The sequence below is a fragment of the Exiguobacterium sp. SH0S1 genome (assembly GCF_004337165.1).
GTDB lineage: Bacteria > Bacillota > Bacilli > Exiguobacteriales > Exiguobacteriaceae > Exiguobacterium > Exiguobacterium aurantiacum_A.
On sequence record NZ_SJVC01000009.1, the window covers coordinates 1 to 53,652 of the forward strand.

Consider the following 53,652-nt stretch of genomic DNA (forward strand, 5'->3'; position numbering starts at 1 on the left):
CGACTTGCATGTATTAGGCACGCCGCCAGCGTTCGTCCTGAGCCAGGATCAAACTCTCCAAAGAATTTGATATAGCTCTTGAAAATGACGAAGCTTGCGCTTCAATCAAAACTTGTAAAACTTTTTTTGCCTCATCGTTCAGTTTTCAAAGACCAAATGTTGTCGTGTTAGCGACTTTTTAATAATAGCGAGTTCACTTTTTAAAGTCAACCGTTTTTTATTATTTTTTTCACTTTTTTCTGTTGCTCAAATTTGAACAGCAGCGACGTTTATTAATATATCAATGCCTGCACTATTCGTCAACTGTTTTTCTAAAAAAACTTTGATTGCTTCAAAAATTATTTCGATACGCTTAAATTGGCCGTGGACTCCCTTCTTAACCAATGGAAAAGCTCAGGCGAAATCACCTGAGCTCATCACTGGCAAGAGAACATTACGACGATTTGGACGAGACGCGTTTCTTCGTCTTTAATGACTCTTTAGGACCACTATTCGATTTTGACACTGCTTCACCGTGCGCTGGCGCTTGGAAGCGATGAAGCATCAACACTTGGTAAGCGTTGGCGAACACGAGCGTCGCAAGTGCCGGCCATAGAAGAGCGATCTCATCTGTCGCTTGCAGTGCCGGAATCCACTCAATCAACGTAATGACGATCATCAAGAAGAGCGCGGGGATAAATGCACTCGCGTTCGTCTGTCTCGCCTTGCTCGTCGCTACGATCCACGACACGACGACTAGGACGAGCATCTCTCCGATATAACGCCACATGTGATCATTTCCAAATGCGAGCATGCGTAGATAGACCGCGTCAAATAACGCGAATACAATCAAGAGCACTTGAACTCGATTCCACAGTTTCGCTCCGCGGAATAAATCCAAGCCGACACGGTGGACGATCAAGTAGGCAAAAAAGCCCATCATACTGATTCCCGTCCACGTGCTCGAGTAACTGAGTGCCGTCACGATCGCTTCCCACGACTGACTGACTAAATAACCCGGATTGGCGAGTATATTCATCAGGAACCCAAATAGCGTCCCGAAAACGAGTGTCGTCCAAAACAAACGTAAAAAACCTTGTACTTTCATCTGCTAACCATTCACCCTTCTATTTGTTGAATGACCGATTGCGCCAATTCATCATATGTTGTCTCAAACGGATGCCCATCCCGGTAGACCGAAGGCGCAAAGTCGTCTTCGTTGTCATACGGCTGACCGAGCGGGATTTGCGCGAGCAGTTTACTCTTGAGCGCTTCTGATAATTTTTCGCCGCCGCCGTAACCGAAGACGTATTCTTTCTCGCCCGTTACCTTACTCTCGAAGTACGCCATATTCTCAATGATTCCGAGCACTTTATGGTTCGTCTTGATTGCCATCGCACCCGCTCGAGCCGCGACGAAAGCAGCGGTCGCGTGAGGTGTCGTTACAATCAACTCCTGGCATGACGGGAGCATCGAGTGGATATCAAGCGCGACGTCACCTGTCCCTGGCGGTAAATCGAGCAACAAGTAGTCGAGGTCACCCCACTCCACATCATTGAAGAAGTTGTTGAGCATCTTCCCGAGCATCGGTCCGCGCCAGATGACCGGCGCATTGTCTTCGACGAAGAAGCCCATCGAGATGACTTTTACCCCGAACCGCTCGACCGGGATGATCTTTTCACCTCGGACGACGGGACGTTCTTCAATCCCGAGCATATCCGGGACACTGAACCCGTAAATATCGGCATCAATCAAGCCGACCTTTTTACCGGCACGTGCTAACGCGACCGCCAAGTTGACCGATACCGTCGACTTCCCGACGCCGCCTTTTCCTGAAGCGATTGCTATGAACGTCGTTCCTGAGTTTTCACGAAGGATAGCCGGTTTTGTCGCTTCTTTTAAACTTTCGTCATTTAGCGCTTCGAAACGAAGGCCGACCGTCTTAAAGCCTTTTCCTTTCAACAATGTGACGATCTCTTGTTGCAGCTGAAGCTGCTCTCCGCTCCCGGTCTGCCCGAGTGCCACTTTCACGCTGACATAGTCTTCTTTAATTCGGACGTCTTTCACGCCAGCTGTATCTCCAAGCGTACGATTGATCGTCGGATCGACCAACCCTGCTAATTCTTCACGAACTTGTTCTACTGTAAGCATGTCATTTCCCCCTAATTTCTGTCTCGATAACAGTATATCAAAAAAAGCGTTTTCTTGAGGGAACGAAAACCAACTATTTCTCGAGCAACAAAAAAACTCTCCGCCCATAAAGGGCGAAGAGTTTAGACCAAACTGTTCGAAGATTAACGCTTCGAGAACTGTGGTGCGCGACGTGCTGCTTTAAGACCGTATTTTTTACGCTCTTTCATACGTGCGTCACGAGTCAAGAAGCCTTTTTCTTTGAGGCTTGGACGGAATTCTGGGTCCGCTTGAAGAAGCGCACGTGATACGCCGTGGCGAATCGCTCCAGCTTGTCCAGTGAATCCACCACCGTTAACGTTAACGATGATATCGTATTTACCTTCTGTTTCAGTCAATACGAGTGGTGATTTTGCCATCATGATCAAAGTCTCATGACCGAAGTATTCTGAAATATCACGGCCATTTACAACAACTTTGCCGTCACCTGCAACGAGGTGAACACGAGCCACCGAGTGCTTGCGGCGGCCAGTTCCGTAGTAACGTACATCTGCCATCGTTTAGTTCCTCCTTGTGTCCCGATTAACCGCGAAGTTCGTAAACTTCTGGTTTTTGTGCTTCGTGGTTGTGCTCAGCTCCAGCGTAAACGTGGAGTTTAGTGAATTGTTGACGACCGAGTGATCCTTTTGGAAGCATCCCTTTGATCGCGAGTTCAAGCATACGCTCTGGGCGTTTTGCAAGAAGCTCTTTTGCAGTTTGTGATTTCAAGCCGCCTGGATGACCTGAATGACGGTAGTACATCTTGTCGTTCAGTTTGTTACCAGTCAATTTGACTTTCTCAGCGTTGATGATGATGACGTGGTCTCCGCAATCAACGTGTGGTGTGAAAGTTGGCTTGTGCTTACCGCGAAGAAGTGATGCTACTTCACTAGTCATACGACCGAGTGTTTTGCCTTCTGCATCGATAAGGTGCCATTTGCGTTCTACTTCAGATGCTTTAGCCATGAATGTCGTGCGCATGTGGAATACCTCCTAAAATGTCTGTTCATTTGAATTTTTTAATGCTTGTTTGATGCTTTATCATAATCCTAGTTTACGGGGCTAAGATTGTGGTTCATCTCTCAATGTGAAAATGAAATGCCAATGAATATGATACGTTTTTACAAGGGGAATGTCAATCTACTTTTTTATAATTCACATTCCATAAATATAGACCGTGCGGTGGAGCCGTAATCCCAGCACTGCGGCGGTCTTTCGCCGCGAGCATTCGACTCACATCGGCCGGCTCATACTTCCCTCTGCCAACCTCCATTAACGTACCGACCATAATCCGGACTTGGTTGTACAGAAAGCCGGATCCGACGAAGCGAAAGTACATTTCGTCTCCCGCCTCAACGAGTTCCGCTTCATAAATCGTGCGGACACGGTCCACCACTTCTGACTTCGTCACCGAAAACGAAGTGAAATCATGTGTCCCGACGAGTGACCGGAGCGCTTGACGCATCCGTTCCCGGTCAAGCGCATACGTCACCGTCACGGCATGATGGCGGCGGAACGGATCGACGTCAGTGCGAATGAAGTAACGATACTCTTTCCGTTTCGCACCGTAGCGGGCATGGAAAGAAGCATCTACTTCTTCGGCCGAACAAACAAGGATATCATCTGGCAACATCGCGTTCAACGCTTTGACGAAGCGATCTGCCGGCATCGATAAATGCGTATCGAAGTGGATGACCTGACCTTTCGCGTGAACACGGGCGTCCGTCCGCCCAGAAGCGACGACTTTCATCGCTTGACCATGCATCTTCGCAAGAACCGTCTCGACTTCGGCCTGAACCGTATTGCCGTTTGGCTGGACTTGATAACCCGCATAATTCGTCCCATCATAAGCAATCGTCAATTTAACCCGTCTCATCCTATCCCTCGCAATCCAATCAAAATGAGTGTCAAGCAGACAAATACGATCAACAATCCTGTGTCGCGCCGTTCCCACGTCATCTCACGCCACCTCGTCCGCCCTTCACCCCCACGGTACCCGCGGGCTTCCATCGCCGTGGCAAGGTCCTCAGCCCGCTTAAACGCGGACACGAACAATGGGATCATGAGCGGGACGACCGCTTTTAACCGATCTTTAATCGGACCACTCTTCAAATCGACGCCTCGTGCCTGTTGCGCCTTCATAATGCGATCCGTCTCGTCGGCTAGCGTCGGCAAGAAACGAAGCGAGATGGACAGCATCAGGGCGATCTCGTGTGCCGGCACTCGTATGCGTTCGAGGGGACGAAGACCGGCTTCAATCGAATCGGTCAGTTCCATCGGCGTCGTCGTCAAGGTGACGAGCGTCGTCAACATGACGAGATAGAAGAAACGGAGCGAGACGATCAAGCCCATTCTCACCCCTTCCGAATAAATCGAGAACGGACCGAGTGAAACGAGCAACGTCCCTTCCCGATTGAAGAACAGTTGCAACAGGAGTGTGAACACGATCAAAAATAAAATCATTTTCAACCCGTTCCATAAATAGCGCCATGACAACTGAGACAATTTGACCGCGAATAACGTGAACGCGAGTAAAAACACGTTCGTCCACAAATTGTCGGCCAAGAAGACGACTGGAATAAACCCGAGGATGAACAGCGTTTTGGCCCGAGCGTCAAGTGTGTGCAGCCATGAATGACCGGGAATGTATTGCCCGATGATCATATGGCTCCCCCCTTTCTCAACTCGGCCGCAATCCAGTCCGCCAGTTCGACTTCCGTCCGAAGGGATGGAGGCTCGACCCCGAACGCCGGTGCGAGTTCAAGCGCGAGCCGAAGCACGTTCGGGATGTCGAGTTGCAACGAGCGAACGAGTGACTCGTCCTTGAACAGTTCGAACGGGTCACCGTCGAAAGCGACTTGTCCTTGTTCCATGACGACGACACGTTCCGCATACGTCAACACGTCATCCATGTCATGCGAGACGAGGATGAGCGTCAAGTCGAGTTCTTCTTTTAAACGTTTAAACAGTGCCAGCATGTCTTGACGGCCGAGCGGGTCGAGTCCTGCCGTCGGTTCATCGACGACTAAGACGTCCGGACGGCTCGCGAGCACGCCCGCAATCGCGACGCGTCGCATCTGTCCGCCCGACAAATCGAACGGGGAACGGTCCCATAACGTTTCATCGAGACCGACAAGGCGCAGGGCCGCATGGGCCCGTTCTTTCGACTCGGCCTCCGTCGCACCGAAGTTGCGGGGACCAAACATCACGTCGCGTTCGACCGTCTCTTCAAACAGTTGATGCTCGGGATACTGAAAGACGAGCCCAACGCGGCGCCGAAGCGGAAGCAAACTTTGCTTTTTATCGCGACGCTTCGTAATCGCACGTACTGTAATGTCATCCACGACGACACGACCTTTTGTCGGTCGCAGTAAGCCGTTCATGTGCTGAACGAGTGTCGATTTCCCAGAGCCGGTATGGCCAAGAAACGCAACAAGCGCCCCCGACGGAATAAATACATTCACATCGCGCAGCGCGGTTCGTTCAAACGGAGTATTCAATTGATATTGGTAAGTCACTTCTTCAATGCTAATCGGCATAGATGGTTCACCAACTCCGAATGTTGTAGCATCAGACGATCGAGTGGTATGCCCCGTTCCTTCAGTTCGAGTTGCATCCGTACGATAAACGGCACATCCAATTGGATGGCACGTAACGCTTCCGGATTTCTAAACACGTCTTCTGGTGTACCGGTCATTGCAATTTTCCCTTTAGACAGGGCAATGATACGGTCGGCAAACAACACTTCGTCGAGCTCGTGTGTAATGGCGACAACGGTCATCCCTTCTGAGACGAGCTGTTGTACCGTTTGTAACACCTCTTTACGCCCAATCGGGTCGAGCATCGAGGTAGCTTCATCGAGCACGAGGACATGCGGGCGCATTGCGAGAGCCGAAGCAATCGCAACACGCTGCTTTTGTCCACCGGATAACTGATGCGGTTCACGGTCCGCTAGTTCCGATAATCCAACGCGCGCTAGACTGTCATCAATTCGACGAACCATTTCTTGACGTGGAAGTCCCATGTTTTCGAGAGAGAACGCCACATCATCGCGCACGGTCGCCCCGACAAACTGATTGTCGGGATTTTGGAAGACGACACCGATCCGTTTACGAACGTCCCACACGTCTGTGGCGTCCGTCGGATCGAGCGTCTCAACCCGGACCTCTCCTTCCTGAGGAAGCAAAAGCCCGTTCCACAACTTCGTCAAAGTCGACTTGCCGGAACCATTATGGCCAACGATGGCGAGCCATTCCCCTTTGTATACATCGAGTGACAACCCGTCTAAGGCTGGCTCGGTTTGTCCCGGGTAACGAAACACGACATCACGTACCATAATTTGAGATTCCATCTGTCGACTCCTTTCCGATGTGGAAACAGGGCAATACGTGACCGCATGCCCTGTTGACTGCCTAATGAATTAGACGAGTTCGATGATTACGACTTCCGCACCGTCACCGCGGCGTGGGCCGACTTTCATGATGCGTGTGTATCCACCTTGACGTTCAGCGTAGCGTGGTGCCACGTCTTCGAACAATTTTTGGATTGCGTTTTTCTCTCCAGCGCTCTCTTTGCGAACGAATGAAGCTACTTGACGACGGGCATGAAGATCGCCACGTTTTCCAAGAGTGATTAATTTTTCAACGACTGGGCGAAGTTCTTTCGCTTTTTGTTCAGTTGTTTGAATGCGCTCGTTGATAATAAGGTCAGTTGCAAGATCACGCAAAAGAGCCTTGCGTTGCGAGCTTGTACGGCCAAGTTTCGAATAAGCCATTACATTTCCCTCCTTCGGTTGAACTTAGTCTTCTTTACGCAAGCCCAAACCGAGCTCGTCCAACTTGAGTTGAACTTCTTCGAGTGATTTACGTCCGAGGTTACGGACTTTCATCATCTCTTCCTCTGATTTGTTTGCGAGTTCTTGAACAGTGTTGATGCCGGCGCGCTTCAAGCAGTTGTACGAACGAACTGAGAGATCGAGTTCTTCGATCGTCATTTCAAGTACTTTTTCTTTTTGGTCTTCTTCTTTCTCGACCATAATTTCTGCGTTGAGAGCTTCGTCAGTCAAACCAACAAAGATATTCAAGTGTTCCGTCAAAATTTTCGCTCCAAGCGATACTGCTTCTTCCGGACGGATTGAACCATCTGTCCACACGTCTAATAGAAGCTTATCGAAGCTAGCATCTTGACCGACACGTGTTTTGTCTACTTCGTAGTTCACGCGTTGAATCGGTGTATAGATCGAATCGATTGGAATGACACCAATCGGCATATCATCACGTTTGTTATCTTCTGCCTGGACGTAACCACGACCACGGCGAGCAGTCAAACGCATGCGAAGCGTCGCATTGTCAGCGAGAGTCGCGATGTGGAGCTCAGGATTCAAGATTTCAACGTCGCTATCATGGGTAATGTCTGCCGCAGTGACAGCACCGGCACTTGAAACGTTAATCTCAAGCGTTTTCTCTTCTTCCGAGTACACTTTGAGCGCTAACTTCTTGAGGTTTAAAACAATTTGGGTGACGTCTTCGACGACTCCGTCAATCGTTGAGAACTCGTGAAGCACGCCATCGATTTGAACCGCCGTAATCGCTGCACCAGGAAGCGATGACAATAAAATTCGACGCAGTGAGTTGCCGAGAGTAGTGCCATATCCACGTTCAAGCGGTTCCACCACGAATTTACCAAACGTAGCATCCTCGCTGATTTCGACCGTTTCGATCTTTGGTTTTTCAATCTCGATCATCTGAACCCCTCCTTGAGTGTATCCTGCCACGCAGCTTGCGCTGCATTGTATATGTTGTTCGTGCTAGGTAAGCCCATCACACGCACAAACGATTATACGCGGCGACGTTTTGGAGGGCGGCAACCGTTGTGCGGAACAGGTGTTACGTCACGGATTGCAGTTACTTCAAGACCAGTAGCTTGGAGGGCACGGATTGCCGCTTCACGTCCAGCACCAGGACCTTTAACGTTAACTTCTACTGTACGCATACCGTTGTCCATTGCAACTTTCGCTGCAGTTTCAGCAGCCAATTGTGCTGCGAACGGTGTCGATTTACGTGATCCTCTAAATCCAAGGTTACCAGAAGTAGCCCATGAGATCGCGTTACCTTGCGTGTCAGTGATTGTGATGATTGTGTTGTTGAATGTAGAACGGATGTGTACCACACCGACTTCAATATGCTTTTTGACTTTACGTTTTGAACGTACATTTTGCTTACGTTTCGCCATTGTTCAATTCCCTCCTTTACTTCTTCTTGTTCGCTACTGTACGGCGTGGGCCTTTACGAGTACGCGAGTTGTTCTTCGTGTTTTGTCCGCGAACAGGGAGACTACGGCGATGACGGACACCGCGGTAGGCGCCGATTTCGATCAAACGCTTAATGTTGAGTGAAACTTCACGACGAAGGTCACCTTCAACTTTAATTCCGTCAATTGCTTCACGGATGCGGTTGATTTCGTCTTCTGTAAGATCACGTGTGCGTGAATCTTCAGATACGTTTGCAGTCTTCAAGATTTCTTGTGCTTTTGTTTTACCAATACCAAAGATGTATGTGAGCGAAATAACGATACGTTTTTCGCGCGGAATATCTACACCAGCAATACGTGCCATGTGTGCACCTCCTCTTAGATTAACCTTGTTTTTGTTTGTGTTTCGGGTTTTCGCAAATTACCATTACTTTTCCTTTACGGCGAATAACTTTACATTTTTCGCAAATCGGTTTTACCGACGGTCTTACTTTCATGATTATACCCTCCTCCTGGAAAAATCGGAGTTACTTATAACGGTACGTGATTCGCCCGCGAGTCAAGTCGTACGGAGACAACTCGACAGTTACGCGGTCGCCTGGAAGGATTCGAATGTAGTGCATCCGAATTTTCCCTGAGACGTGCGCGAGCACCGTGTGGCCGTTTTCTAACTCCACTTTAAACATTGCGTTTGGAAGTGGTTCGATAACAGTGCCTTCCACTTCAATGACATCTTGTTTCGCCATCATTTATTCCCCTTTCTATATGAAGATATTTAGGAGCACAGACGATCTATTGTACAGTACTGTGAGAGAAGGATCCATAACGGATCAGCACGCAACAATAGAGCCTCATTCACCGGAATCGAGTTTCGTTAAAATCTCGTATCCATCGTCTGTGATGGCGATGGTGTGCTCAAAGTGGGCGCACATGCTACCGTCCACTGTCACAACTGTCCAGTTGTCAGCCAGCGTTCGAACATAGCGTTGACCAGCGTTGACCATTGGTTCAATGGCTAACGTCATCCCAGTCTTTAGGCGCGGCCCTTTCCCCGGTGGACCATAGTGCGGAATTTGCGGTTCTTCATGCAAATTTTGACCGACACCATGACCGACATACTCACGGACGACAGAAAACTCATGAGATTCAACATACGCTTGAATCGCATGCGAAATGTCTGTCAATCGCAGTCCAGCCTTGGCGTGCTCCAATCCTTTATACAGACTTTCTTCGGTTACGTCAAGCAACCGCTGTGTCTCTTCTGAGATTGTTCCCACTGGATAAGTCCAAGCGGAATCTCCATGGTATCCGTTATAGTGGGCACCGATGTCGATCGAGATGATATCTCCATCGTTCAATACCCGTTCTCCGGGAATTCCATGAACAAGTTCTTCGTTCACTGAAGCGCAAACACTACCGGTAAAACCGTTGTAGCCTTTGAACGACGGTGTCGCACCTTGGCTGCGAATGTAATCTTCCGCAATCCGGTCGAGCTCTAGCGTCGTAATACCTGGTTTGATGTGCTCTTTGAGCACCTGGTGCGTTCGAGCAACAATTTGCCCAGCCTCACGCATAATCGCAATTTCTCGAGGCGTCTTCGTGATGATCATTCAGTATCACCGAGTAACGCTTTAACATCGGCATAAACGACATCGATTGGACGATCTCCATCCAATGTACGAAGATACCCTTTTTCTGCATAAAAGTCAATAAGTGGTTTCGATTGCTCGATGTTGACGTCAAGGCGACGGCGAACCGTTTCCTCTTTATCGTCTTCACGTTGCATGAGTGCCGACCCATCCACATCACAGATGCCTTCCACTTTTGGTGGATTGAAGATCACATGATATGTCGCTCCACACGTCGGGCAGATCCAACGACCTGTCAAACGCGGAACGAGAATTTCCGCAGCCACATCAATGTTGACGACGTGGTCGATCTGTTTCCCCAAATCTTTAAGCAAACTTTCGAGTGCCTCTGCTTGAGCAACAGTACGCGGGAATCCATCGAGTAAAAAGCCGTTTTTCGTATCATCTTGACTCAAGCGTTCACGTACGATTCCGATTGTTACCTCATCCGGTACGAGTTCACCTTTATCCATGAACGATTTAGCTTCTTTACCAAGTGGCGTTCCGCCTTTGATTGCCGCACGAAACATGTCGCCTGTCGAAATGTGTGGGATTTGGTACTCTTCGACGATTTTAGCCGCTTGAGTCCCTTTCCCTGCACCCGGTAAGCCCATGAGTACTAGATTCATCTCAGTTAGCCTCCAGTTTTGATTTTCACAACACATCGTAAACACGACAGGAAGGAAGGGAGAGCCCTTCCTTCCGCTTTAACGGATAAAGCCTTTGTAGTGTCGTTTTACGAGTTGACTTTCGATTTGTTTCATCGTTTCGAGGGCTACCCCGATTACGATCAACAAGCTCGTCCCTCCGATTTGCACCGAAGTTGGGAGACCGGCAAGCTTAATGAAGATTGTCGGCATGATCGCGACGAGCGATAGGAAAATCGCTCCGAAGAAAGTCAATCGATAGAGCAACTTCGTGATGTACTGTTCTGTTTGCGCCCCAGGACGAATCCCAGGAATATAGCCACCTTGCTTCTGCAGATTTTCTGCCATTTGTTCTGGGTTGACCTGAATAAATGTATAGAAGTAAGCGAACGCGATGATGAGCGCTACGTAGATTGACATTCCGATTGGAGATGTCGTATCAAAGTAAGTCTGCAACTTCTGCGTCGTTTCCGGAGAAGCAATGAAGCTTGCAACAGTTGGCGGTGTCACCATGAAGGAAATCGCGAAGATAACCGGGATGACACCAGCAGCGTTTAGCTTGATTGGCAAGTGCGTCGACTGACCGCCCACAGGGGTACGGTTCGCCGTGCGCTTCGCGTATTGAATCGGAATCTTACGTGCCGCTTGTTGAACATAAATGATCCCAACCGTCACAGCAAGAATAACGAGCAATAGCACAGCCAAGTAAACGATGTTAATGAATAACGCGTCTCCAGCATTTTGGAGCTTCGTCTCGTAAATCTGCGTGAAGATTCTTGGGAACCCAGCGATGATACCCGCGAAGATGATGACGGAAATACCATTCCCGACACCTTTCTCCGTTGTCATCTCACCGAGGAACATCAAGAACGCCGTACCTGCAGTAAGTACAATCGCGATCACGAAATAGGTTGCCGTTCCCCACGTCTCATTGACGAGACCTGGGTAGAGGCGGTTAAATCCGAACGACAGTGATGTCGCTTGAACAAACCCTAACATGATCGTCCCATAGCGCGTGACCGTCGCTAGCTTCTTACGCCCGGACTCGCCTTGTTTTGCCCATTCGGCAAACTTCGGAACGACGTCCATTTGTAAAAGTTGTACAACGATCGATGCCGTGATGTACGGCATGATCCCCATTGCGAACAGGGAGAAGTTCTGTAAAGCATTTCCTCCAAACAAGTTCAAGAAGTCGAGTAGACCTCCTGAGTCAAAACGCAACACATCCGTATTCACCATCGGCACCGGGATATGGGCCCCGATGCGGAAAATGATGATGATTGCGAGTGTGAAGAGAATACGCTGTCGAATATCTTTCACGCGCCACATATTGGAGATCGTCTGAAACATCAGATCACCTCAACTGAACCGCCAGCTGCTTCGATCGCTTCTTTCGCTGCACCCGAGAATTTGTTGGCTTTAACAGTTAATTTTGTTTCAAGCTTGCCGTTAGCAAGTACTTTGATTCCGTCTTTAGCAGAGCTGACGACACCAGTCTCGATTAAGAGTTCTGGAGTGACTTCAGTACCTGCTTCGAAACGGTTAAGCGTGTCTAGGGAAACAACTGCATACTCTTTACGAGTAGGGTTGTTGAAACCGCGTTTTGGAAGACGACGGTAAAGTGGGTTTTGTCCACCTTCGAACCCTGGACGAACGCCACCGCCTGAACGAGCTTTTTGACCTTTATGTCCACGGCCAGAAGTTTTACCGTTACCAGTCGCCATACCGCGACCGACACGGTTGCGTTCGTGACGCGAACCTGGAGTTGGCTTCAATTCATGGAGTTTCATAGTGGCACCTCCTTATTATTAAAATCGATATTATTCGTTAATTTCTTCTACAGTCACAAGGTGCGACACTTTTTTGATCATACCACGCATCGCGACGTTGTCAGGGACAACGACGGTTTGATGCATTTTGCGAAGACCAAGTGTACGTACTGTTACACGCTGATCCTCGGGACGACCGATTGTGCTGCGTGTGAGGGTGATTGCGAGTTTCGCCATGTCTAGTTCCCTCCCTTATTTAAGAAGTTCTTCTACGCTTTTACCGCGTAGTTTAGCAACTTCCTCTGCTTTTTTAAGCTCTGTCAAGCCTTTGACCGTCGCACGGACGATGTTGATCGGTGTGTTTGATCCAAGCGATTTCGAAAGGATGTCACCTACACCTGCAAGTTCGAGCACTGCACGAACTGGACCACCGGCGATAACCCCAGTACCTTCAGAAGCAGGTTTCATGAATACACGACCTGCTCCGTATACTCCTGTGATTTCGTGTGGAATTGTTGTACCAACCATTGGTACTTGAACCATGTTTTTCTTAGCGGCTTCAATAGCCTTGCGGATCGCTTCTGGCACCTCTTGTGCCTTACCTGTACCGAAACCGACGTGACCATTTTTGTCACCTACGACTACGAGAGCGGCGAAACGGAAGCGACGGCCACCTTTCACAACTTTCGCGACGCGGTTTACGGTAACAACGCGTTCTTCAAGTTGTTCCATGTTAACGTCTAACTGGCGCATCGAGTGTCCCCTCCTTTTTGTTAGAATTTAAGACCCGCTTCACGAGCTGCTTCTGCAACAGCTTTGACGCGGCCATGATAGAGGTATCCACCACGGTCGAACACAACAGTGTCGATACCTTTCTCGAGTGCACGTTCAGCTGCAAGTTTACCAACAGCTTTCGCTGCTTCAACGTTGCCGCCGTTTGTAAGATCGAGTGCTTTATCTTTCGAAGATGCTGACACAAGCGTTGTTTGTGACGCGTCATCGATAAGTTGTACGTAGATGTTCTTGCTCGAACGGAATACGTTCAAACGTGGACGAGCTGCCGTCCCGGTGATCGTACGACGTACACGAGCATGACGTTTCTTACGAACTGCATTTTTATCTGCTTTTGTGATCATTTATGCCACTCCTTTCCGTTCATTTCGTGACGAATTACTTACCAGTCTTACCTTCTTTACGGCGAATACGTTCATCAGAGTAACGAACACCTTTACCTTTGTAAGGTTCTGGAGCACGGTACGAGCGGATTTGAGCTGCAACGTGACCGACGCGCTCTTTGCTAATCCCTTTTACGATGATTTGCGTGTTTGAAGGAACTTCGATCTCGATACCTTCTTCAGCAACGTACTCGATTGGATGCGAGTAACCGAGGCTGAGGACGAGTTTGTTACCTTGCTTAGCAGCACGGTAACCAACCCCTGAGATCTCAAGTGTTTTCTGGAACCCGTTAGACACACCTTCCACCATGTTGGCGATGAGGGCACGTGTCGTACCGTGGATCGTACGGTTCTCTTTCGAGTCATCCGGACGAACAACAGTTAGTTCGTTTTCTTCAATTTTGACTTCCAAGGCTGGGTTAGCTGAAAGCGAAAGTTCACCTTTAGCACCTTTTACTGTGACAATGTTGCCTTCTGCAACCGTTACAGTAACGCCAGCTGGAATCGTAACTGGTTTTTTACCAATACGTGACATTGATTACACCTCCGTTCTTGTTAGAAAAGTGACTTACCAGATGTAGGCGAGCACTTCGCCGCCGACTTGTTGTTGGCGAGCTTCTTTATCAGTCATAAGACCTTTTGATGTCGAAAGAACTGCGATACCGAGTCCTCCGAGTACTTTTGGTACTTCATCTGCTTTTGCATATACACGAAGACCTGGTTTCGAAATACGTTTGAGACCAGTGATAACACGTTCGTTGCTTGCTCCATATTTAAGGAAAAGACGAAGTGTACCTTGTTTAGCGTCCTCGATATATTCAACATCGCGAATGAAACCTTCACGCTTGAGGATCTCTGCAACCTCACGTTTGATATTAGAAGCTGGAAGCTCCAATTTTTCATGGCGAACCATGTTAGCGTTACGGATACGTGTAAGCATATCTGCAATAGGGTCTGTCATTACCATGCGATGTACCTCCTTTCACACTGTTAGTGGATTACCAACTTGCTTTTTTAACACCAGGGATTTGACCTTTGTATGCAAGATCACGGAACTTGATACGGCTGATCCCGAATTTACCCATGTAACCATGTGGACGACCTGTGATACGGCAACGGTTATGAAGACGTACAGGTGACGAGTTACGTGGCAATTTGCTGAGTCCGATGTAGTCGCCTTCAGCTTTTAATTGCGCGCGTCTCTCAGCGTACTGGGCAACGAGTTTCTCGCGTTTTTGCTCGCGATTCACCATTGACTTTTTAGCCATGTTGTCGACCTCCCTTTATTATTTTTGGAATGGCATTCCGAGAAGTGTGAGCAATTCACGTGCTTCTTCGTCTGTGTTCGCTGTTGTAACAACAACGATATCCATACCGCGTACTTTAGTTACTTTATCGTAATCGATTTCAGGGAAAATAAGTTGCTCTTTCACACCAAGCGTGTAGTTACCGCGTCCGTCGAATGCTTTCTTCGATACACCGCGGAAGTCACGTACACGTGGAAGTGAAACAGTTACTAATTTGTCGAGGAAATCGTACATGCGCTCGCCACGAAGTGTTACTTTCGCACCGATCGGCATGCCCTCACGAAGTTTGAAACCAGCGATTGATTTCTTAGCCTTCGTTACGAGTGGTTTTTGACCTGAAAGAATTGATAATTCTTCCACTGCCATGTCAAGAGCTTTCGAGTTCGAAACAGCGTCACCTACACCCATGTTGATGACGATCTTGTCGACTTGTGGCACTTGCATAACCGAGTCATAGTTGAATTTATCCATCATCGCTTTCACGATGTCGCTTTTATACTTCTCTTGCAAACGGTTCATAGTCGAATGGACCTCCTTTCGTCACGTTGTTCTTATTTATCGAGTACTTCGCCCGATTTCGCGACACGAACTTTTTTACCATCGACTACTTGGAAACCAACGCGAGTTGGTTTGCCCGTTTTAGGGTCGATTGGCATGACGTTCGAGACGTGAATTGGTGCTTCGATTTCAAGGATACCGCCTTGTGGATTCGCTTGTGATGGTTTAGCGTGTTTTTTCATCACGTTAACCCCTTCAACGACTACGCGGTTCTTGCTTGGCATAGCTTTGAGGATAACCCCTTGCTTGCCTTTATCTTTACCAGACATTACCTGGACTGTATCGCCTTTTTTAACATGCATCGTTTTGCGCACCTCCTTATAGGATTGAAATTGGAAATTAAAGTACTTCCGGTGCCAACGAAACGATCTTCATGAATTCTTTTTCACGAAGTTCACGTGCAACTGGCCCGAAGATCCGAGTGCCGCGTGGGCTCTTGTCATCTTTGATGATGACTGCTGCGTTCTCATCGAAACGGATGTACGAACCATCTTTACGACGAGCGCCGCGTTTTGTACGAACGACAACTGCTCTGACAACGTCACCTTTTTTAACAACGCCACCTGGTGTTGCTTGTTTTACCGTCGCGACGATGATGTCACCGATGTTTGCAGTCTTACGACCTGAACCACCGAGGACTTTAATTGTCAACAGTTCACGCGCGCCAGAGTTGTCTGCTACTTTCAAGCGAGATTCTTGTTGAATCATGCGAGTGTACCTCCCTCCGGATGTTTATAGATCCGAACTGTTATTAGATGATTACTGATTCTTCTACTACTGTTACGAGACGGAAACGTTTGTCTTTAGAAAGCGGACGTGTTTCCGCGATGCGGACCACATCGCCTACTTTAGCGACATTGTTCTCATCGTGCGCTTTAAATTTCTTCGTGTAGTTTACACGTTTTCCATAAAGCTTATGACGTACTTTTGTTTCAACTGCAACGACGATCGTTTTGTCCATTTTGTCAGACACGACGCGTCCAGTGAGTACTTTACGCTTATTGCGTTCCATGAGTGTTACCTCCTCTTCAATAATCCGATTAGATTAGCCGTTGTTGATGCCGAGTTCGCGTTCACGAAGAATCGTTTTAGCACGCGCAATCGACTTGCGTACTTCACGGATACGAGCAGGATTCTCAAGCTGACCTGTAGCTAATTGGAAACGAAGGTTAAAGAGTTCTTCTTTCCACTCGCCTACTTTACCGTTGAGCTCTTCATTTGTTGATTGACGGAGATCAGTTGCTTTCATTCGTATCACCACCATTTTCTTCACGTTTCACGAACTTACATTTCACTGGAAGTTTGTGCGCTGCAAGGCGAAGTGCCTCACGTGCGACTTCCTCAGATACACCCGCGATTTCGAACATTACTTTACCAGGCTTAACTACAGCTACCCAGCCTTCTGGAGCACCTTTACCCGAACCCATTCGAACTTCGAGAGGCTTTTTAGTGTACGGCTTGTGTGGGAAGATCTTGATCCACACTTTACCGCCACGTTTCATATAACGTGTCATTGCGATACGTGCTGATTCGATTTGACGGTTTGTGATCCAGCTCGCTTCGAGCGATTGGAGACCGAATTCACCGAAATGTACTGTTGTGCCGCGTTTTGCATTTCCGCGCATTTTACCACGGTGTACACGACGATATTTCACGCGTTTAGGTAACAACATAGTGTGTTGCCTCCTTCCTGAAAGAGTGTTTATTATTTAGTGTTTTTTGTTGGAAGAACTTCTCCGTGGTAAAGCCATACTTTAATTCCGATTTTACCATAAGTTGTGTCAGCTTCAGCTGTTCCGTAGTCGATATCGGCACGGATTGTATGAAGCGGAACTGATCCTTCTGAGTACTTCTCTGAACGAGCGATATCAGCGCCACCAAGACGACCAGAAACTTCTGTTTTGATCCCTTTGATGCCAGTGCGCATCGAACGTTGAATTGACTGTTTCATTGCACGACGGAATGACACACGGCCTTCCAATTGACGAGCGATGTTTTCAGCAACAAGCTTAGCGACTGCATCCGCGTTTTTCACTTCAACAACGTTGATGTGAACACGTTTGCCTTCAGCAAGCTTTGTGATATTTTTACGGAGTGACTCGATTTCCGAACCACCTTTACCGATGACCATACCTGGTTTCGCAGTGTGAAGCGAAATGTTTACGCGGTTTGCAGCGCGTTCGATTTCAACTTTAGCCACACTAGCATCCTTCATTTTGTTTTCGATGTATTCACGAATAACGTAGTCTTCATGAAGGAGATCTGCGTAGTCTTTCTCAGCGTACCAACGCGAATCCCAGTCTTTGATAACACCAACGCGAAAACCGTGCGGATTTACCTTTTGACCCACTACATATCCCTCCTTATTTCTCAGTTACCACGATGTGAATGTGGCTTGTGCGTTTGTTAATACGACTTGCGCGACCCATCGCACGTGGGCGGAAGCGTTTGAGTGTTGGACCTTCGTTGACGAAAATTTCAGATACAACAAGGTTCTCAATGTTCATATCGTAGTTGTGCTCTGCGTTAGCGATCGCTGATTTTAATACTTTTTCAACGATTGGCGACGCTGCCTTGTTCGTGTGAGCAAGGACAGAGAGCGCTTCGCCGACTTGTTTCCCGCGAATTAAGTCTACAACGAGACGTGCTTTGCGAGGAGCAAGACGGACCATATTAGCTGATGCTTTAGCTTGCATGGATTTGACCTCCCCTCAGATTACCGTTTCGTTTTCTTGTCTGATCCGTGACCTTTGTACGTGCGTGTTGGAGCGAATTCACCAAGTTTGTGACCGACCATGTCTTCTGTCACGAATACTGGTACGTGTTTACGACCATCGTGTACACCGAACGTGTGACCCATGAATTCTGGGAAGATTGTCGAGCGACGTGACCAAGTTTTGATGACTTGCTTCTCACCAGATTCGTTAAGTTTGTCAACTTTAGCGAGCAAATGGTGATCTGCGAATGGACCTTTTTTCAAGCTGCGACCCATGATAGAACCTCCCTTTGGAATGATTCGGGAACGGCTCTTTCGAACCGCCCAAGAATCATGTGATAATTATTTCTTACGACGACGAAGGATGTACATGTCGCTCGATTTGTTTTTCTTACGAGTTTTGTAACCAAGAGCTGGTTTACCCCAAGGAGTAAGTGGGCCCGAACGACCGATTGGCGCACGACCTTCACCACCACCGTGTGGGTGATCAACTGGGTTCATTACAGAACCACGTACTGTTGGGCGTTTGCCTAACCAACGTGAACGTCCTGCTTTACCGATGTTTACGAGTTCGTGTTCTTCGTTACCAACTGAACCGATTGTAGCGCGGCAAGTGCCGAGGAACAAGCGTGATTCACCTGATTGAAGACGAACGATGACGTACTTGCCGTCACGTCCTTGGATTTGTGCCGATGCACCAGCCGCACGAACAAGCTGACCGCCTTTACCAGGCTTAAGCTCGATGTTGTGGATAGTAGTACCGACAGGGATGTTTACGAGTGGAAGAGCGTTCCCCACTTTGATATCCGCTTCAGGACCAGACATGATTTCCATGCCTACTTTGATGCCCTTAGGAGCGAGGATGTAACGTTTCTCACCATCTGCATAGTTGATGAGGGCGATGTTAGCTGAACGGTTTGGATCGTATTCGATCGTAGCAACGCGTCCGATGATAGCATCTTTGTTACGTTTGAAATCGATGATACGGTATTTGCGTTTGTGCCCGCCACCTTGGTGACGTACAGTCAAACGACCTTGGTTGTTACGACCGCCTTTTTTCGAAAGCTTTTCAGTTAACGATTTCTCAGGACGGTTCGTTGTGATCTCTGCAAAGTCGAGAGATGTCATGTTACGGCGACCGTTAGTGGTCGGCTTAAACTTTTTAATTGCCATCGAGGATTCCCTCCTTTTCTTCTAAGGTAGTAAATTAACCGAGGAAGTCGATTGTGTTGCCTTCAGCAAGAGTTACGATCGCTTTTTTACGACGCGATGTGTAACCAGAGTGACGACCGACACGTTTCGCTTTCGGTTTCATGTTCATTGTGTTTACCGAAGCAACTTTCACGTTGAAAATTGTTTCGATAGCGTGCTTCACTTGTGATTTAGTCGCTTTAACTTCGATCTCGAAAACGTATTTGTTAGCTTCCATGAGGCTAACTGAACGCTCAGTGATGATCGGACGTTTGATGATATCGTATGCTTGAGCCATTATGCAAGCACCTCCTCTACCTTCGCAACCGCATCTTTAGTGAAGATGACTTTATCGTTAGCAATGAGGTCAAGAACGTTAACGCCCGCTGCCTCGATTACAGTCACTCCTGGGATGTTACGAGCTGCGAGAGCGATAGTCTCATTGTAGTCCGCTGTGACTACAAGAGCCTTACGTTCTACTGATAGGCCAAGAAGTACTGCGACCATATCTTTTGTTTTTGGTGCATCGAAAGCAAGGCCTTCGAGGACGATCATTTCGTTGTTTTGTACTTTCGACGACAAAGCCGAGAGAAGTGCAAGACGACGAACTTTTTTAGGAAGCTTGTAAGAGTATGAACGTGGAGTTGGACCGAAGACTGTTCCACCACCAACCCATTGTGGTGAGCGGATCGAACCTTGGCGCGCACGACCAGTTCCCTTTTGTTTCCATGGTTTACGGCCGCCACCGCGTACTTCCGAGCGACCTTTCGTATCGTGAGTACCTTGACGGCGTGATGCTTGTTGCATGACGATCGCGTCATAAAGTACTGATTCGTTTGGCTCGATACCGAAAATGGCTTCAGCCAATTCGATTTCGCCAACTTGTGAACCTGTTTGGTTTAGCAAAGCTACTTTAGGCATTCGTAATTCCTCCTTTCCGTGCAGTTAATTAGTTACCTTTGACAGCTGTCTTGATGATGACGTTCGATTTACGAGCGCCTGGGATTGCGCCTTTAACGAGTACAAGGCCGCGTTCCACGTCAACTTTGACAATTTCAAGGTTTTGAATCGTTTTACGCTCGCCACCCATTTGACCAGGAAGAAGCTTCCCTTTAAATACGCGGTTAGGCGCTACAGGACCCATTGAACCAGGGCGACGGTGGTAACGCGAACCGTGGGACATTGGTCCACGTGATTGTCCGTGACGCTTAATCGCACCTTGGAATCCTTTACCTTTTGAAGTACCTGTTACGTCCACTAATTCACCTGCAGCGAAAATGTCCGCCTTGATCTCTTGACCGATTTCGTATCCTTCTACTGAAGTACGAATTTCTTTCATGAAGCGCTTAGGTGTCGCGCTTGCTTTCGCAGCGTGACCTTTTGCCGGTTTGTTTTGACGTGATTCTTTGATGTCTCCAAAACCGAGTTGAACTGCTTCGTAACCGTCTGTTTCAAGTGTTTTAACTTGAAGCACGACGTTTCCTTCGACAGCAACTACTGTTACCGGTACGACTTCGCCTGCTTCGTTGAAGATTTGAGTCATACCAAGTTTTGTTCCTAAGATTCCTTTAGCCATGAGATACACCTCCTGTTTAATAATTATTGTCTCTTCTGGCTAGTATCTACTATATGAAGAATTAAAGTTTGATTTCGATGTCAACACCTGATGGTAATTCGAGACGCATAAGCGCATCAACCGTTTTTGGTGTTGGGTTAACGATGTCGATCAAGCGTTTGTGTGTACGCATTTCGAACTGTTCACGAGCATCTTTATACTTGTGGACCGCACGAAGGATCGTGTAGATCGATTTGTCAGTTGGAAGCGGGATTGGGCCCGAGACCTTCGCACCTGAACGTTTCGCAGTTTCAACGATTTTCTCAGCTGATTGATCGAGAACGCGATGGTCGTATGCTTTTAAGCGAATACGGATTTTTTCATTTGCCATGTAAGTTTCCCTCCTTTGTCGCCTACTTTTAAAAATAGACAGTTCTCAGCGGAAATTTCCACACCGGCCATGGCAAAGCTGCCTGGCGTGTCATAACCTCCCGCTTCATCGCAGCGTGCTTGTGTCAGCAGAGGCATCCGATCATTGCAAATCAACGATAGAACCCAGTTTCTGCTGTAAAGTCTCTCACCACTCGCACAAACACTTAATCATTATATCGAATCTGCAAAACAAATGCAAGATTTGATTTTTTTCGATCGTGCCGGATGTCTGATGAGTTGTTCAACGTTCACTAATGTAACAAGATTCGAACCCTTTTGCAAGTTCTTTTCCTTCTTTTGTTGAACTATTTTTCAAAAGGAGGCCCATGCCAACTCTTCCTAGCGTTTCATATACTCTTTAAACTGCTCAGTGACGGCTTCGACGACCGATGCCGGAGCTCGTTTCAAACACGTTTGCACAATCGAGTTGTTGAACGGGTGCGTCATAAAGTATTCGTGCAGCTTGTCGACTTTCTCTTCCCGCCCCATCACTGAATAGAGGACGACCCACTCTTCAAGATGCATCCAACTCTCGTCCGGTTCAATGTAAGGATGCGTATAAATCCCGTCCGTGCAACGCATCCGAAAACTAGCCATCACGTCGATGTCCTGGCCTTCAAACGTATATTCGCCAAAGTAAGTCGTCATATACTCGTCGTGCGGACCAGACTCTTCTTTTTTTCCGGCACGGCTGAGCACACGGTCAATCGTCTCGAACTGGTCAGGCTCAACGAACAGATCTAAGTCACGCGCCGTCTCGACGATCCCGTGATGCTTGAGTAAACTTGACCCGCCAAAGCGACAGGCAACGCCGTTCAACCGGCAAAGCGTCTCCATTTGCTTTTCCATCATCGATTCTCCTTCCTACAATCCTATCTCCTATCCTATCACTTCGTTTCAAAAAACAAAAAAGCAGCCCGCAAATGCGGACTGCTTAAGACATCGATTACTCGATGATTTCTGTTACCGAACCAGCACCTACAGTACGGCCACCCTCACGGATTGAGAAACGTGTTCCGTCTTCGATCGCGATTGTAGAAATCAATTCGATCGTCAACTCGATGTTGTCTCCTGGCATTACCATTTCAGTACCTTCTGGAAGGTGAACGATACCTGTTACGTCAGTTGTACGGAAGTAGAACTGCGGACGGTAGTTCGCGAAGAATGGCGTGTGACGGCCACCCTCTTCTTTAGAAAGAACGTAGATTGAAGCTTTGAATTTAGAGTGCGGAGTGATTGTACCTGGTTTAGCAAGTACTTGTCCACGCTCGATGTCTTCACGTGATACACCACGGAGAAGAGCACCGATGTTGTCGCCAGCTTCTGCATAGTCAAGAAGCTTACGGAACATCTCTACACCAGTACATACAGTTTTCTTAGTTTCTTCTGTAAGACCAACGATTTCAACTTCGTCGTTGACGCGGAGAATACCACGCTCAACACGACCAGTCGCTACAGTACCGCGACCAGTGATTGAGAATACGTCCTCAACTGGCATCATGAAGTCTTTGTCCGTGTCACGAACAGGCTCAGGGATGTACTCATCAACTGCGTTCATGAGTTCCATGATTTTTTCTTCCCATTGTGCTTCGCCGTTAAGCGCGCCAAGAGCTGAACCTTTGATTACAGGGAGGTCGTCGCCTGGGAAGTCATATTCAGAAAGAAGTTCACGGATTTCCATCTCAACGAGTTCGAGAAGCTCTTCGTCGTCAACCATGTCAACTTTGTTCATGAATACTACGATGAAAGGAACACCTACTTGACGTGAAAGAAGAATGTGCTCACGTGTTTGTGGCATTGGGCCATCTGTTGCCGAAACAACGAGGATCGCGCCGTCCATTTGTGCAGCACCAGTGATCATGTTTTTAACATAGTCAGCGTGACCTGGGCAGTCAACGTGTGCGTAGTGGCGTTTTTCAGTTTCGTACTCGATGTGAGCTGTTGCGATTGTGATACCGCGCTCGCGCTCTTCTGGAGCACCATCGATTGCGTCAAACTTTGTAGCTGTTTTCCCTTGTGCTTTTGAAAGTACAGCTGAAATCGCTGCAGTCAAAGTTGTTTTACCGTGGTCGACGTGGCCAATTGTACCAACGTTAACGTGCGGTTTAGAACGGTCGAATTTTTCTTTACCCATTCTAGATTCCTCCTCTATAGACAATTAATTTTTATTTAACTAGGAAGACGTAGGCTACTTTTAACATACGTCCTCCTTAGCTTACAACAATCATTTCAGCGTTACAACCGTTATTAGCCGTTCGCTTTTTTGATGATTTCTTCTGCAATTGACTTCGGTACTTCTTCATAGTGGTCGAAGTGCATCGAGTACGTTCCACGTCCTTGCGTACGTGAACGGAGTGACGTTGCATATCCGAACATTTCTGAAAGTGGAACCATCGCTTTAACGACTTGTGCGTTACCGCGAGCTTCCATACCTTCTACGCGTCCACGGCGTGACGTGACGTCACCCATGATGTCTCCCAAGTATTCTTCTGGGATGACAACTTCAACACGCATCATTGGCTCAAGGATGACAGCTTTCGCTTGTTCCTTAAGTTGTTTGACCGCCATCGAAGCAGCAACTTTAAACGCCATCTCGTTCGAGTCGACATCGTGGTACGATCCGAAGACGAGGGCAGCTTTAACGTCAACTACTGGGTAACCAGCGAGGATACCGTTTTCGAGAGCTTCTTGAATACCGTTTTGAACAGCCGGTACGTATTCACGTGGAACAACACCACCGACGATCTTGTTCTCAAATTCGAATCCTGCACCTTCTACGTTCGGTTCGAATTCAACGACAACGTGACCGTACTGACCGCGTCCACCCGACTGACGTACGAATTTCGAATCGATCTTCGCAGCGCTACGGATTGTCTCACGGTAAGCAACTTGTGGTGCACCGACGTTTGCTTCGACTTTGAATTCGCGACGCATACGGTCAACGAGGATATCAAGGTGAAGCTCACCCATACCAGAGATGATTGTTTGACCAGTCTCTTGGTTTGTTTCAGTGCGGAAAGTTGGATCCTCTTCTGCGAGTTTCGCGAGGGCTTGACCCATCTTGTCTTGGTCTGCTTTCGATTTAGGTTCGATCGCGACCGAGATAACCGGTTCTGGGAATGTCATTGACTCGAGAACGACGTTGTCTTTCTCTGAGCAAAGTGTGTCACCAGTCGTTGTATCTTTAAGACCAACAGCAGCGGCGATGTCACCAGCAAATACCATTGGAATTTCTTCACGGCTGTTTGCATGCATTTGAAGGATACGACCGAGACGCTCGCGCTTCCCTTTAGTCGAGTTCTTCACATACGAACCAGCTTGTGCTGTACCAGAGTACACACGGAAGAATGTCAATTTACCGACGTAAGGGTCAGTCATGACTTTGAACGCAAGTGCCGAGAACGGCGCTTCGTCAGAAGGTTCACGCGTGATTTCTTCTTCTGTATCGAGGTTAACCCCTTTGATTGACTCGACATCAACTGGTGATGGGAGGTAATCAACAACAGCGTCCAACATTAATTGAACACCTTTGTTTTTGAAGGCCGAACCGACAAGTACAGGGTAGAATTCAACGCTAAGTGTTGCTTGACGAATACCAGCTTTGAGTTCTTCGATTGAGATCTCTTCGCCTTCGAGGTATTTCATCATCAAATCTTCGTTGTAGTCCGCAACGCCTTCGATCAAGCGACCGCGAAGTTCTTCAGCTTGGTCAGCCATATCAGCTGGGAAGCCTTCTGTTACTTCGATGTCAGTACCGAGGTCGTTCGAGTACATGTATGTCTTTCTTTCAACGAGGTCGATGATTCCTTTGAATTCATCTTCTGCGCCGATTGGAAGTTGGATCGGGTGTGCGTTAGCGTGTAAACGCTCGTGAAGTGTTTTCACCGAGTACAAGAAGTCCGCACCAATCTTATCCATCTTGTTGACGAATACGACACGTGGAACACCGTATGTCGTCGCTTGACGCCATACAGTTTCTGTTTGTGGTTCAACACCTGACTGAGCGTCAAGTACAGCAACTGCGCCATCAAGTACACGGAGTGAACGTTCAACTTCAACTGTGAAGTCTACGTGTCCAGGTGTATCGATGATGTTTACACGGTGGCCATTCCACTGTGCAGTCGTCGCTGCAGAAGTGATCGTGATTCCACGCTCTTGCTCCTGCTCCATCCAGTCCATTTGTGAAGCTCCTTCATGAGTTTCACCAATCTTGTGGATACGACCTGTGTAATAAAGAATACGTTCAGTTGTAGTCGTTTTACCGGCATCGATGTGAGCCATGATCCCGATGTTACGAGTATTCTTTAGGGAGAATTCTCTTGCCATACTGGGTATTCTCCTTCCGCATGTGTTTTTCGTGTGCTGGCACACGATATGATTATACCCGAAAGCCACTCCATTAAGCCACCGCTTGGTGACGTGGAGTGGTCTTTACGTTTAACTTACCAACGATAGTGAGCAAACGCTTTGTTCGCTTCTGCCATCTTATGCATGTCTTCGCGTCTCTTAACAGAAGCACCAGTGTTATTGGCTGCATCCATGATTTCATTCGCGATACGTTGCTCCATCGTCTTCTCGTTGCGGAGACGAGCGTAGTTCACGAGGTAACGAAGACCAAGTGTCGTACGGCGTTCTGGACGAACTTCAACAGGAACTTGGTAGTTTGCTCCACCTACACGGCGAGCTTTAACTTCAAGTACAGGCATGATGTTTGTCATTGCTTCTTCGAACACTTCCATAGGCTCTTTGCCTGAGCGTTCAGCGATGAGACCAAATGCGTTGTAAATGATAGTTTGAGCTGTACCTTTTTTACCGTCTAACATGACACGGTTAATGAGGCGAGTTACCAATTTCGAGTTGTAGATCGGATCTGCGATAACGTCACGACGTTCTGCACGGTTTTTACGCATCCGAGTACCCTCCTTTCAAAATTTCAGTAGTTTAGTTTGCGAGAATTACTTCTTCGCAGCTTTCGGACGTTTCGTACCGTATTTAGAACGGCCTTGCATACGTCCGTCCACACCTGCAGTGTCAAGTGCACCACGAACGATGTGGTAACGTACTCCTGGTAAGTCTTTTACACGTCCTCCGCGGATAAGAACAACGCTGTGCTCTTGAAGGTTGTGGCCAATACCTGGAATGTACGCAGTCACTTCGATTTGGTTAGTCAAACGAACACGGGCATACTTACGTAAAGCCGAGTTCGGTTTCTTCGGAGTCATTGTACCAACACGTGTACAAACACCACGTTTTTGTGGTGAGCTCACGTTTGTTTGTGACTTGATGAAACTGTTGTAACCTTTGTTAAGTGCTGGAGAGTCAGATTTAACGACTTTCGATTTGCGTCCTTTACGGACTAACTGGTTGATAGTAGGCATCTTTGAAGATCCTCCCTTCCTGAATTATGCTATTTTCTAGACCCACCGACCCGGGTGGTTCATTTAAGGTCATAACGAAACGCTTTTACGAGGCGTAGGCATTCCATGACCTCGCAAAAACGTGAGTTATACCTTGAAAGTGGCAATAATAGCAGCCAAACCTTTCCGTAGAAAGATCGGTTAACGTCCAAGTAGCTTGCCGACTGCTGGACACCATTGTCATCGACAACAACCGATTGGCGGCACTAAATCATAGTAGCACCGCCAAAGAGTGCTGTCAAGACGTTTTTACTCGACGTTCGCGTCTTCGAGGACGGCTTTCGACGCATCTTCTTTAAGTTTAACGTCACGGTATACCGGCATTCCTGTACCAGCTGGCACGAGTTTACCGATGATGACGTTCTCTTTGAGTCCGAGAAGATAGTCGCGCTTGCCTTTGATGGCAGCGTCTGTCAACACGCGAGTCGTTTCTTGGAACGAAGCGGCCGAGAGGAACGAATCTGTCTCAAGCGACGCTTTCGTGATTCCGAGAAGGACCGGTTTCGCCGTTGCTGGGCTCTTACCTACGCGAAGTACATCTTTACACGCTTCTTTGAAGACGCCGATGTCGACGAGTGAACCAGGGAGAAGTGGCGTGTCACCTGACTCGATGACTTTGACGCGACGAAGCATTTGGCGAACCATGACTTCGACGTGTTTGTCGCCGATTTCTACCCCTTGCATCCGGTATACTTTTTGAACTTCTTGAAGAAGATAGTTTTGGACACCAGACACACCACGGACGGTGAGCAATTCTTTCGGATCGATCGAACCTTCCGTGAAGACTTCCCCGGCATCTACCGTGTCGCCGATTTGAACGCGTAAACGCGCTCCGAACGGAATCGTGTACGTACGAGTCTCACTGAGTCCTTCGACCGTGAGTTCCCGCTTGTCACGCGACTCGGTAAAGTCGATGACCGTACCAGGAATTTCCGAGATGACCGCTTGCCCTTTCGGGTTACGAGCCTCGAATACCTCTTGGATACGTGGAAGACCTTGCGTGATATCATCTCCGGCTACCCCACCTGTGTGGAAGGTACGCATTGTAAGCTGCGTTCCTGGCTCACCGATTGATTGCGCGGCGATGATTCCGACTGCTTCGCCAACTTCAACGTTCGAGCCGGTCGCCAAGTTGCGGCCGTAGCACTTCTTACATACGCCGTGTGACGTGTTACATGTGAAGGCTGTACGGATTTCAACTCGTTCGATACCAGCGTCGACGATGTCGCGGGCGATATCTTCTGTGATCAATTGGTTCTTCTCAATCATGACTTCACCCGTTTCCGGATGTGCCACTGTCTCGAACGCTGTACGGCCGACGAGGCGGTCATACAAGTTTTCGATTTCTTCCGTGCCTTCGCGGAGAGCGGCAACGCGGATTCCGCGGTCCGTTCCACAATCTTCTTCACGGATGATGACATCTTGGGCAACGTCGACGAGACGACGCGTCAAGTAACCTGAGTCAGCCGTTTTAAGGGCTGTATCGGCAAGACCTTTACGCGCACCGTGCGTCGAGATGAAGTATTCTTGAACCGTCAGTCCCTCACGGAACGACGATTTGATTGGAAGTTCGATGATGCGGCCAGATGGAGCGGCCATCAAACCACGCATCCCTGCGAGCTGCGTGAAGTTGGACGCGTTACCACGGGCACCTGAGTCAGACATCATGAAGATCGGGTTCAAGCGGTTGAGGGATTTCATCAATCGCGATTGAATCTCGTCCTTCGCTTCGTTCCAAGAGCGTACAACGCGCTCGTAACGCTCATCTTCAGTGATGAGACCACGACGGAACGACTTCATGATTTGGTCGACTTGAGTTTGCGCTTCATCAAGAATTTCTTGTTTGTCCGGAAGAACGATGATATCGGCGATTCCGACCGTCACACCCGCTTTAGTCGAGTGTTTGAAGCCGAGATCTTTCATCCGGTCAAGCATGCGGCTCGTTTCAGTCGTTTCAAACTTCTGGAACACTTCCGCGATGACTTTACCAAGGAATCCTTTTTTGAACGGTTCGATGAGTGGACGTGCGGCAATTTCTTCCGCGACGTTGGCACCTTTTTCGATGAAGTACTTATCAGGCGTTGCTTCCTGCAAGTTTTCCATCGTCGGTTCGTTCAAGTATGGGAACGTGTTCGGCAAGATCTCGTTAAAGATCATCTTACCGACTGTCGTGATTAACATTTTCTCATTTTGCTCCGCTGTGAACGTCGGGTTGTTGAGCGTACGTGCTGGAAGGGCGACACGTGTATGCAAGTGGACGTATCCATTTTGATACGCGATGAGCGCTTCGTTGACGTTCGACAAAATTTTCCCTTGTCCGATGGCATCGTCGCGTTCAAGCGAGATGTAGTAGTTACCGAGGACCATATCCTGCGATGGTGTAACAACTGGTTTACCATCTTTCGGGTTCAAGATGTTCTGTGCAGCGAGCATGAGGAGACGAGCTTCTGCTTGCGCTTCGGCTGAAAGTGGTACGTGGACCGCCATTTGGTCACCATCAAAGTCGGCGTTGTAAGCCGTACATACGAGTGGGTGTAGACGAATCGCACGGCCCTCGACGAGAATCGGTTCGAAAGCTTGAATCCCTAGACGGTGAAGTGTAGGGGCACGGTTCAAGAGAACCGGATGCTCACGAATGACTTCTTCGAGGACGCCCCAGATTTCTGGTTGCATCTTCTCAATTTTGCGTTTGGCGTTCTTGATGTTCGACGCGATCCCGCGACCGACAAGTTCTTTCATCACGAACGGTTTGAAGAGTTCAAGGGCCATCTCTTTCGGGAGACCACATTGGAACATCTTCAAGTTTGGTCCAACGACGATAACCGAACGTCCTGAGTAGTCGACCCGTTTACCAAGAAGGTTTTGACGGAAACGACCTTGTTTCCCTTTCAACATATGTGAAAGCGACTTAAGTGGACGGTTACCTGGACCTGTTACCGGACGACCACGACGACCGTTGTCGATGAGGGCGTCAACCGCTTCTTGAAGCATACGCTTCTCGTTTTGCACGATGATGTTCGGCGCGCCGAGATCGAGCAAACGTTTGAGACGGTTGTTACGGTTGATGACTCGACGATATAAATCGTTCAAGTCAGAAGTCGCAAAGCGCCCACCGTCGAGCTGCACCATCGGGCGAAGCTCAGGTGGAATGACAGGAAGTACTTCGAGGATCATCCAATCTGGATCATTCCCCGACGTGAAGAACGCATCGAGCACTTCAAGACGTTTGATCGCACGTGTACGACGTTGGCCTTGAACTGTCTTCAATTCTTCGCGGAGTTCTCCGACTTCCTTCTCGAGTTGTACGTCTTGAAGGAGTGTCCGGATCGCTTCCGCACCCATGTCTGCTTTAAAGTCACTACCGTACTTCTCACGGTAGAGACGGAATTCTTTTTCCGAGAGAAGTTGTTTCTTCTCGAGCGGAGTGTCACCTGGTTCTGTCACGACGTACGACGCGAAGTAGATTACTTCTTCGAGCGCACGCGGTGACATATCGAGAACAAGCCCCATTCGGCTTGGAATCCCTTTGAAGTACCAGATGTGCGAAACCGGAGCCGCGAGCTCGATGTGGCCCATACGTTCGCGACGCACTTTCGCTTTCGTCACTTCAACGCCACAGCGGTCACAAATGACTCCTTTATATCGGATTCGTTTGTATTTCCCGCAGTAACATTCCCAGTCTTTCGTAGGACCGAAGATTCGTTCACAGAACAGTCCGTCCTTCTCTGGTTTGAGTGTACGATAGTTGATTGTTTCCGGCTTTTTGACTTCCCCGTAAGACCACGAACGGATCTTTTCGGGTGAAGCCAAGCCGATTTTCATATATTCAAATCGATTAACATCTACCAAGGGGCCGACCTCCCTTTTCGCCTTATTCCTCTTCCGTAACAGTCGGTTGAACGACTTGTTCTAACGCCGATGTTGCGTTCGGGATGTTGTCGTCATCTTCATCTTTCATTTCAACTTCTTCGTCGTCCACAGACATCATCTTGACTTCCATACCGAGCGCTTGAAGCTCTTTGATCAAGACGCGGAACGATTCAGGAACGCCCGCTTTCGGAACGCTCTCGCCTTTCACGATTGCTTCGTATGCTTTCACACGACCAACCGTGTCATCCGACTTGATTGTAAGGATTTCTTGGAGCGTGTAGGCTGCGCCGTACGCTTCAAGTGCCCAAACTTCCATCTCACCGAAGCGCTGTCCACCGAACTGTGCTTTACCACCGAGCGGTTGTTGCGTAACGAGCGAGTATGGTCCTGTCGAACGAGCGTGAAGTTTATCATCAACCATGTGCGCAAGTTTGATCATATACATGACACCGACCGAGACGCGGTTATCGAACGGTTCACCAGTACGACCGTCATAGAGACGAGTCTTGGCATCTTTGTCCATTCCAGCTTCTTCAATCGTTGCCCATACGTCTTCTTCACGTGCGCCATCGAATACAGGTGTCGCCACTTTGATGCCGAGCTTTTTAGCCGCCATTCCAAGGTGGAGTTCAAGTACCTGACCGATGTTCATCCGCGATGGTACACCGAGTGGGTTAAGCATGATGTCAATCGGTGTGCCGTCTGGCATGTATGGCATGTCTTCTTCAGGGAGGATCCGCGAGATAACACCTTTGTTACCGTGACGTCCCGCCATCTTATCCCCTTCGTGAATCTTACGTTTTTGAACGATGTAGACACGAACCATTTGGTTCACACCCGGTGAAAGTTCGTCGCCGTTCTCACGGTCGAACACCTTGACGTCCAAGATGATGCCGTCGCCGCCGTTTGGTACACGGAGTGACGTATCACGGACTTCACGGGCTTTCTCACCGAAGATCGCATGCAAGAGACGCTCTTCCGCCGTCAGTTCAGTTACACCTTTAGGCGTGACTTTCCCGACGAGGATATCGCCATCTTTCACTTCCGCACCAATGCGGATGATCCCACGATCGTCCAAGTTGCGAAGCGCGTCATCACCGACGTTCGGAATATCACGTGTGATTTCCTCAGGTCCGAGTTTCGTGTCTCGTGACTCTGACTCATACTCCTCGATGTGAATCGAAGTGTAGACGTCATCTTTCACGAGGCGCTCACTCATGATGATCGCATCCTCATAGTTGTAACCGTCCCAAGTCATGAAGGCGACAACGACGTTACGACCGAGCGCGAGCTCACCCATATCCATCGATGGACCATCAGCAAGGATTTCTCCTTTTTCGACTTGGTCACCAGCAGCGATGATCGGCTTTTGGTTATAGCACGTTCCTTGGTTCGAACGAACGTACTTTTGAAGTTTGTAGCGGTCAAGGTCACCTGAAACCGTTGTTCCGTTCACGTCAGACGTGCGGCGGACCAAGATTTCACGCGCTGTGACACGCTCGACGATACCTGGGTATTTCGCGATAATCGCGGCCCCAGAGTCTTTCGCTGACACGTACTCCATACCAGTACCGATAATCGGCGAGTCCGGTTGAAGGAGTGGTACAGCTTGACGTTGCATGTTCGCTCCCATGAGGGCACGGTTCGAGTCATCGTTCTCAAGGAACGGGATACATGCTGTTGCCGCAGAAACAACCTGTTTCGGCGAAACGTCCATGTAGTCGACTCGACTTGGCTCAACTGACAAGTTTTGTCCGCGGAAGCGGCAAAGGACTTGCTCGTTTGCAAAGTAACTGTCTTCAGTGAGCGGCATGTTCGCCTGGGCGACGACGTAGAGATCTTCTTCATCCGCCGTCATATATTGAATCTCGCTCGTGACGAGACCTGTTTCTGGGTCGACTCGGCGGTACGGTGTCTCAATGAAACCGTACTCGTTTACTTTCGCAAAAGATGAAAGCGAGTTGATGAGACCGATGTTCGGTCCTTCAGGTGTTTCGATTGGACACATCCGACCGTAGTGCGAATAGTGAACATCTCGAACTTCGAAGCCGGCACGCTCACGTGTCAAACCACCCGGTCCGAGCGCAGAGAGACGACGCTTATGCGTGAGCTCTGCGAGCGGGTTTGTTTGGTCCATGAACTGTGACAACTGCGAGCTACCGAAGAACTCTTTCAGCGATGCGATTACCGGGCGGATGTTAATCAGCGCCTGTGGTGTGATCGCATTTTGATCTTGAATCGACATCCGTTCTTTTACGACACGTTCCATACGAGAAAGACCGATACGGAATTGGTTTTGGAGAAGTTCTCCGACTGAACGAAGACGACGGTTTCCTAAGTGGTCGATGTCATCTGTTGTTCCGACTTCGTGAAGTAAGTTGAAGAAGTAGTTGATCGATGCAATGATATCCGCTGGTGTGACGTGCTTGATGCTACGGTCGATGTTGCCATTACCGATAATGTTCAAGACACGCTCTCCATCCGGGTCATCCGGTGAGATGACTTTAATCGATTGGAGACCAAACGGCTCACCTTCAGCAACGCCGCCAGTTGGCTCAGCGTCCATGTAACCGAGACCGTTTTCCAAATGTGGAAGGACGCGGTCTAAGTTGCGACGGTCGAGGATTGTTCCAGCTTCGGCGATCACTTCGCCTGTCTCTGGGTCAACGAGCGTCTCGGCCAATTTCTGACCGAAGAGACGGTTTTTAAGATGAAGTTTTTTGTTCATCTTATAACGACCAACGTTTGCGAGGTCGTAGCGTTTCGGGTCGAAGAAACGTGAGACGAGAAGTGATTTCGCGTTTTCAACCGTTGGTGGTTCACCAGGGCGGAGACGCTCGTAAATCTCGATCAACGCTTTCTCTGTCGACTCGGTATTATCTTTTTCAAGGGTGTTCCGAAGATATTCATCATCCCCGAGAAGGTCGATAATTTCTTGGTCCGTACCAAATCCGAGAGCACGCAACAACACCGTTACCGGGATTTTACGGGTACGGTCGATACGAACATAAACGATATCCTTAGCATCTGTCTCAAGTTCGAGCCATGCTCCACGGTTCGGGATGACTGTTGCACCGAAACCACGTTTACCGTTTTTATCGAGTTTAGAATTGTAATAGACGCTCGGCGAACGAACAAGCTGGGAAACGATGACGCGTTCTGCGCCGTTAATAATAAACGTTCCCGACTCTGTCATAATCGGGAAATCACCCATGAATACTTCTTGTTCTTTAAGCTCACCTGTCTCTTTGTTTTGCAGACGTACTTTCACGCGCAATGGCGCAGAATAAGTGACGTCGCGCTCCTTCGAGTCATCAATCGAATATTTCGGCTCGCTAAGCGAGTAATCGATGAACTCAAGCACGAGGTTTCCAGTGAAGTCGGAGATTGGCGAAATGTCGGTAAACATCTCTTTCAATCCTTCACGTAAGAACCACTCATAAGAAGCAGTTTGAATTTCAATCAAATTCGGAAGCTCTAATACCTCACTGATACGGGCAAAGCTTCTTCTCTGACGGTGACGACCGTACTGAACAAGTTGACCAGTCAACTGATTCACCTCTCAGACCCCCAATTCTCTATCGAATTTTTCGGGCGTAATAATCGAACATTGTCATTGAATGTCGCCCTTTTTCCGCGTCTAAAAAGCGGCAAACGCGGCAATTCAAGGCGAATTCCATTCCAATGGCATTTTATAATGTTAGCATATACGTTATAGCGAGTCAACAAGACTCAACCGTTTGTCAAGAGCGAATTGCCCGGAAAATAAAATAGCCTTTGTCTTTGGCAACCGTCTCGACCTGACCGAACACATCTTCAAGCAACTTCTTAGCAGAAGGCGCTCCTTGTTTCTTTTGAATGACGACGTAGAGTGCCCCGCCCATGACGAGATGCGCGTACGCATCTCTTAAAATCGTGTGAACCACTTGCTTCCCGGCCCGAATCGGCGGATTGGTCACGATAGCGGCAAATTGCTCGCCTCCGACTCCATCATATGCGTGGCTAAGCCGTGTTTCGATCGTCACCCCATTTTGGGCGGCGTTTTGCTCTGACAAGGCAAGCGCTCGTTCGTTCACGTCGACGAGAAGCGCTTCACGCCCAGAGGCGTCGGCAAGCGAGATCCCCATCGGACCGTAGCCGCAGCCTACATCTAAAATGCGACCTTCAACTTCCGGCACTTCAAATGACTCGATTAAGAGACGTGACCCAAAATCGACCGATCCTTTCGAGAACACGCCGCGGTCCGAGGTGAAGCGATACATCTTCCCTCGCAACTCATACGTCCACGTCTCAGGGGCACTTTTCGAACTCGGATCGTTCGTATAGTAATGATCTCCCATGCATTGAACCTCCTAACCCACTCTTCAAGGAAATAAAAGAAGCTCGCCATAGCGAGCTTCTATACGTTGTGAAGTAAAAGTTAGATTACTTAACTTCGACAGATGCGCCAGCTTCTTCAAGCTTAGCTTTAACTGCGTCTGCATCTTCTTTAGAAACGCCTTCTTTGACTGGAGCCGGAGTTCCGTCAACGAGTGCTTTTGCTTCTTTAAGACCGAGGCCAGTAAGTTCACGTACTGCTTTGATTACGTTGATCTTACCAGAACCTGCGCTTGTGAGGATTACGTCGAATTCAGTTTGCTCTTCAGCTACTGCTGCGCCTGCACCTGCTGCTGCTACTGGAGCTGCTGCTGATACGCCGAATTCTTCTTCGATTGTTTTTACGAGTTCGTTAAGTTCGAGAACCGTCATTGATTTGAGGTCTTCGATGAATTGCTCTTTGTTGAAAGCCATTATGGTTTTCCTCCTTTGATGTTGTAAAAAGTTTTTTTACGCTACGCGACAAAGATTAAGCAGACTGCTCTTCTTTTTGTTCTGCGATTGCGTTTGTTGCGATTGCGAGCCCGCGGATCGGAGCTTGAAGGACGCTGAGAAGCATCGAGAGAAGACCATCGCGTGATGGAAGTTCTGCAAGGGCTTTAACTTCTTCGAGTGAAGTTACTTTGCCTTCGATGATTCCGCCTTTAAGTTCGAGCGCTTTGTGCTCTTTTGAGAAGTCGTTCAAGATCTTCGCTGGAGCAATAACGTCTTCTTTCGAGAACGCGATTGCAGTAGGACCTGTGAAGACTTCATCGAGACCGTCATAACCAGACTGAGTCGCCGCGCGACGAAGGAGACCGTTTTTGTATACTTTGAACTCGATTCCAGCGTCACGAAGTGTTTTACGGAGTGTAGTCACTTCTTCAACTGTAAGTCCACGGTAGTCAACAACGATCGTTCCAACGCTTGCTTGCATTTTCTCAGCGATTTCATCAACGAGTACCGATTTCTGAGCTACGATTTTTTCGCTTGCCATGTTTGTGCACCTCCTAGTCAATTCTTATACCGGACGAGAGGCTGCTCTCCAAAAAGAAATCCCTCGTATGAAGACATACGAGGGCGTAATTGTTTGAAAGTAAACCTGTGACAACAGGCTCAAGTTCGAGCAAAGACACCTCGGAAGGGTTTACGGACCGATGTCCACCTTCTGTCTGCGGTAATCCAACATATTCGGTTGAACGTGTTTTACTTTAACAGCGGCATCACACGTTGTCAACAGTTTATTTCAAGTGAATTACTTGATGAAATCGGCAGTCGCGACACGGATACCAGGACCCATTGTCGAAGAAAGCGCGATGTTTTTGAGGTAAGTTCCTTTTGCAGTAGCAGGCTTAACTTTCATGAGTGTCTCGAGGATAGTCTCGATGTTCTCAGAGAGTTTTGTTGCTTCAAATGACTTCTTACCAACTGGTACGTGGATGTTACCGGCTTTATCAACACGGTACTCAACTTTACCAGCTTTGATGTCCGCGATTGCTTTCGCAACGTCGAACGTGACTGTGCCTGTTTTCGGGTTAGGCATGAGGCCTTTTGGTCCGAGAACGCGACCGAGTTTACCAACTTCACCCATCATGTCAGGTGTCGCAACGATAACATCGAAGTCGAACCATCCTTGTTGGATTTTAGTGATGTACTCAGCGTCGCCGACGAAGTCAGCGCCAGCCGCTTCAGCTTCTTTAACTTTTTCGCCTTTTGCAAAGACGAGAACTTTTTGTGTTTTACCAGTACCGTGTGGAAGTACAACGGCACCGCGGATTTGTTGGTCCGCTTTCTTCGGATCTACGCCGAGACGGACAGCAATTTCGATTGTTTCATCGAACTTAGCTGTTGCAGTTTTTTGAACGAGTTCAACCGCTTCTGCGAGGTCGTAAGACTTCGTGCGATCAACAAGCTTAGCTGCTTCTTGGTGTTTTTTACCCATGATTCTTTTCCTCCTTGTGGTTAGCGGAATTTCCTCCCACATAATGAAGGGATTGAAGGTGAGCAAAATATGCACCGACAATCCCAGAGACTAATAAATTAGTCTTCGATTACAATACCCATACTGCGCGCAGTACCTTCAACCATAAGCATCGCTGTTTCTACAGACGCTGCGTTAAGGTCAGGCATTTTAAGTTCAGCGATTTCGCGAACTTTATCACGCTTAACCGTTGCTACTTTCTTACGGTTCGGTTCTCCTGAACCGCTCTCGATACCAGCAGCTTTTTTCAAAAGAACTGCAGCTGGTGGAGTTTTCGTAATGAATGTAAACGAACGATCTTCGTATACCGTAATGACTACAGGAATAATCAATCCGGCTTGGTCTTGTGTACGAGCGTTGAACTCTTTACAGAATCCCATGATGTTAACACCTGCTTGACCAAGTGCTGGACCAACTGGTGGTGCTGGGTTAGCTTTACCAGCAGGGATTTGAAGTTTAACGAGTTTAGTAACTTTTTTCGCCACGAGACACACCTCCTTAAGTCTAAAATGTGGTTTCTTGGACGTTGTGCGCCCTCCCACTCAATCTATTAGGTCGAGTTTGTACTGAAATATAGCACAACATCAAACATTTCCGATTGTACCATCCGTTTCCGAGAATGGCAAGTGGGTTTTAGTTAATTTTCTGAACTTGTTCGAAATCAAGCTCAATTTTTGTTTCGCGGCCGAACATGTCGACGACGACTTTGAGCTTCTCTTTGTCAGTTTCGATCTCATCAATCGTACCTTCAAAGTTCTCGAACGCGCCTTCTTTGACACGAACGAGATCGCCAAGCTCATAGTTATAACGGTCTTTCTTCTCAATCAGACCCATCTGCGAAAGGACGTTCGTCACTTCATCAGGCTGGAGCGGGATCGGCTTGGCGCCGCCCCCGGTTGATCCGAGGAAGCCCGTTACGTTTGGCGTGTTACGAACAACATACCATGAATCGTCTGTCATAATCATCTCGACGAAGACATATCCAGGGAAGTTTTTCACTTCACGCTCTTTAATTTTCTTTTCGCCACTCTTCAACGTGACTTCTTCTTGCGTTGTTTCGGTCGGAACGAGGACGCGGAAAATTTTATCTTCCATGTTCATCGAACCGATTCGACGTTCTAGGTTTTCTTTGACATTGTTCTCAAAGCCAGAGTACGTCTGGACAACAAACCATTGTTTCTCCACGGCTTTCACCTCTTTCCTTAGTTAATCAATAGGTTGACGAGATAACTGACACCAGTATCTACGCCGAACACGAACAGGCCGATCACGACGACCGTCGCGATGACTGTGATGGTATATTTTGTGAGCTCTTTACGAGTCGGCCAACTCGTCTTCTTTAACTCTTTCCATACATCGCGCAAAAAGTTCATGGTAGCTTCCTCCTACGTTGAATGCCAATCTACGTTACTTTGATTCTCGATGTGTTGTGTGCGCATTGCAACGACGGCAGAACTTGTTCAGCTCGAGCCGCGTCTGCACATCATCTTTCTTGGTCGTCGAGTAAACTCTTGACCCGCAATCCGCGCACTCGAGACTTACTTTCTTTGCCATCCATAAGCGCCCCTTTCGACAGCTCCATATTAAAAAAGAGCGAAAAAAAAACGCCTCCTGTAAATGGCGTCTACGGACAAGGCGCTGCCTTAAAAGTATCACATAGGAGGCGTGCGGTCAATACGAGTTAACTCGTCAGCATTTTAACGTCAACATGCCGCTCGAATTTTTTCTTCACGCGCTGTAAGGCGTTATCGATCGACTTCACGTGACGGTCAAGGTCGTCAGAGATTTCTTGATACGAACGGCCATCTAAATAAAGGCGAAGCACTTTTCGTTCCAAGTCACTGAGGAGCTCATCCATCTTCTCTTCCATGAACAGTTGTTCTTCCCGCGTGACGAGCAAGTCTTGCGGGTCGTTCGGATGCGGGGGGATGATCACGTCGAGCAACGTCCGGTCAGACTCATCGTCAAAGATCGGCTTGTCGAGCGAGACGTATGAGTTGAGCGGAATATGCTTCTGACGCGTCGCCGTCTTAATCGCCGTGATCATCTGACGGGTGATACACATCTCGGCAAAACTCTTAAACGACGCGAGGCGTTCATCCCGATAGTCACGCACGCCTTTATACAGACCGATCATTCCCTCTTGGACGATATCCTCGTGGTCGGCGCCAATCAAAAAGTAAGACCGCGCCTTCGCCCGCACGAAGTAACGGTAACGTTCAATCAAAAACTCGAGCGCATCACTATCCCCTTCATTCCGCGCTAGAGAGACGAGCTCTTCGTCTGACATCGTTTCAAACTGCTCGTATGGCCATCCGTTCATGTTTCATACCCCCCGGCAATTGATAATGAACTATGTAAGTTAGTGTTCTTATTATAGGCGTCATACAAAACGACCGTCAAATAAATTTCAAAAAATTCCGTCAATTAGATATGGTGTAACTCATACAACTAATAGTATACAACATTTCTTTCCAAAAAAATGTCAAACTAAAAACAAAAAAACGAGTCCATTGTATGAACTCGTCAGTGAGAATCCTCACCGTTCGACTTACGGCGCCGCATTTCTTCAAAACGGGCCATGACGTCAGGCGGGATATCGATTGTTTTTCGATTGGACCGATCGCTCGCGAGCGTCTGACGCTCTTGCTCAATCGCCACTTTCGCTTGCTTCCAATCCTTTAATAGTTCGGTCGCCGGGACACGGAGGGCACCTTGACCGAAGATGACCCATTGCTCGGTAAAATCGTTTGTGGCGACGAATAACGTCACTAAACGATCGTCCACGAGTTCATGGGCCCGCCGTTCGATCCACTCATCCGCCGTTTCGTTCTCCTTCGTATAGACGACCTCGACCCGGCTCCGCTTCTGGATCGATTCGCGCCCATAGCGCATGTGGGCATCAAAGACGACCGTCACCATGCGGCCTGTGGCGGCCTGATACTCGGCCATCGCTTCAATCAAGTCATTTCGAGCTTGATCGAAGTCGATGTCTCGCAGTTTTCGAAGATGCGGCCACGCCCCAATGATGTTATAGCCATCGACGAGGAGTAATTCTCGCTTTTTCAGGCTCATGATAACGGATTACGAGAGCGATGCACCTCATACAGAAGAAGTGCGGCCGCGACCGAAGCGTTGAGCGACGTGACATGACCGACCATCGGCATATGGACGAGGAAGTCACACGCCTCGCGCACGAGACGGCCCATCCCTTTCCCTTCGCTGCCGATTACGACGACGAGTGGCATGTTTCCATCGAGCCGACGATAGTCTTGACTCTCACTCGCGTCAGTTCCGACGATCCACATCCCTTTTTCTTTCAATTCTTCGAGCGTCCGCGTCAAGTTCGTGACACGCGCGACCGGGATATATTCAATCGCTCCAGTCGAGGCTTTCGCGACGGTTTGCGTCAAGCCGACCGAGCGCCGTTTCGGAATGATGACTCCATGGGCGCCGACCGCGTCAGCTGTCCGTAAAATCGATCCCAAGTTGTGCGGGTCCTCTAGCTCATCGAGCAAAATAAAGAGCGGTGTCTCCCCTTTAGACTCGGCAAGCGCGAACATATCGTCAAGCGTCTTATACTCGTAAGCCGCAACGGCCGCGACGACGCCTTGATGGTGTTCACTGCCCGCCATCTTTTCAAGCTTCGTCTTCGGGACGAACGAGATCTGTACCGAGGCCTCATTGGCCATGCCGATAATTTGGGCGAGCGGCCCTTTGTGCTGCCCTTCCATGATAAAGACTTTATTCATATCCCGTCCGCTCCGAAGCGCCTCGATTACTGGATTACGTCCATATAAGAAATCGATGCCTTCTTCAAGGACGTCAACTTCTTGATAGTCCGGGCGCTCTGGCTTTTGACGGTGCGGACGGTCGCCCCGTTCGCCTCTTGGACGGTCAAACGAACGCTTGTCGTTCGCTCGTCCTCCGTCATGTCGTTTCGGGTTGCTCGGTTTCGAGCCATGTGAGTGCCTGTTCGATGAGTTCTTCAAGACGATCCCTTCTTTCTATTAGATATGTGTAGCCGATCAATGCCTCAAAAGCTGTCGAGTAGCGGTATGTGTGGACGTCGGTGCGTTTCGGGATCGACCCTGATTTCGCATTTTTACCGCGCCGGACGATCGCTGTCTCATCCTCGCTCAAGATACCCGTCTCTAACCAGTGGGTGACGACGCTCGCTTGCGCGGTTGCGTTCACGTAACGAACGGCCCCACGATGGAGGTCGTTCGGTCGCGTCAACCCTTTGCCGAGCAGTCGTTTTCGTACCGCCATCTCATACACTGCGTCGCCCATATAAGCGAGGGCGAGCGCGTTTAGTTGATTCGCATTCGTCATGACCGTTTCCACCGTACGCCTTGCGCCGTATCTTCGAGCTGGATATTTTGTTGTTTCAACAAGTCACGGATCTCGTCGGCACGGGCAAAATTACGCTCTGCTCGGGCCGTATTCCGTTCGAGAATCAACTGATCGATCTCGGCGTCGAGTAGTTCTGTTTCCACTTCAATCGTCAACCCGAGCACGCCCGTCAATTCTTTGAACAAGTCGAGCACTTGCTCGAGCGTGTCTTTCGAGACATGGTCTGCTTTGGCGTAGATGTTTGCCTCTTTTGCTAAATCAAACAATACTGTCACGGCGTTCGCCGTGTTGATATCATCATCCATCGCTTCGATAAATGCTGCTTTCACCGTCGCAAGTTTTCGCTCCATCGCCTCGCTCGGTTCAACGAGACCGGCCGTGACCGACAGACGGTGTTCGACATTATGGTACGCTTCCTTGATCCGGTCCCATCCGTTCGCGGCCTGATTGATCAGCTCGCGGCTATAGTTGATCGGATGACGGTAGTGGACCGATAACATGAAGAAACGGAGCACCATCGCGTCGACTTCTTTTAACGCCTCGTGGACGAGCAGGAAATTCCCGAGTGATTTCGACATCTTCTCGTTCTCGATGTTGATGAAGCCGTTGTGGAGCCAGTAGTTCGCAAACTTCGTATGGTTGCACGCCTCAGACTGCGCAATCTCATTCTCGTGATGCGGGAATTTGAGGTCGTGCCCGCCTGCGTGAATGTCGATCGTTTTGCCGAGGTGCTTCTTCGCCATGGCCGAGCATTCGATATGCCAGCCGGGGCGTCCTTGTCCCCAAGGGCTGTCCCAAGCCGGTTCATCTGGTTTAGCCGCTTTCCAAAGCACGAAGTCGAGCGGGTCTTCCTTCTTCTCCCCGACGTCGACACGTGACCCGGCCCGAAGGTCTTCAATCGACTGTTGGCTGAGCTTGCCATACTCTTCAAACTTACGCGTCCGGAAATAGACATCGCCTTCTGACGCGTAGGCGTAGCCTTCATCCTCTAAGTTACGGATAAAGTCGATGATTTCCTCCATCGTGTCGGTGACACGTGGATGCACGTCCGCTGGCAAGACGTTCAACGCACCCGTATCCGCCAAATAAGCGTCGATATAGCGGTTCGTCAGCGTTCCGACATCTTCACCGAGCTCATTCGCCGTACGGATGATCTTATCATCCACATCGGTAAAGTTGAGGACGTACTTCACGTCGTAGCCTCGGTATGTCAAATAGCGCCGTACCGTGTCGAATGCGATGGCCGGACGGGCGTTTCCGACGTGAATATAATTATAGACGGTCGGTCCGCATACGTACATGGACACTTTCCCAGGAACGATTGGGTTGAACGGTTCTTTCTTATTCGTGAGGCTGTTGTAAAACTGAATCATGTGACTTCTCCTCCATCTGTTTCTCGAGTGATGCTAACTTACGTTCCAAATCAGCCACGGCGTTCTCTAACCGCTCTTGGCATTCACGATCCGGGTCCGGTAAGCGATGGTCGAGGTCGTGCTGTTTGACCCGCTCCCCGTTGCGGATGACGACACGTCCCGGGATTCCGACGACGGTCGAGTCTGACGGGACATCTTTTAAGACGACCGAACTGGCCCCGATTTTGACGCAATCGCCTATCGTGATATTACCGAGCACTTTCGCGCCGGCCGAAATGAGCACATCGTTCCCGATGGTCGGATGCCGCTTCCCTTTTTCTTTGCCGGTTCCGCCGAGCGTCACGCCTTGATAGATGGTGACGTTGTTGCCGATGATGGCCGTCTCCCCGATGACGATCCCGAATCCGTGGTCGATAAAGACACCTTCGCCGATGATGGCACCCGGATGAATCTCAATCCCGGTCACCCAGCGACTCGTCTGGGCAATCATTTTAGCCAATAGTTTAATATTGCGCGTCCACAACCCATGCGCGATCCGATGCGACCATAAGGCATGGAGGCCTGGATACGTCAATACGACTTCTGCTTTTGAGCGGGCAGCCGGATCGAGTTCGAGCACGTTCCGGATGTCGGCGCTCACACTTTTCCAAAATCCCATAATTGTTCTCCTTTTCCATATCAAAAACAAAGACGCCCCTGTGCCAAGGCACAGAGACGCCGTAAGCGCGGTTCCACTCTGTTTGGGAAAGTTCCCCTCTCAAGTCTCGTTAACGCCGAGTCGCGGTCCCGACTACATATCGCCGGAACGGCTCCGAGGTGCACTTCGACGGGGGACGCTTCTAGAACTTCCAGCCTAGGTTCTAGTCTCTGACAAGTGTCAACCCGCTTACTTTCCTCATCGTTGCCTTTAAGCTAATAATGTTGTGAGACGTGCCAACACACGCTCTTTGCCAATCAGCGCAATCGCGTTTGGAAGTTCTGGTCCATGTGTTTGTCCGGTCGTGGCGACACGGATTGGCATGAACAAGTTCTTTCCTTTTTGCCCAGTCGCTTTTTGAGTGGCCTTCGTAGCCGCCTTGATAGCTTCCGGTGTGAAGTCCTCGATCGCCTCGAGTTGCGTTTTAAACTCGGCGAGTACAGCCGGCACCGCTTCACCGGCAAGCACCGCGTTCGCCGCCTCGTCATACTCGACCTCGTCTTTAAAGAACAAGTCTGTCAACGGTACAATTTCGGCACCGTGTGTCATTTGTTCTTTATAAAGAGCGATGAGCGCTGTGGCCCAGTCCGCCTCTTCCATTGACAAGGCTTCAGGCAATCGTCCTGCTTCTTGTAAGAATGGTAAACTGAGTGCCACCACTTCGTCAAGCGAAGCCTGCTTCATGTAGACACTGTTGATCCAAGCGAGCTTATGCTGGTCGAATACGGCCGGACTCTTCGATAGACGGCCCGCATCGAACATGTCGATAAACGCTTCTTTCGTGAAGATTTCCTCTTCACCGACTGGAGACCAACCGAGAAGCGAGATGAAGTTGAAGAGCGCACCAGGGAGATATCCGAGGTCTGCATATTGTTCGATGAACTGGATGATCGACTCATCACGTTTCGAGAGCTTCTTATGGTTCTCGTTATAGATCAATGTCATGTGACCGAACGTCGGATACTCCCATCCGAGCGCATCGTATACCATCATCTGTTTCGGTGTGTTCGCGATATGGTCATCCCCGCGCAACACGTGGCTGATTTTCATCAAGTAGTCATCGACGACGACGGCAAAGTTGTACGTCGGGATCCCGTCTTGCTTGACGATGACCCAGTCTCCGAAGTCTTTCGACTCGAACGAAACGTCGCCTTTGACAACGTCTGTCCATTTGTACGTAACCTGTTCTGGCACTCGAATCCGAATCGACGGCTTCCGTCCTTCGGCTTCGAACGCCGAGCGCTCAGCGTCGCTCAAGTCGCGATGTGCTCCCGAGTAGCGTGGTGCTTCACCGCGTGCGATCTGTGCCTCGCGCTCCGCTTCGAGTTCTTCTGACGTCATGTAGCATTTATAAGCGAGCCCTTTGTCCATCAACTCGTTCACGTATTTGTTGTAGATGTCGAGTCGTTCCATTTGGAAATATGGACCGTAATCGCCATCGCGACCCGGACCTTCATCCCAGTCGATACCGAGCCATTCCAAGTACTTCATCTGACTTTCGACACCGTTCTCGACGTTTCGTTTTTGATCCGTGTCCTCAATCCGAAGAATCATTTTCCCGCCTGCGTGGCGAGCATATAAATAGTTAAATAGCGCGGTCCGGGCGTTCCCGATATGAAGGTGACCCGTCGGACTCGGCGCATAGCGTACACGCACTTCACTCATAATATTTCCACCTTTCTTCTCTTCTGCCCAAATAGTATACCACTTTTGTCAAGCACGGTTGAGCAAGATGACCGCCTGGGCGGCGATTCCTTCTTCACGCCCCGTGAAACCTAACCGTTCCGTCGTCGTCGCTTTCACGTTCACTTGGCTAATATCAGCTTCAAGCAGTTCGGCGATGACCGCGCGCATGTCATCGATATACGTCCGAAGCTTCGGTCGTTCCGCCATAACGGTCGCGTCCACGTTGCCGAGCACATACCCTTCTGCCTTGACGAGCTGCCATACGTGTTGAAGCAACACTTTCGAGTCTGCATCTTTAAAATCGGGATCCGTATCCGGGAAGTGTTTGCCGATATCCCCTGCCGCGATGGCACCGAGCGCCGCATCCGCGATGGTGTGAAGCAACACGTCGGCATCCGAGTGTCCAAGCAAACCGCGATCGTGTGGAATCTCGATCCCTCCTAATATAAGCGGACGTCCTTCTGCGAACGCATGTACATCAAAACCTTGTCCGATTCTCATCGATAGTCCTCCTTCGTCAAGATCGCTTCCCCGAACAATAAATCCTCGGGGGTCGTCATTTTTATGTTGTGATAGTCACCTGGAATGACGGTGACTTCTTTCCCTGACCACTCAAACAAGCTCGCATCATCGGTGCCGACGAATCGGGATGATTCCGCCTGATCATGAATCGCCCGGATATCAGCCACAGGAAACGCTTGCGGTGTCTGAGCGAGCCAAAGCGTCTCACGGGGAACAGTTTGCGTAATCGTCCCCGCGGTCACTTGTTTCACCGTATCTTTCACAGGAACGGCTAAAATGGCCCCTTTCGTCTGAGCCGCTTCCGCTACTTGATGCAACTGACTGATTCGAACGAACGGCCGGGCCCCGTCATGGATCAACACAACTCCGTCCGTGTCGATTGTCTGTAAACCGGCTCGAACGCTCTGTTGCCGTTCTTCTCCGCCTGCCACGTACGTAATCGGCGTCGGGACGTTACGTAACTCATGCGCGAACCAGGCCTCTTCTTCCGGACGAATCGCCAGAACAATCTGTTCACACCATGTGTCTCTCGCAAACGCCTCGACGGTCCAGACGATGATCGGTTTTCCTTGGAGCGACAACATCAACTTATTCTCATCGGCTCCCATGCGCTTGCCTTTCCCGGCAGCCGGGATGACGACCGTGTAACGTACCATCACGTTCACCTCTCTTCGTGAAAAAAGAGAGCGCTGATGCGTCTCTTTTTCCATACTTATTCAGGGCGAGCAAAAATCATTCGGCCCGCGGATGTTTGGAGTACGCTCGTCACGACGACAGGGAGCGTCTTCGAGATGAGCTTGCGTCCGCCTTCGACGACGACCATCGTCCCGTCTTCGAGGTAAGCGACCCCTTGGTTCTGTTCTTTCCCTTCTTTGATGACCGTCACGACCATCTCTTCTCCCGGAATGACGATCTGTTTGACCGAGTTGGCCAAATCATTAATGTTGAGCACCGGTACGTTTCGGACTTCACACACTTTATTCAAGTTGTAATCGTTCGTCACGACGATGCCTTTTTTTAACTCGGCGAGCTTGATCAATTTAATATCGACTTCGGCCACGTCTTCAAAGTCACCATCGTAAATCTCGACCTCGATTCGATCGTTGTTTTGGAGCTCTTTTAAAATATCCAGACCGCGTCGGCCTCGATTCCGTTTAAGCGTATCCGACGAGTCGGCGATGTACTGCAACTCTCCGATGACGAACTGAGGAACGATGAGTGTCCCTTCGATGAATCCGGTCTTCGAAATATCGGCGATCCGACCATCGATGATTACGCTTGTATCTAATATTTTATCGTTAGAGCGGCGTAATGGTTCCGCTTCCGGCTTGTCCCGTTCACTTTTCACGAACAACTTGATCCATTCGTTCCGCTTCCGGTAACCAACGGCAAATCCAAAGTAACCGAACAGGGCAGTCACAAAAATCGGTACAATCTTACTGAGTAAGAAGATGCCTGTGACCTCAAGCGATACACTGATCAAAAAGGCAATCAATAAACCGATGATCAATCCGATCGAGCCGAATAAAATATCGCCGACCGGTAAACGGACGAGCCGTTCTTCGACAAAACGGATAAATTTGACGATCACATCGGTCAAAAATAAACTGAGAATGAAGAAGATAAGTCCACCAATCAAACTAGCAACGTAAGGAATCGTCAACCATGCCGGCACGCTGACACCGAGGTCATCAAGAAGCACCATCGCTTCGATCATGCCAAACCATCCGACGACGAGTCCAATCAAAATAAATCCGAGTCGCACTGCAATCTTCACTCATTCCACCTCCTTCTATTGAATTAAAATTTCAAAAAAATAACACTTATATTGTAACACGGTTCTTTTAAATCCGTTCGTTACAAAGCGTTAAAAACTGCCGGAAGCGCCCCGTCAGAACGGGATGGCAAGTTGGAGCGCTTCATCGACAGTACTGACACCGACCACGTCGATACCAGGAGGGGCGGTCCAGCCCCCTAGGTTATTCTTCGGAATGATCGCACGCGTGAAACCGAGCTTGGCCGCTTCCGCGACACGTTGCTCAATCCGTGACACACGGCGCACTTCTCCGGTCAATCCGACCTCGCCGATGCAGACATCGGTCGGACGAGTCGGACGGTCCCGGAAACTCGAGGCGATGGAAATACAAATCGCCAAATCGATTGCCGGTTCATCGAGCTTGACCCCGCCCGCCGCCTTCAAATAAGCATCTTGCGTTTGAAGCAAGAGACCCGAACGTTTCTCCAGCACGGCCATAAGAAGAGCGACCCGATTTTGGTCGATTCCCGTTGCCATCCGGCGCGGGTTCCCGAACGACGTCGGGGAAATGAGTGCTTGCAGCTCAACGAGTACCGTCCGTGTCCCTTCCATCGACGCGACGACCGTCGAGCCTGAGACGCCCGCCGTCCTTTCTTCGAGGAAAATCTCTGACGGGTTGAGCACTTCCTCAAGACCGCCTTCTTTCATCTCGAATATTCCAATCTCGTTCGTCGAACCGAACCGGTTTTTGACGGCCCGTAAAATCCGGAACGTGTGGTGACGTTCTCCTTCAAAATACAGAACAGCATCCACCATATGCTCGAGCAGACGCGGTCCGGCAATCGACCCTTGCTTCGTCACGTGGCCGACGATAAAGACGGCGACCCCTCGTGTCTTGGCAATTTTCATCAGCGCAGCCGTACATTCCCGCACTTGGGCGACGCTGCCTGGCGCCGATTGGATTTCATCCATGTATACCGTCTGAATCGAGTCGATAATGACGAACCCAGGTTCCTCTTCATCGATGACCCGTTCGATCATGAGCATGTCCGTCTCGGCGAGAACGTATAAATCCTGCGTCGGCAATCCGAGTCGTTCCGCGCGCAACTTTGTCTGCTTCAACGATTCTTCCCCGGAAATATATAGCACTTTCCGACCGCTATGGGCGAGATGTGCACTCACTTGCAGGAGAATTGTCGACTTCCCGATCCCCGGGTCCCCACCGACGAGGACGAGCGAGCCCGGGACAATTCCGCCCCCGAGCACCCGGTCGAACTCTTGACTGTTCGTATGCACACGTGTTTCTTCTTGGGAAACGACGTCTGAGAGACGCTCTGGCTTCAGTTGTCGCGACGAGCTATGGACGAACGCAGCTCCCCGTTTCGCTTTCTTTTCTTCAACAAATTCTTCGACGAGCGTGTTCCACTCGTTACATCCCGGACAACGGCCCATCCATTTTGCGGATTCATATCCACAAGACTGACATACGTACTTCGTTTTAATTTTTGCCATGTTATTCCCTTCTGTCTAAAAAAGCCCCCTCACAAGAGAGAGGGAGCTCCGTATTTACTGGACGACACCTTCGTTGCGGACGATGAATTCACCGTCTTGAACATCGAGAGCCACTTTACTGCCTTTCGTGATCTCCCCGCTGAGCATCGATTCTGAGAGTCGGTCTTCCACCTCGCGCTGGAGCGCACGGCGGAGCGGACGAGCCCCATACTCAGGGTCATAACCGACGACGGCAATCTTCTCAAGCGCCGATTCCGTCAAAGTGAAATCGATGCCTTGCTCGCCAAGTCGGTCTGTGAGCGTCTTCGCCATAAGTTTGACGATTTCTTGGATATGCTCTTTTTGAAGCGAATGGAAGACGGTGATCTCGTCGATCCGGTTCAAGAATTCAGGCCGGAACGCTTTCTTCAATTCTTCCATGACTTTATCTTTCATTTCCGTATATTCACGTTTCACGTCATCTTCGACGGTGAAGCCGACATATTTGTTCCGTTTAAGTGCGGCCGCACCGACGTTTGACGTCATGATGATGACCGTGTTGCGGAAGTCGACCGTACGACCTTTCGAGTCGGTCAGACGCCCGTCATCGAGCACTTGGAGCAAGATGTTGAACACTTCAGGGTGAGCTTTCTCAATCTCATCAAGCAAGATAACCGAGTATGGCTTACGACGGACTTTCTCCGTCAACTGACCGCCTTCTTCGTATCCGACATACCCTGGAGGTGATCCGACGAGACGGCTCGTCGCGTGTTTTTCCATATACTCTGACATGTCGATTCGGATGATCGCATCCTCGTCACCGAAGAGCGCCTCAGCGACAGCACGCGCTAGTTCCGTTTTCCCGACACCGGTCGGTCCGAGGAAAACGAATGAACCGATCGGACGTTTCGGATCTTTCAGTCCGGCCCGGGCCCGACGGATTGCCCGTGAGATTGATTTGACGGCTTCATCTTGACCGATGACCCGACCGTGTAAGATCGACTCGAGCTTGAGGAGACGGTCTGTCTCCTCTTCGGCAATTTTTGTCACCGGCACACCCGTCCAGCTTGCGACGACTTGAGCGATGTCTTCTTTCGTCACTTCAAGCTTTTCATTGCCTTGCTTGTTCTGCCATTCTGATTTGAGATGCTCGAGTTCATCGCGGAGCTTCTGTTCTGTATCACGAAGCGAAGCCGCTTTTTCAAACTCTTGGCTCTGGACGGCCGCATCTTTTTCTTTACGGATCGATTCGAGACGTGCTTCAAGCTCTTTTAAGTTCGGCGGCGCCGTGAATGAACGGAGGCGAACTTTCGAAGCCGCTTCGTCGACGAGGTCGATCGCTTTATCTGGAAGGAACCGGTCCGAAATATAGCGGTCAGATAAGACAACCGCTTCATGAATCGCCTCATCCGTAATTGTGACACGATGGTGAGCCTCATAGCGGTCACGCAAACCGAACAAGATCTGTTCAGCCTGGTCCGTCGTCGGCTCATTCACTTGAATCGGTTGGAAGCGGCGTTCGAGTGCGGCATCCTTCTCAATGTACTTCCGGTACTCGTCAAGCGTTGTTGCACCGATACATTGGAGCTCCCCTCGCGCGAGCGACGGTTTCAAGATGTTCGAGGCATCGATCGCCCCTTCGGCTCCACCCGCCCCAATCAACGTGTGTAACTCGTCGATGAAGAGAATGACGTTGCCGGCCTGGCGAATCTCGTCCATGACTTTTTTCAATCGGTCTTCAAACTCACCGCGGTATTTCGTTCCCGCGACGAGCGTACCCATGTCAAGCACCATGACGCGTTTGTTGCGAAGCGTCTCCGGCACTTCATTGTTGATGATCTGTTGCGCGAGTCCTTCGACAACTGCCGTCTTACCGACACCTGGCTCTCCAATCAAGACCGGGTTGTTCTTCGTCCGGCGAGACAACACTTCGATGACCCGTTGGATTTCACCGGCACGGCCGATAACAGGGTCGAGACGTGACTCACGCGCTTGTTGCGTCAAGTCACGGGCCAAGCCATCAAGTGTCGGTGTCGCAGCGCTCGTGCCTGGTTGTGATGCGTTTGACGACGATTCCGTGTTCCCGAGAAGTTGAAGCACTTGTTGCCGTGCTTTCGTCAAGCTGATACCGAGGTTGTTCAAGACGCGGGCAGCGACGCCTTCGCCTTCACGAATCAATCCGAGTAAAATATGCTCTGTCCCGACGTAAGAATGACCGAGTTTACGGGCTTCATCCATCGAGAGCTCGATTACTTTTTTCGCACGCGGCGTGTAGTGGATTGTCGACCCGTTCTCAGAACCACGGCCAATCAACGCCTCGACTTCTTGTTGAATCTTCTCAGAAGTTAGACCGAGGGCGAACAACGCTTTGGCAGCAATCCCTTCACCTTCACGGACAAGTCCGAGCAAGATATGTTCCGTACCAATATTATGATGGCCAAGTCGTACCGCTTCCTCTTGTGCTAAAGCTAATACGCGCTGAGCTCGTTCTGTAAATCGACCAAACATCATTGACAAAACCTCCTTAAAGTTGGATCAAACTAAACCATGATCTAACGTTCGACGTACGAGAGTCGCTCGTTCGCGATCTCGTTCTTTCGTAGATAATGTTTTCCCGAAATGTTTTTGTAGGAAACCTGATTGTAGGCGGACAATCAAATCATGAAACTGCGGTGGACTCCAGTCGGACAAAATACCGAGGTCACTCGCTAAATGTAAATCGGATAACCGTTCAATCGCCTCTGTCGACGACAATAATTTGGAATACCGTAAAATCCCGTAAGAACGATAAAACTGATCTTCCAACTCATCTTGGTTACTGGCTAGGAGCTGTTCTCGGGCTTGACGTTCCGCGTGGACGACTTGTTCTGTGATTTCCATAAAATCAGATAACAGCTGCGATTCATCGCTGCCAAGCGTCCGTTGATTCGATAACTGGAACAAACGCCCGGCTGCGTCACTGCCTTCTCCGTAACGTCCTCGAATTGTGTATCCGAGTTTTCGAAGTTCTACTAATATAGGAGTTATTCGTCCCGTTAACGTCAGACCCGGCAGGTGCAGCATGACCGATGCGCGAAGTCCAGTACCGATATTGCTCGGACACGTCGTCAAATAGCCAAGCTCTTCGTCGAAAGCGTATGGGAGCGACTCGCCACAGAGCGCGTCGACTCGTTTCGCCAGTTCGAACGCTTCTTGGACTTGATAGCCAGGAAGCAACGTTTGGATTCGCAAATGATCTTCTTCGTTAATCAACACGCTAATCGTCTCGTCTTCACTCAGGAAAACAGCACTCTCATCTTTTTCCGCAATCGTCGGGCTGATCAAATGCTTTTCGACGAGAGCTTGCCGCGTCACTTGATCATAGGCGCGCATATGCAGATATTCAAAGCCTTGTAAGCCGCCCAAGGCCGTCTCGATGCGTTCGCATAGCTGTCGCTGTCCTTCTTGAGACAATGTAGGAGAAAAGACGGTGTCTTTTAAATTGCGTGCCAAACGAATTCGTGTCGAGATGACAAGATCATCAAGCTTGGCCCGTTCTTTCATTTTTGGACCGAGTGGATGTTTGAGGAATGTCTCCATCACGCCTCACCTTGCCCTTTCAGTTGCGTCATTTCTTTTTTGATGCGTGCCGCTCGTTCATAATCTTCTTGTTCGACGGCCCGTTCTAACTCCCCTGCTAACTTTACAAGACGTTCGCCGATTCGCTCATCCGGTGTGCGTAACGCGTCAGGTACCGAACCGACATGATGGTCATGCCCTTGCTGGTACTGACGTGTCATTTTAATCAACTCTTCACGGAAAACTGTGTAACATGAAGCGCAGCCCGCTTTTCTTAGGTGCGTCACCTCGCTCTGTGTCATCTGGCAAGTTGGACACCGCTTCACGACAGGAACGTAACCAGCCATCACTTCGGCTGTACAGTTCCGACATAGTTTTCGTTCGACTGGGACCCCGTTTTCCAACATAACGACTTCATTGACGGCAGGACGCCGTTTACACCGTTCGCATAACATGTCTTAAGCCTCCGTCAGTGATAACTAAGTAACTTCATCAAGGCGAGTAGCTGCTGTCTTCGAATCAGATAGCGGTCGTCGGCGTTCAAGCCGAGCGTTTCGTCGGACAACAAGTGGTACAGTAAACGGACATCCCGCTCGCTCAACATACCTTCTTCAAATAAACGGATCAAAATGTTTTCAACAAGTTGTTCCGTCAGGCGAGGATGGTCTTGTAAAATGTCCATTAAACTCGTCAGCAAGTCTTGTTTCTCATGAAGAATGACGCGACGAATTCGAATATAACCGCCCCCGCCTCGCTTACTTTCTACAAGGTAACCTTTTTCGACCGTAAAACGTGTATTGATGACATAGTTGATTTGAGACGGAACACATTCAAAACGTTTCGCGATATCTTGTCGTTTGATTTCAATCGCTTCTGCCTGACTTTCCTTCAGCACTTGCTTCAAATACTGTTCGATTACATCAGATATGTTTCTCATCTCCACCACCCTCTGACCATCTTTGACTTTTGTTTTTATTCTATCATTGATTTAAAAAAAGGCAAACGAAAAGCGACGACGCAAATGCGTCGTCGCTCAAAAGAAAAGACGACCAAGCATGTGCTTGGTCGTCCTTCATATGGCCTGGCAACGTCCTATCCTCACAGGGGGAGACCCCCAACTACTTTCGGCGCTGAAGCGCTTAACTTCCGTGTTCGGCATGGGAACGGGTGTGGCCGCTTCGCTATCGCCACCAGACAAGGGAATTGTTCCCTGA

The 53,652-nt window shown here is 49.3% G+C and carries 68 protein-coding genes, 2 rRNA genes and 2 other annotated features; all 70 genes read right to left on the bottom strand.

What is annotated here, in order from left to right; all coding sequences use genetic code 11:
* Positions 1 to 64: ribosomal RNA gene (locus EVJ20_RS14085) — 16S ribosomal RNA — on the bottom strand; the annotation flags it as partial.
* Positions 65 to 433: 369 nt separating this feature from the next.
* Positions 434 to 1,087 (bottom strand): KinB-signaling pathway activation protein, encoded by a 654-nt coding sequence (locus tag EVJ20_RS14090; protein WP_071398651.1) that lies wholly within the window; start codon positions 1,085 to 1,087, stop codon positions 434 to 436.
* Positions 1,088 to 1,098: 11 nt separating this feature from the next.
* Positions 1,099 to 2,130: a P-loop NTPase gene (locus EVJ20_RS14095; RefSeq protein WP_016510780.1), complete on the bottom strand. Its 1,032-nt coding sequence runs from the start codon at positions 2,128 to 2,130 to the stop codon at positions 1,099 to 1,101.
* Positions 2,131 to 2,273: 143 nt separating this feature from the next.
* A complete protein-coding gene (gene rpsI, locus EVJ20_RS14100) occupies positions 2,274 to 2,666 on the bottom strand; it encodes a 30S ribosomal protein S9 (RefSeq protein WP_070329232.1) in 393 nt (130 codons plus the stop codon).
* A gap of 25 nt (positions 2,667 to 2,691) precedes the next feature.
* Complete coding sequence (gene rplM / locus EVJ20_RS14105) at positions 2,692 to 3,129, bottom strand: 50S ribosomal protein L13 (RefSeq protein ID WP_016510784.1); 438 nt, start codon at positions 3,127 to 3,129, stop codon at positions 2,692 to 2,694.
* A gap of 154 nt (positions 3,130 to 3,283) precedes the next feature.
* On the bottom strand, positions 3,284 to 4,024 hold the full coding sequence (truA, locus tag EVJ20_RS14110) for a tRNA pseudouridine(38-40) synthase TruA (RefSeq protein WP_131508698.1): 741 nt from the start codon (positions 4,022 to 4,024) through the stop codon (positions 3,284 to 3,286).
* Positions 4,021 to 4,812 (bottom strand): energy-coupling factor transporter transmembrane component T family protein, encoded by a 792-nt coding sequence (locus EVJ20_RS14115; RefSeq protein WP_070329234.1) that lies wholly within the window; start codon positions 4,810 to 4,812, stop codon positions 4,021 to 4,023. The genes truA and EVJ20_RS14115 overlap by 4 nt, the downstream gene beginning before the upstream one ends.
* Positions 4,809 to 5,687: an energy-coupling factor transporter ATPase gene (locus EVJ20_RS14120; protein ID WP_131508700.1), complete on the bottom strand. Its 879-nt coding sequence runs from the start codon at positions 5,685 to 5,687 to the stop codon at positions 4,809 to 4,811. Before EVJ20_RS14120 ends, EVJ20_RS14115 begins: the two co-directional genes overlap by 4 nt.
* Entirely contained in the window at positions 5,663 to 6,499 is an 837-nt protein-coding gene (locus tag EVJ20_RS14125; protein ID WP_070329236.1) for an energy-coupling factor transporter ATPase, read from the bottom strand. The genes EVJ20_RS14120 and EVJ20_RS14125 overlap by 25 nt, the downstream gene beginning before the upstream one ends.
* 69 nt (positions 6,500 to 6,568) lie before the next feature.
* On the bottom strand, positions 6,569 to 6,922 hold the full coding sequence (gene rplQ / locus EVJ20_RS14130) for a 50S ribosomal protein L17 (RefSeq protein WP_016510776.1): 354 nt from the start codon (positions 6,920 to 6,922) through the stop codon (positions 6,569 to 6,571).
* 24 nt (positions 6,923 to 6,946) lie between these two features.
* A complete protein-coding gene (locus EVJ20_RS14135) occupies positions 6,947 to 7,891 on the bottom strand; it encodes a DNA-directed RNA polymerase subunit alpha (protein WP_070329237.1) in 945 nt (314 codons plus the stop codon).
* Positions 7,892 to 7,983: 92 nt separating this feature from the next.
* Positions 7,984 to 8,379: a 30S ribosomal protein S11 gene (gene rpsK, locus EVJ20_RS14140; RefSeq protein ID WP_070329238.1), complete on the bottom strand. Its 396-nt coding sequence runs from the start codon at positions 8,377 to 8,379 to the stop codon at positions 7,984 to 7,986.
* A 16-nt stretch (positions 8,380 to 8,395) separates the two neighbouring features.
* Positions 8,396 to 8,761, bottom strand: a complete 366-nt coding sequence (gene rpsM, locus EVJ20_RS14145) for a 30S ribosomal protein S13 (RefSeq protein WP_035386113.1) — start codon at positions 8,759 to 8,761, stop codon at positions 8,396 to 8,398.
* Between the two features lie 19 nt (positions 8,762 to 8,780).
* Positions 8,781 to 8,894 carry a 50S ribosomal protein L36 gene (gene rpmJ / locus EVJ20_RS14150; RefSeq protein WP_003156543.1) on the bottom strand — a complete coding sequence of 38 codons (114 nt, stop codon included), beginning with the start codon at positions 8,892 to 8,894 and terminating at the stop codon, positions 8,781 to 8,783.
* 30 nt (positions 8,895 to 8,924) lie between these two features.
* Positions 8,925 to 9,143 carry a translation initiation factor IF-1 gene (gene infA, locus EVJ20_RS14155; RefSeq protein ID WP_035386112.1) on the bottom strand — a complete coding sequence of 73 codons (219 nt, stop codon included), beginning with the start codon at positions 9,141 to 9,143 and terminating at the stop codon, positions 8,925 to 8,927.
* Between the two features lie 105 nt (positions 9,144 to 9,248).
* Complete coding sequence (gene map / locus EVJ20_RS14160) at positions 9,249 to 10,007, bottom strand: type I methionyl aminopeptidase (RefSeq protein WP_016508902.1); 759 nt, start codon at positions 10,005 to 10,007, stop codon at positions 9,249 to 9,251.
* On the bottom strand, positions 10,004 to 10,654 hold the full coding sequence (locus EVJ20_RS14165; RefSeq protein ID WP_070329239.1) for an adenylate kinase: 651 nt from the start codon (positions 10,652 to 10,654) through the stop codon (positions 10,004 to 10,006). The genes map and EVJ20_RS14165 overlap by 4 nt, the downstream gene beginning before the upstream one ends.
* A gap of 78 nt (positions 10,655 to 10,732) precedes the next feature.
* Positions 10,733 to 12,022 (bottom strand): preprotein translocase subunit SecY, encoded by a 1,290-nt coding sequence (gene secY / locus EVJ20_RS14170; RefSeq protein WP_070329240.1) that lies wholly within the window; start codon positions 12,020 to 12,022, stop codon positions 10,733 to 10,735.
* Entirely contained in the window at positions 12,022 to 12,462 is a 441-nt protein-coding gene (gene rplO / locus EVJ20_RS14175; protein ID WP_021066618.1) for a 50S ribosomal protein L15, read from the bottom strand. The genes secY and rplO overlap by 1 nt, the downstream gene beginning before the upstream one ends.
* 30 nt (positions 12,463 to 12,492) lie before the next feature.
* Positions 12,493 to 12,678, bottom strand: coding sequence for a 50S ribosomal protein L30 (rpmD, locus tag EVJ20_RS14180; RefSeq protein ID WP_016508937.1), 186 nt, complete (start codon positions 12,676 to 12,678; stop codon positions 12,493 to 12,495).
* A gap of 15 nt (positions 12,679 to 12,693) precedes the next feature.
* Positions 12,694 to 13,194 (bottom strand): 30S ribosomal protein S5, encoded by a 501-nt coding sequence (rpsE, locus tag EVJ20_RS14185; protein ID WP_016508948.1) that lies wholly within the window; start codon positions 13,192 to 13,194, stop codon positions 12,694 to 12,696.
* Positions 13,195 to 13,214: 20 nt separating this feature from the next.
* Positions 13,215 to 13,577, bottom strand: coding sequence for a 50S ribosomal protein L18 (gene rplR / locus EVJ20_RS14190; protein ID WP_070329241.1), 363 nt, complete (start codon positions 13,575 to 13,577; stop codon positions 13,215 to 13,217).
* A 34-nt stretch (positions 13,578 to 13,611) separates the two neighbouring features.
* The gene (gene rplF, locus EVJ20_RS14195; protein WP_016508938.1) at positions 13,612 to 14,151 is read right to left on the bottom strand and encodes a 50S ribosomal protein L6; all 540 of its coding nucleotides are present in this window, start codon (positions 14,149 to 14,151) and stop codon (positions 13,612 to 13,614) included.
* A gap of 33 nt (positions 14,152 to 14,184) precedes the next feature.
* On the bottom strand, positions 14,185 to 14,583 hold the full coding sequence (rpsH, locus tag EVJ20_RS14200) for a 30S ribosomal protein S8 (protein ID WP_021066614.1): 399 nt from the start codon (positions 14,581 to 14,583) through the stop codon (positions 14,185 to 14,187).
* 31 nt (positions 14,584 to 14,614) lie between these two features.
* Entirely contained in the window at positions 14,615 to 14,884 is a 270-nt protein-coding gene (rpsN, locus tag EVJ20_RS14205) for a 30S ribosomal protein S14 (protein ID WP_035386110.1), read from the bottom strand.
* A gap of 18 nt (positions 14,885 to 14,902) precedes the next feature.
* Positions 14,903 to 15,442: a 50S ribosomal protein L5 gene (gene rplE, locus EVJ20_RS14210; RefSeq protein ID WP_016508927.1), complete on the bottom strand. Its 540-nt coding sequence runs from the start codon at positions 15,440 to 15,442 to the stop codon at positions 14,903 to 14,905.
* Positions 15,443 to 15,474: 32 nt separating this feature from the next.
* Complete coding sequence (gene rplX / locus EVJ20_RS14215) at positions 15,475 to 15,783, bottom strand: 50S ribosomal protein L24 (protein WP_070329242.1); 309 nt, start codon at positions 15,781 to 15,783, stop codon at positions 15,475 to 15,477.
* A 37-nt stretch (positions 15,784 to 15,820) separates the two neighbouring features.
* The gene (gene rplN, locus EVJ20_RS14220; protein ID WP_012727667.1) at positions 15,821 to 16,189 is read right to left on the bottom strand and encodes a 50S ribosomal protein L14; all 369 of its coding nucleotides are present in this window, start codon (positions 16,187 to 16,189) and stop codon (positions 15,821 to 15,823) included.
* A 43-nt stretch (positions 16,190 to 16,232) separates the two neighbouring features.
* Positions 16,233 to 16,493 (bottom strand): 30S ribosomal protein S17, encoded by a 261-nt coding sequence (gene rpsQ / locus EVJ20_RS14225; RefSeq protein WP_016508930.1) that lies wholly within the window; start codon positions 16,491 to 16,493, stop codon positions 16,233 to 16,235.
* 33 nt (positions 16,494 to 16,526) lie between these two features.
* Complete coding sequence (gene rpmC, locus EVJ20_RS14230) at positions 16,527 to 16,730, bottom strand: 50S ribosomal protein L29 (RefSeq protein WP_016508900.1); 204 nt, start codon at positions 16,728 to 16,730, stop codon at positions 16,527 to 16,529.
* On the bottom strand, positions 16,717 to 17,154 hold the full coding sequence (rplP, locus tag EVJ20_RS14235; RefSeq protein ID WP_016508922.1) for a 50S ribosomal protein L16: 438 nt from the start codon (positions 17,152 to 17,154) through the stop codon (positions 16,717 to 16,719). Before rplP ends, rpmC begins: the two co-directional genes overlap by 14 nt.
* A 32-nt stretch (positions 17,155 to 17,186) precedes the next feature.
* Positions 17,187 to 17,831, bottom strand: coding sequence for a 30S ribosomal protein S3 (gene rpsC, locus EVJ20_RS14240; RefSeq protein WP_035386108.1), 645 nt, complete (start codon positions 17,829 to 17,831; stop codon positions 17,187 to 17,189).
* Positions 17,832 to 17,844: 13 nt separating this feature from the next.
* Entirely contained in the window at positions 17,845 to 18,177 is a 333-nt protein-coding gene (gene rplV, locus EVJ20_RS14245; protein ID WP_021066609.1) for a 50S ribosomal protein L22, read from the bottom strand.
* A 20-nt stretch (positions 18,178 to 18,197) separates the two neighbouring features.
* Positions 18,198 to 18,473 carry a 30S ribosomal protein S19 gene (gene rpsS, locus EVJ20_RS14250; protein WP_012727673.1) on the bottom strand — a complete coding sequence of 92 codons (276 nt, stop codon included), beginning with the start codon at positions 18,471 to 18,473 and terminating at the stop codon, positions 18,198 to 18,200.
* Positions 18,474 to 18,539: 66 nt separating this feature from the next.
* On the bottom strand, positions 18,540 to 19,370 hold the full coding sequence (gene rplB / locus EVJ20_RS14255; protein ID WP_070329243.1) for a 50S ribosomal protein L2: 831 nt from the start codon (positions 19,368 to 19,370) through the stop codon (positions 18,540 to 18,542).
* 34 nt (positions 19,371 to 19,404) lie between these two features.
* On the bottom strand, positions 19,405 to 19,686 hold the full coding sequence (gene rplW, locus EVJ20_RS14260) for a 50S ribosomal protein L23 (RefSeq protein WP_024372184.1): 282 nt from the start codon (positions 19,684 to 19,686) through the stop codon (positions 19,405 to 19,407).
* Positions 19,686 to 20,309 carry a 50S ribosomal protein L4 gene (gene rplD / locus EVJ20_RS14265; RefSeq protein WP_070329244.1) on the bottom strand — a complete coding sequence of 208 codons (624 nt, stop codon included), beginning with the start codon at positions 20,307 to 20,309 and terminating at the stop codon, positions 19,686 to 19,688. Before rplD ends, rplW begins: the two co-directional genes overlap by 1 nt.
* Positions 20,310 to 20,337: 28 nt before the next feature.
* Complete coding sequence (rplC, locus tag EVJ20_RS14270; RefSeq protein WP_016508913.1) at positions 20,338 to 20,964, bottom strand: 50S ribosomal protein L3; 627 nt, start codon at positions 20,962 to 20,964, stop codon at positions 20,338 to 20,340.
* 61 nt (positions 20,965 to 21,025) lie between these two features.
* Positions 21,026 to 21,334 carry a 30S ribosomal protein S10 gene (rpsJ, locus tag EVJ20_RS14275; protein WP_016508894.1) on the bottom strand — a complete coding sequence of 103 codons (309 nt, stop codon included), beginning with the start codon at positions 21,332 to 21,334 and terminating at the stop codon, positions 21,026 to 21,028.
* 380 nt (positions 21,335 to 21,714) lie between these two features.
* Positions 21,715 to 22,224, bottom strand: coding sequence for a hypothetical protein (locus EVJ20_RS14280; protein ID WP_131508702.1), 510 nt, complete (start codon positions 22,222 to 22,224; stop codon positions 21,715 to 21,717).
* 97 nt (positions 22,225 to 22,321) lie between these two features.
* Entirely contained in the window at positions 22,322 to 23,509 is a 1,188-nt protein-coding gene (gene tuf, locus EVJ20_RS14285) for an elongation factor Tu (protein WP_131508704.1), read from the bottom strand.
* A gap of 113 nt (positions 23,510 to 23,622) precedes the next feature.
* The gene (fusA, locus tag EVJ20_RS14290; protein WP_131508706.1) at positions 23,623 to 25,701 is read right to left on the bottom strand and encodes an elongation factor G; all 2,079 of its coding nucleotides are present in this window, start codon (positions 25,699 to 25,701) and stop codon (positions 23,623 to 23,625) included.
* Between the two features lie 116 nt (positions 25,702 to 25,817).
* Positions 25,818 to 26,285: a 30S ribosomal protein S7 gene (gene rpsG / locus EVJ20_RS14295; protein WP_016508928.1), complete on the bottom strand. Its 468-nt coding sequence runs from the start codon at positions 26,283 to 26,285 to the stop codon at positions 25,818 to 25,820.
* Between the two features lie 45 nt (positions 26,286 to 26,330).
* A complete protein-coding gene (rpsL, locus tag EVJ20_RS14300; RefSeq protein ID WP_012727683.1) occupies positions 26,331 to 26,753 on the bottom strand; it encodes a 30S ribosomal protein S12 in 423 nt (140 codons plus the stop codon).
* A gap of 288 nt (positions 26,754 to 27,041) precedes the next feature.
* Positions 27,042 to 30,641, bottom strand: a complete 3,600-nt coding sequence (gene rpoC, locus EVJ20_RS14305; protein WP_070329248.1) for a DNA-directed RNA polymerase subunit beta' — start codon at positions 30,639 to 30,641, stop codon at positions 27,042 to 27,044.
* A gap of 22 nt (positions 30,642 to 30,663) precedes the next feature.
* Entirely contained in the window at positions 30,664 to 34,212 is a 3,549-nt protein-coding gene (gene rpoB / locus EVJ20_RS14310; RefSeq protein WP_131508718.1) for a DNA-directed RNA polymerase subunit beta, read from the bottom strand.
* 193 nt (positions 34,213 to 34,405) lie between these two features.
* Positions 34,406 to 35,002 carry a class I SAM-dependent methyltransferase gene (locus EVJ20_RS14315; protein WP_131441633.1) on the bottom strand — a complete coding sequence of 199 codons (597 nt, stop codon included), beginning with the start codon at positions 35,000 to 35,002 and terminating at the stop codon, positions 34,406 to 34,408.
* Positions 35,003 to 35,087: 85 nt separating this feature from the next.
* Positions 35,088 to 35,453 carry a 50S ribosomal protein L7/L12 gene (gene rplL / locus EVJ20_RS14320; RefSeq protein WP_070329250.1) on the bottom strand — a complete coding sequence of 122 codons (366 nt, stop codon included), beginning with the start codon at positions 35,451 to 35,453 and terminating at the stop codon, positions 35,088 to 35,090.
* A gap of 55 nt (positions 35,454 to 35,508) precedes the next feature.
* The gene (rplJ, locus tag EVJ20_RS14325) at positions 35,509 to 36,015 is read right to left on the bottom strand and encodes a 50S ribosomal protein L10 (RefSeq protein ID WP_070329251.1); all 507 of its coding nucleotides are present in this window, start codon (positions 36,013 to 36,015) and stop codon (positions 35,509 to 35,511) included.
* Positions 36,016 to 36,060: 45 nt separating this feature from the next.
* Positions 36,061 to 36,214 (bottom strand) — a sequence feature (ribosomal protein L10 leader region).
* A gap of 59 nt (positions 36,215 to 36,273) precedes the next feature.
* Positions 36,274 to 36,960 (bottom strand): 50S ribosomal protein L1, encoded by a 687-nt coding sequence (gene rplA / locus EVJ20_RS14330; RefSeq protein WP_083274148.1) that lies wholly within the window; start codon positions 36,958 to 36,960, stop codon positions 36,274 to 36,276.
* Between the two features lie 98 nt (positions 36,961 to 37,058).
* Positions 37,059 to 37,484 carry a 50S ribosomal protein L11 gene (rplK, locus tag EVJ20_RS14335; RefSeq protein WP_070329252.1) on the bottom strand — a complete coding sequence of 142 codons (426 nt, stop codon included), beginning with the start codon at positions 37,482 to 37,484 and terminating at the stop codon, positions 37,059 to 37,061.
* A gap of 148 nt (positions 37,485 to 37,632) precedes the next feature.
* Positions 37,633 to 38,184, bottom strand: coding sequence for a transcription termination/antitermination protein NusG (gene nusG, locus EVJ20_RS14340; RefSeq protein WP_016508920.1), 552 nt, complete (start codon positions 38,182 to 38,184; stop codon positions 37,633 to 37,635).
* A gap of 17 nt (positions 38,185 to 38,201) precedes the next feature.
* Entirely contained in the window at positions 38,202 to 38,372 is a 171-nt protein-coding gene (secE, locus tag EVJ20_RS14345; protein ID WP_012727692.1) for a preprotein translocase subunit SecE, read from the bottom strand.
* Positions 38,373 to 38,406: 34 nt separating this feature from the next.
* A complete protein-coding gene (rpmG, locus tag EVJ20_RS14350) occupies positions 38,407 to 38,553 on the bottom strand; it encodes a 50S ribosomal protein L33 (RefSeq protein WP_083274150.1) in 147 nt (48 codons plus the stop codon).
* Between the two features lie 127 nt (positions 38,554 to 38,680).
* Positions 38,681 to 39,322 carry an RNA polymerase sporulation sigma factor SigH gene (gene sigH, locus EVJ20_RS14355; RefSeq protein WP_131508708.1) on the bottom strand — a complete coding sequence of 214 codons (642 nt, stop codon included), beginning with the start codon at positions 39,320 to 39,322 and terminating at the stop codon, positions 38,681 to 38,683.
* Positions 39,323 to 39,525: 203 nt separating this feature from the next.
* A complete protein-coding gene (locus EVJ20_RS14360) occupies positions 39,526 to 40,074 on the bottom strand; it encodes a YacP-like NYN domain-containing protein (RefSeq protein WP_070329254.1) in 549 nt (182 codons plus the stop codon).
* Positions 40,071 to 40,808 carry a 23S rRNA (guanosine(2251)-2'-O)-methyltransferase RlmB gene (rlmB, locus tag EVJ20_RS14365; RefSeq protein WP_035386115.1) on the bottom strand — a complete coding sequence of 246 codons (738 nt, stop codon included), beginning with the start codon at positions 40,806 to 40,808 and terminating at the stop codon, positions 40,071 to 40,073. The genes EVJ20_RS14360 and rlmB overlap by 4 nt, the downstream gene beginning before the upstream one ends.
* Before the next feature lie 121 nt (positions 40,809 to 40,929).
* Positions 40,930 to 41,334, bottom strand: coding sequence for a Mini-ribonuclease 3 (locus EVJ20_RS14370; protein WP_035386102.1), 405 nt, complete (start codon positions 41,332 to 41,334; stop codon positions 40,930 to 40,932).
* Positions 41,331 to 42,728, bottom strand: coding sequence for a cysteine--tRNA ligase (gene cysS, locus EVJ20_RS14375; protein ID WP_071398667.1), 1,398 nt, complete (start codon positions 42,726 to 42,728; stop codon positions 41,331 to 41,333). The genes EVJ20_RS14370 and cysS overlap by 4 nt, the downstream gene beginning before the upstream one ends.
* On the bottom strand, positions 42,697 to 43,386 hold the full coding sequence (gene cysE / locus EVJ20_RS14380) for a serine O-acetyltransferase (RefSeq protein ID WP_131508710.1): 690 nt from the start codon (positions 43,384 to 43,386) through the stop codon (positions 42,697 to 42,699). The genes cysS and cysE overlap by 32 nt, the downstream gene beginning before the upstream one ends.
* Before the next feature lie 49 nt (positions 43,387 to 43,435).
* Positions 43,436 to 43,639: a binding site (T-box leader), on the bottom strand.
* Positions 43,636 to 45,093, bottom strand: a complete 1,458-nt coding sequence (gltX, locus tag EVJ20_RS14385) for a glutamate--tRNA ligase (RefSeq protein WP_201740029.1) — start codon at positions 45,091 to 45,093, stop codon at positions 43,636 to 43,638. It overlaps the preceding feature by 4 nt.
* Before the next feature lie 45 nt (positions 45,094 to 45,138).
* Positions 45,139 to 45,612, bottom strand: a complete 474-nt coding sequence (gene ispF, locus EVJ20_RS14390; RefSeq protein WP_070329258.1) for a 2-C-methyl-D-erythritol 2,4-cyclodiphosphate synthase — start codon at positions 45,610 to 45,612, stop codon at positions 45,139 to 45,141.
* Entirely contained in the window at positions 45,609 to 46,289 is a 681-nt protein-coding gene (gene ispD, locus EVJ20_RS14395) for a 2-C-methyl-D-erythritol 4-phosphate cytidylyltransferase (RefSeq protein WP_201740030.1), read from the bottom strand. The genes ispF and ispD overlap by 4 nt, the downstream gene beginning before the upstream one ends.
* A 56-nt stretch (positions 46,290 to 46,345) precedes the next feature.
* Positions 46,346 to 47,410, bottom strand: a complete 1,065-nt coding sequence (locus tag EVJ20_RS14400; RefSeq protein ID WP_070329260.1) for a PIN/TRAM domain-containing protein — start codon at positions 47,408 to 47,410, stop codon at positions 46,346 to 46,348.
* 114 nt (positions 47,411 to 47,524) lie between these two features.
* Positions 47,525 to 48,901: a DNA repair protein RadA gene (radA, locus tag EVJ20_RS14405; RefSeq protein WP_070329261.1), complete on the bottom strand. Its 1,377-nt coding sequence runs from the start codon at positions 48,899 to 48,901 to the stop codon at positions 47,525 to 47,527.
* Positions 48,902 to 48,955: 54 nt separating this feature from the next.
* Entirely contained in the window at positions 48,956 to 51,391 is a 2,436-nt protein-coding gene (gene clpC / locus EVJ20_RS14410) for an ATP-dependent protease ATP-binding subunit ClpC (RefSeq protein ID WP_070329262.1), read from the bottom strand.
* A gap of 24 nt (positions 51,392 to 51,415) precedes the next feature.
* On the bottom strand, positions 51,416 to 52,459 hold the full coding sequence (locus tag EVJ20_RS14415; protein ID WP_131508716.1) for a protein arginine kinase: 1,044 nt from the start codon (positions 52,457 to 52,459) through the stop codon (positions 51,416 to 51,418).
* Complete coding sequence (locus EVJ20_RS14420; RefSeq protein WP_071398673.1) at positions 52,459 to 52,893, bottom strand: UvrB/UvrC motif-containing protein; 435 nt, start codon at positions 52,891 to 52,893, stop codon at positions 52,459 to 52,461. The genes EVJ20_RS14415 and EVJ20_RS14420 overlap by 1 nt, the downstream gene beginning before the upstream one ends.
* Before the next feature lie 14 nt (positions 52,894 to 52,907).
* Complete coding sequence (locus EVJ20_RS14425; protein WP_070329265.1) at positions 52,908 to 53,375, bottom strand: CtsR family transcriptional regulator; 468 nt, start codon at positions 53,373 to 53,375, stop codon at positions 52,908 to 52,910.
* A 142-nt stretch (positions 53,376 to 53,517) separates the two neighbouring features.
* Positions 53,518 to 53,633: ribosomal RNA gene (rrf, locus tag EVJ20_RS14430) — 5S ribosomal RNA — on the bottom strand.
* Between the last annotated feature and the right edge of the window lie 19 nt (positions 53,634 to 53,652).

Bases quoted from the DNA above. Each gene is read 5' to 3' on its own strand.
- EVJ20_RS14360 (WP_070329254.1), bottom strand. From the start codon at position 40,074: ATGAGCCTGAAAAAGCGAGAATTACTCCTCGTCGATGGCTATAACATC.
- rplO (WP_021066618.1), bottom strand. From the start codon at position 12,462: ATGAAACTCCATGAATTGAAGCCAACTCCAGGTTCGCGTCACGAACGC.
- rpsS (WP_012727673.1), bottom strand. From the start codon at position 18,473: ATGGGTCGCAGCTTGAAAAAAGGTCCATTCGCAGATCACCATTTGCTC.
- cysS (WP_071398667.1), bottom strand. From the start codon at position 42,728: ATGATTCAGTTTTACAACAGCCTCACGAATAAGAAAGAACCGTTCAAC.
- rpmD (WP_016508937.1), bottom strand. From the start codon at position 12,678: ATGGCGAAACTCGCAATCACCCTCACACGCAGCACAATCGGTCGTCCC.
- rpsL (WP_012727683.1), bottom strand. From the start codon at position 26,753: ATGCCTACTATCAACCAGTTAGTCCGTAAAGGACGCAAATCGAAAGTC.
- rpsE (WP_016508948.1), bottom strand. From the start codon at position 13,194: ATGCGCCAGTTAGACGTTAACATGGAACAACTTGAAGAACGCGTTGTT.
- rplM (WP_016510784.1), bottom strand. From the start codon at position 3,129: ATGCGCACGACATTCATGGCTAAAGCATCTGAAGTAGAACGCAAATGG.
- rplB (WP_070329243.1), bottom strand. From the start codon at position 19,370: ATGGCAATTAAAAAGTTTAAGCCGACCACTAACGGTCGCCGTAACATG.
- rpsJ (WP_016508894.1), bottom strand. From the start codon at position 21,334: ATGGCAAATGAAAAAATCCGTATTCGCTTAAAAGCATACGACCATCGC.
- sigH (WP_131508708.1), bottom strand. From the start codon at position 39,322: ATGAACGGATGGCCATACGAGCAGTTTGAAACGATGTCAGACGAAGAG.
- rplW (WP_024372184.1), bottom strand. From the start codon at position 19,686: ATGGCTCAAGCATACGATATCATCAAACGTCCGATCATCACTGAGCGT.
- rpsG (WP_016508928.1), bottom strand. From the start codon at position 26,285: ATGCGTAAAAACCGTGCAGAACGTCGTGACGTTATCGCAGATCCGATC.
- rpsM (WP_035386113.1), bottom strand. From the start codon at position 8,761: ATGGCACGTATTGCTGGTGTAGATATTCCGCGCGAAAAACGTATCGTT.
- truA (WP_131508698.1), bottom strand. From the start codon at position 4,024: ATGAGACGGGTTAAATTGACGATTGCTTATGATGGGACGAATTATGCG.
- rplF (WP_016508938.1), bottom strand. From the start codon at position 14,151: ATGTCACGTATTGGTAAAAAACCAGTTACGATTCCAGCTGGCGTTACT.
- EVJ20_RS14370 (WP_035386102.1), bottom strand. From the start codon at position 41,334: ATGACGAATGCGAATCAACTAAACGCGCTCGCCCTCGCTTATATGGGC.
- EVJ20_RS14125 (WP_070329236.1), bottom strand. From the start codon at position 6,499: ATGGAATCTCAAATTATGGTACGTGATGTCGTGTTTCGTTACCCGGGA.
- EVJ20_RS14120 (WP_131508700.1), bottom strand. From the start codon at position 5,687: ATGCCGATTAGCATTGAAGAAGTGACTTACCAATATCAATTGAATACT.
- EVJ20_RS14090 (WP_071398651.1), bottom strand. From the start codon at position 1,087: ATGAAAGTACAAGGTTTTTTACGTTTGTTTTGGACGACACTCGTTTTC.
- rpsQ (WP_016508930.1), bottom strand. From the start codon at position 16,493: ATGGAACGCAATAAGCGTAAAGTACTCACTGGACGCGTCGTGTCTGAC.
- rplL (WP_070329250.1), bottom strand. From the start codon at position 35,453: ATGGCTTTCAACAAAGAGCAATTCATCGAAGACCTCAAATCAATGACG.
- fusA (WP_131508706.1), bottom strand. From the start codon at position 25,701: ATGGCAAGAGAATTCTCCCTAAAGAATACTCGTAACATCGGGATCATG.
- rpmC (WP_016508900.1), bottom strand. From the start codon at position 16,730: ATGAAAGCAACTGATCTCCGTCAATCAACAAATGAAGAGCTCAACGGT.
- EVJ20_RS14415 (WP_131508716.1), bottom strand. From the start codon at position 52,459: ATGGAGACATTCCTCAAACATCCACTCGGTCCAAAAATGAAAGAACGG.
- EVJ20_RS14420 (WP_071398673.1), bottom strand. From the start codon at position 52,893: ATGTTATGCGAACGGTGTAAACGGCGTCCTGCCGTCAATGAAGTCGTT.
- EVJ20_RS14425 (WP_070329265.1), bottom strand. From the start codon at position 53,375: ATGAGAAACATATCTGATGTAATCGAACAGTATTTGAAGCAAGTGCTG.
- EVJ20_RS14095 (WP_016510780.1), bottom strand. From the start codon at position 2,130: ATGCTTACAGTAGAACAAGTTCGTGAAGAATTAGCAGGGTTGGTCGAT.
- rplE (WP_016508927.1), bottom strand. From the start codon at position 15,442: ATGAACCGTTTGCAAGAGAAGTATAAAAGCGACATCGTGAAAGCGATG.
- rplV (WP_021066609.1), bottom strand. From the start codon at position 18,177: ATGCAAGCTAAAGCATCAGCTAATATGGTCCGTCTTGCTCCTCGCAAA.
- rpsH (WP_021066614.1), bottom strand. From the start codon at position 14,583: ATGGTAATGACAGACCCTATTGCAGATATGCTTACACGTATCCGTAAC.
- rpmJ (WP_003156543.1), bottom strand. From the start codon at position 8,894: ATGAAAGTAAGACCGTCGGTAAAACCGATTTGCGAAAAATGTAAAGTT.
- EVJ20_RS14280 (WP_131508702.1), bottom strand. From the start codon at position 22,224: ATGGAAAAGCAAATGGAGACGCTTTGCCGGTTGAACGGCGTTGCCTGT.
- rpsK (WP_070329238.1), bottom strand. From the start codon at position 8,379: ATGGCGAAACGTAAGCAAAATGTACGTTCAAAACGTAAAGTCAAAAAG.
- rplX (WP_070329242.1), bottom strand. From the start codon at position 15,783: ATGCATGTTAAAAAAGGCGATACAGTCCAGGTAATGTCTGGTAAAGAT.
- rpsN (WP_035386110.1), bottom strand. From the start codon at position 14,884: ATGGCTAAAAAGTCAATGGTGAATCGCGAGCAAAAACGCGAGAAACTC.
- rpmG (WP_083274150.1), bottom strand. From the start codon at position 38,553: ATGGCAAAGAAAGTAAGTCTCGAGTGCGCGGATTGCGGGTCAAGAGTT.
- ispF (WP_070329258.1), bottom strand. From the start codon at position 45,612: ATGAGAATCGGACAAGGTTTTGATGTACATGCGTTCGCAGAAGGACGT.
- ispD (WP_201740030.1), bottom strand. From the start codon at position 46,289: ATGGTACGTTACACGGTCGTCATCCCGGCTGCCGGGAAAGGCAAGCGC.
- EVJ20_RS14165 (WP_070329239.1), bottom strand. From the start codon at position 10,654: ATGAATCTAGTACTCATGGGCTTACCGGGTGCAGGGAAAGGGACTCAA.
- tuf (WP_131508704.1), bottom strand. From the start codon at position 23,509: ATGGGTAAAGAAAAATTCGACCGTTCTAAACCGCACGTTAACGTTGGT.
- rplJ (WP_070329251.1), bottom strand. From the start codon at position 36,015: ATGGCAAGCGAAAAAATCGTAGCTCAGAAATCGGTACTCGTTGATGAA.
- secE (WP_012727692.1), bottom strand. From the start codon at position 38,372: ATGAACTTTTTGCGCGATGTATGGAAAGAGTTAAAGAAGACGAGTTGG.
- rpsI (WP_070329232.1), bottom strand. From the start codon at position 2,666: ATGGCAGATGTACGTTACTACGGAACTGGCCGCCGCAAGCACTCGGTG.
- secY (WP_070329240.1), bottom strand. From the start codon at position 12,022: ATGTTTCAGACGATCTCCAATATGTGGCGCGTGAAAGATATTCGACAG.
- rplD (WP_070329244.1), bottom strand. From the start codon at position 20,309: ATGCCTAAAGTAGCTTTGCTAAACCAAACAGGTTCACAAGTTGGCGAA.
- EVJ20_RS14315 (WP_131441633.1), bottom strand. From the start codon at position 35,002: ATGGGAGATCATTACTATACGAACGATCCGAGTTCGAAAAGTGCCCCT.
- infA (WP_035386112.1), bottom strand. From the start codon at position 9,143: ATGGCGAAACAAGATGTCATTGAAGTGGAAGGCACTGTTATCGAACCA.
- radA (WP_070329261.1), bottom strand. From the start codon at position 48,901: ATGGCAAAAATTAAAACGAAGTACGTATGTCAGTCTTGTGGATATGAA.
- clpC (WP_070329262.1), bottom strand. From the start codon at position 51,391: ATGATGTTTGGTCGATTTACAGAACGAGCTCAGCGCGTATTAGCTTTA.
- EVJ20_RS14135 (WP_070329237.1), bottom strand. From the start codon at position 7,891: ATGATCGAGATTGAAAAACCAAAGATCGAAACGGTCGAAATCAGCGAG.
- rplN (WP_012727667.1), bottom strand. From the start codon at position 16,189: ATGATTCAACAAGAATCTCGCTTGAAAGTAGCAGACAACTCTGGCGCG.
- rplR (WP_070329241.1), bottom strand. From the start codon at position 13,577: ATGATCACAAAAGCAGATAAAAATGCAGTTCGTAAGAAACGTCATGCT.
- rplQ (WP_016510776.1), bottom strand. From the start codon at position 6,922: ATGGCTTATTCGAAACTTGGCCGTACAAGCTCGCAACGCAAGGCTCTT.
- rplC (WP_016508913.1), bottom strand. From the start codon at position 20,964: ATGGCTAAAGGAATCTTAGGAACAAAACTTGGTATGACTCAAATCTTC.
- EVJ20_RS14115 (WP_070329234.1), bottom strand. From the start codon at position 4,812: ATGATCATCGGGCAATACATTCCCGGTCATTCATGGCTGCACACACTT.
- rplA (WP_083274148.1), bottom strand. From the start codon at position 36,960: ATGGGTAAAAAACACCAAGAAGCAGCTAAGCTTGTTGATCGCACGAAG.
- cysE (WP_131508710.1), bottom strand. From the start codon at position 43,386: ATGGGATTTTGGAAAAGTGTGAGCGCCGACATCCGGAACGTGCTCGAA.
- rplP (WP_016508922.1), bottom strand. From the start codon at position 17,154: ATGTTGTTACCTAAACGCGTGAAATATCGTCGTGTACACCGTGGTAAA.
- map (WP_016508902.1), bottom strand. From the start codon at position 10,007: ATGATCATCACGAAGACGCCTCGAGAAATTGCGATTATGCGTGAGGCT.